Below are 57,247 nucleotides of genomic sequence, written 5' to 3' on the forward strand. Positions count from 1 at the left end.
AACTCGCGCAGAAGAATCTGATTACCGCGATTCCGTTGAAGCATTTCGTTGCGGCCATTTCGGTCGGCGTCTATCGCGGCATGCCGGTACTCGATCTCGATTACCTTGAAGATTCCGACTGCGATACCGACATGAATGTCGTGATGACCGATGCCGGCCATTTTGTCGAAGTGCAAGGCACGGCGGAAGGCGCGGCCTTCGACCGTGCAACGATGAACAGACTGCTCGATCTCGCGCAGCAAGGTATCCTTGATCTGATTTCACTACAGAAGACAAGCCTCGGGTTGCCTGCCTGATCATTGCCTTCACGTTCAAGCCACGCGGCCCGGTGATTGACGGTCGCGTGTTTTCTTTTAATGGTTCTCATGACGCAACGTCTCGTTCTCGCATCGAATAATGCCGGCAAGTTGAAGGAATTTGGCGAAATGCTCGCGCCGATCGGCTTTGAAGTGCATGCCCAAGGTGAATTCAACGTGCCGGAGGCGGAAGAGCCGCATCCGACTTTTGTCGAAAATGCACTTGCCAAGGCACGTCACGCCGCGCGCATCACTGGCCTGCCGTCTTTGGCGGATGACTCGGGTGTCTGCGCTCTTGCGCTGGGCGGAGCGCCAGGCGTGTACTCCGCCCGCTACGCCGGCGAGCCGAAATCCGACGCGCGCAACAACCAGAAGCTGGTTGAGGACCTGGCCGCGCATGCCGACAAGTCGGCCTATTATTACTGTGTGCTGGTCTTCGTGCGCCATGCCGACGATCCGCAACCCGTGATCGCCGAAGGGCGTTGGAACGGCGAGATTATTGGCACGCCGCGCGGGCAAGGCGGCTTCGGTTATGACCCGCATTTCTTGCTGCCTGCACTCGGCAAGACCGCGGCCGAATTGTCCGCCGAGGAAAAAAATCGCTTGTCGCATCGAGGGCAGGCTTTGCGTGCATTGGTTGAGAAATTACGATGATTCCCATCAAGCCCGTTTCGTCGGGTGGCATGACGGCGAGTACGCCGATTGAAACCGCAAGCGCATTCCTGAAACCCGGCGCGCTGCATTTGACAGCGCTACCGCCACTGTCGCTGTATGTGCATTTTCCCTGGTGCGTGCGGAAGTGCCCGTACTGTGATTTCAATTCGCATGAAGCGAAAGGCGGTTTTCCCGAGGACGACTACCTTGCCGCGCTGCGCGCCGACCTTGAACAGGCATTGCCGCTCATCTGGGGCCGCAAGATCTACACCATCTTCATCGGCGGCGGCACGCCCAGCCTGATGTCCGCAGCCGGCCTCGACAAGCTGCTCGCCGACATCCGCACGTTGCTGCCGCTCGACGGCGCAGTGGAAATCACGATGGAGGCTAATCCGGGCACCTTCGAGGCGGACAAGTTCAAGTCCTACCACGACAGCGGTATCAATCGTCTGTCGATCGGCATCCAGAGTTTCAATGCACGGCATCTGCAGGCGCTTGGCCGCATTCACGATGACAAGGAAGCCCGCAAGGCGATCGACATCGCGCAGGCGAATTTCGACAACTTCAATCTCGACCTGATGTATGCGCTGCCTTCGCAGACGCTGGAGGAGGCGCGCAGGGATGTGTCGACGGCGATCGGTTTCGCCCCGCCGCACTTGTCGCTGTACCACTTGACGCTCGAGCCGAATACCTACTTCGCGAAGTATCCGCCGGTGGTGCCGGACGACGATGCCAGCGCCGAAATGCAGGACATGATTCAGGAGCTGACCGGCGACGCCGGTTATCAGCACTACGAGGTTTCAGCTTACGCGCAGCCCAACCGGCAGGCACGCCACAATCTGAACTACTGGCAGTTTGGCGACTATCTCGGCATCGGCGCAGGGGCGCATTCCAAGATTTCATTTCCGCATCGGATCGTGCGGCAGATGCGTTACAAGCAGCCGAAATCCTACATGGAACAAGTGCAAGCCGGCCGGCCGGTGCAGGAAGAATTCGAAGTCGGCAGGAACGATCTCGGCTTTGAGTTCATGCTCAATGCCCTGCGGCTGAATAACGGGTTTGAAACCCATCTGTTTGCGGAGCGCACCGGATTGACGATCAATGCAATTGAAAAAGCACTCAACGCGGCTGAAGCCAAGGGGCTGCTGTACCGCGACCACAAGCTCATCAAGCCGACCGAACTCGGACAGCGCTTCCTGAACGACCTGCAACAGTTGTTTCTGAATTAATTGCTATCGGCGACAGGGAAATCGCGCGCGACTTAGGTATAATGCGCACTGCATAAAAATTGGCAGAGGGCGAATGCGCCCGCATTCGAAGGTCGTACCGCCGCCACTTGTGTGATAATTCCCATGACCGGAGGTATGGCCGAGTGGTTTAAGGCACTGGTCTTGAAAGCCACTGCCATTCCTGGAGCCCTTGATTCCATGCGGGTTCCAAGGGAGGAGCCTCCGCAACGGGCGGATCATCTCCGCAACCAGGCATGGAAAAAGTTTATGGAGACTTGGGTGAGTGGTTTAAACCAGCAGTCTTGAAAACTGCCGACGGGCAACCGTCCGTGAGTTCGAATCTCACAGTCTCCGCCAGGGAGCAAGGAAACAAGCGGCTTTCGGGCCGCTTTTTCTTTTCTACCCACAAATCATCCCTCAATTCAAATTTCGCTTGGACAAGCGGTTTAGCCAGTCGATTTGCACATCAGCACCAATTCCTCATTCCGCATATCGGAATTAATCACGCTCACGATGTTGTAGACCGTGCCGCGATGCGTAATCCGGTCGGTAACAGTCAAACCGTCCAGGTAACGTATTCTGATCCTCGTGGTCACTTCGGATAGTGTCGTATAGGCCGTGAAGTATTCCCGCCCGTTGATCGGTTCCACGCTTGCCGGAACAGTCGCCACGGTGCCCCAAGTCCGAACAATGCCGCCGTAATCGTCCTGGGTGATCGTTGCGCGCTCGATTGACACCTTATGCCTCAATTTCCCGGCTCTCATACTTCCATCGTCCTGTAAGGGTTCAGCAGGCGAATGAACGCTTTATTGTCAGTCAATGGCCGGTCGGTCTGCGCCTCGCGGTTCTCGTACAGGTCGCCCACCATCAGTAGCGCCGCCGATTTGACCGGGGCAGGGGCTTCGCCATCGGCATAGGTCACACCGAGATAGTTTTCGATGTGCGCCTGAGCGGTCGCAATCATCGCGGTGATTTCCGTATCGTCATCAGTGCCGGTGACACGAATATGTGTCTTTGCTTCATCCAAGGTAATCATTCAATTCTCCGTGTCATCCGAGAACCCCGAAACGGGGGGCGATAAAGTACCGGCCGCGCAAGCAAGGAGCAACAGAAAGAAGCCTGCCGCCGGTTGTCGGGGTTTTTCATCATGCGGGCACTGGCCGACAAATCCCGCGAGCACTATCCCTTTCGGGCCGGGTGCTCTCCGGTCTTAAAATCACACAAACATAATTTCCCCGCTGTCATAGACGCTTGCGCCTTCCTCTGCTGCTCGTGCTGCCACGCCCATCGCCATCGCAAGGGCTTGCATTCCGTCTATACGCCCCGTTGCGCGGCTCTTGTCCAGCTTGCGCGCTCCGGTCGGGTCTTTCGTTACTACCGCATTGGCCGCGCACATCGCCAATACCGGGTGCATTCCGTGCGCAATCCGGCCATTCAGCAATTCGGCTTCCAGCGCATCCAGCGCCGGTGCCATGTCCTTGTAACCTTGGCCCCATTCCACGAGGGGCAGCTCTGCGCCGATCTTGTCCAGTTCCTTGCGCAGCAGATCGATGCGCCAGCGGTCATAGGCGATGGCTTGGACGTTCAGACCGTCCAGAATCTCGGCCATGTCGTGCGCCACATACTCATAGTCCACCGTTGCGCCTGGGGTGGTGCGCAGATAGCCGCGCTGCTCCCATAGGTCATAAGGGGAGCGGTCGCGCTTGGCGCGCTCATGAATTCCTTGTGCCGGTGTCCAGAAGTGCGGCACTACCTGCCACACGCCGCCCACCTTGCCGACGATCACAAGCGCGGTTAGGTCGGTGCGCGCCGATAGGTCAAGGCCGCCCCAAATTGGGGTAGCCTCGTCAAATCGCGTTTGTAGCGCGATTTCTCCCCCGCACGATTTCCACACATCTGGCGAGACAAACGGGCTTTCAGTCGATACGCGCTGATTCAGCAGTAGATTGCGTGCGCTGTTCTCCATGCTCGGCATGCGTTGCGCTTGCGTCATCTGCTCGCGCAGGTCATCTTCACTGCGGAACAGGCCCAAGGCAGGATTGGCCGCTTTCCACGCTTGCGCGTCCATCAAATCGCAACTATCAGGGGCTGCGTACAAGTGGCAGACCATGCGCGGGTCGTTGCTGGCCTTGGCATCGTCAAGCCATACGCTCAACAGGTCGGCATCACTTGCGGCTTGCGTGCTGATCGCAATCAGCAGCGGTTCAGCATGTGCACCTTGGCTGGTGGTGATTGCGTCCACAAAGTCCGATTGTGGGCCTCGTACCTGCCCGATTTCGTCCAGGATCGCCAGAACAGGGGAAAGGCCGTGTGCCGTCTTGCCGTCAGCGGCCAGCGCCTTGTATTCGGTATTTAGGGGCAGTCCTAGCAGGCGCTTTCCGCTCGGGACAATCCGCACGATCTGCGACAGCCGCGGCGATAGCTGCACCATCTTGGCCGCCAGGTTGAACACAAGCGCGGCTTGATCGCGGCTCATGGCTCCGCTGACTAGCTGGCTATTCTGCTTGGCTTCAGGCCCGACAAGATGCGCCAGCAGCAGGCCGGCAATCAGGCCGGATTTGCCGTTCTTCCTCGCAATGGACAGGTAGGCGCGGCGGGTGCCGTGCGGATTGTCGTACACCTCGCGGATAAACCGCTTTTGAAACTCGGCCAGAATCATGGGCTTGCCCACATGCGCGCCGTCCGGTGTCAGACAGTGCTTTTCAATGAAGGCAATCACACGTTCTGCGCGCGTCATCATTGCACCACGCGCAGAGTAGGAATCAGGTCATCGTCGTCTTGCTCGCGTGCTTGGCGTTCCAGTTCCAGCACCTTGGCCGCATCCTCCGACTTGCCGACAGTTGCCTCCGCATGGACATGAAGAACGCGCTTCAATGCCACGGCACGGCGGCTCAATGTCTCGACGATTGCGGCCAGAGGGTGCGGCTTGTCGCCCAGCAGATAACCAGCGGCGGCAAGGTCAGCATGTAGCTGTTCAATATCGGCCTGAGTCCTCGCCAGATTCGCGGCGGTCGCAAGGTCTACATCCGTCCAGGTATCACGCGCACGGGCTTGCATAATCGCGTTCCAGAACGGTCTATCGATCTGACGTAGGGTGATATGCGCCGGCGGCTCCAATGGCCCCATAGCGGCTGCTTTCGCGGCTGCTATGGCTGCAGCGGCGCTATCGGATCGTTTGCGCTTGGGAGTCACTTTCATGGCTCGTTTTCTCGGTTAGCGTTAAATGACGAGGTACCAGTCGGTCTGTTGGCCTGCCGATCTGGTGATTTTTCGCGCTCGTAGTCAATGCGCCAAGGATGGTTCGGATTAAGTGGAATGCCGTCCGCATCGCATCCATAACTCACGCGTCGTCCCATGTCGGCATTGGTCTTGCGTGAGTGGCACTCATGGCATAGCGCCTGCAAGTTATCCCGCCTGTTGTTGCTCGGGTCGTTGTCGATGTGATCCACGTCAGTGGCAGGCGTAACACGTCCTAAGGCTTGGCAATGACGGCACAGCGGTTCATCAGCAAGCACGGAGGCGCGCAGCTTGCGCCAAGCCGCGCTATCGAGTGCCAGCGTTCGCCCGTTCGCCTCTTGCTTCTGCTTCAGCGTCTTGATGCCGCGTGCCTTCATCGGATCAAGCACCTGTAGCCGGGGCTTGAGCATTTGCAGCTTGCGCTTGGCGTTGGTCATTGGTCATCCTCGGTAGGTTCTCGAACTTGCGCACTTCGTCGGGCAGGAGCCAGCCATCGGCAATGCCCTTGCTGTAGAACTCAGCACGGTTGCCGCTATCGCCACGCAGCAGTCCTTCGACGTTATGCTCTGCGAAGTAGATACGCCGCCCGGCATCGGTCAGCAGTGCTCTCGATATGGCTTGCTCCCACATCGCCATGTGACGCCGCAGGGTGTGGACTACGAACACGCGGTTCATTTCCACGCTGTTGCTGTAGTTGCCGTGCCTGAGATCCCCGATGATGGTCGGTGGTACGCGGAACAGTCGCGCTATCTCTTCGACAGAGAATTGACGTGCTTCCAGCCATTGCGCATCCTCCATGCTCATGGATACGGTCTGATACTCGACGCCTTCTTCGAGGATGGCTGTCTTGCCGGCATTCGTGCCGCCGCCGTACTGACTGCTCCAACTGTTCGCTATGTTCGTGCGCTGATCGGCCTTGAGCTTTTGCGGGAACTTCAGGATGCCGGCCAGCCGTGCGCCATTGGTAAAGGTCGAATTGCCGTGGTCACGCTCGGAGAGTGCGAGCTGTACCGTTTCGCGGCTGGCCGTGATCGGTGCCACGCCCACCAATCCATTTTCGGAGCGGTGCCGCAGGTGGAACATTTCCTCTTGCAGCAGTCGCCGGATAGTTCCCTTGCCGTCAGTGACTTCATAAGCCAGCCTGCCGTTTTCCAATTGGATGACGGTCACGCGGTCATTGTGAATCGGGGTCAGGCTTCTAACCTGGCCGTCATAACCGCGCTTGATTTCGGCGTAGGCATTCCCGCGCAGCAGAACGGCGGCTTGCATCTGCTCTCGAAACTCCAAGGCGGTTTGCAAGTCGTTCGGTGCATCGTGAAGAACCTTGTAGAGCGGGTGATCGCTTGCGCGCTCGCGGCCTTCGTCCTCAGTTCTGCGGTACAGGATGAGGGGCAGTGATGCAATCGTTTCGCTGATCGCACTGACGCACGCATAGACGGTCGAAAGGCTTTCGGCTTGGCCTGGTGATGTGCTGCCGGCCATGAGCGCCACGGCATTCCATGAAGGATCGGTTGCGCGTTTCTCGAAACCGAAGCGGCTTAGGGTTCGGGTGATGAAGTTCATACGGTCAGAGTCCAGAGCGTGAAATTGTTCAGGTAGTCGTCACGCTTCCATGCCTCCATGCTGCGCTTGGCGACTTCGGTATCCAGATAGGCAGGATTTGAGGTGATGGTGACTTCGCGCAGGTCAACGGTGATAAGGTCACGCTGTAACGTGCCGTCGCGCATTTCCCAATGGTCGCCGCCAGCCGGAACATTGAAACCAAACGAGCAACCCGCAATGTCTCCACGTTCCACCAGCACGCCCACATCACGCGCATAGGTCACATCGGGCAGCGTCAGCTCGAAGGCTAGGCCGTGGTCATCTTCGGTCAGCTTCAAGGTGCCGCTGCGGGTGTTGCCAAGTACCTTGTGCCGGTCATGCTCGAACAAGCCGACAATCGGATCGGTGCCTGCAAGCGACTTGGAGAACGCACCCGGTAGGATGCGCTCGACAAAGCCGCCTAGGTCTTGACTGAGTGAGCCAAAAACCGCCGCATAGCCGGTGAGCTTGCCGGGGGATGCGGCGCGCAAAATTCCGCCGCTTCGTATCTCGAAACTATTGGTCATTTGCGCGCCTCCCGTTACAGCGTGATGTCGTCAACGATGGCGAACGCTTCTTCACGGCGCGGGGTCATGTCCATCGTCGTCAGGATGCGAATCTGTACGCCGCCGCGCTCATACGGGCCGGTTGCATAAGGATTGGCAAGCACTTCCACGCCGCCCCAGGTGCCGATAATCATTTCGCTGAAGTCGCCCAGGATAGCGCGGCCTGTTGCCGGTGCGCCTGCCTTGTTTGCAAGGTGCTTGGAGACTGCGACCGGAATGCCTGCCAATTGGCCGTTTTCCATCAGGTAGCCCGGTAAGCCGGCATCCTTCAATGTCTTGCGCAGGATCGTTGCCACGCCCGGCGAGGTAAGCCAGTAGTTCGGCGCGATGTTGTCCAGCGTCAGACCTTCCAGCACGGTTAGCACGGTGCCCCAATTGAGGGTAGCCAGTGTGCCGGTGCCGGTTGCAGCGGTGACCACGCCCTCGGGTTCCTTGATGCCATCGCCGTGCAACAGTGCCAGATCGACGGCAGCGGAAACCACGTTCACGAAATCGTCACGAACCAGTTGTTCAATCGCCGGATTAGCCTGTTGCAGCAGTTGGCGAGACAGTTCTGTAATCGCGCCGACGTGACGCGGTTTCAACGTGATGTTGTCGAAGGTCAGGCCGGAATCGGTCAAGCTATCGCCTTCAGCGAGCCATTGCGCGGTGCTCGATGTTTTCTGGCGCGGAATCACGGTATCGCCGCGCAGGTTCGGCAGCACGCGTGCGCCCAGGCTCTTGACTACCAAGGCATTGCGCAGCAGGCCGACGAACTGATCGGGCCGGAAATCGTCAGGCACGATGCCGGCAGCGGTGGTGGTGGTTTGCGCAGCACGCTTTTCAAAGATGCTCATCGGGACAGCCACGCCGGTAGCCTTGCGCCCGGTCATGCGCTCATGCTCTTGCGCATACTCGGCAAGCGCACCAGTCAGGCCACGTTGTTCTACTTGCGCGTTGATCGCGTCCACCAGATTGATGCGGCTTTCCAGATTGGCGAGCGGCTTGTCGGTGACGGCTTCGCCCTTCATGTGGCGTTCAGCTTCAGCCAGAAATGCGGCTCGACTTTCTTCTGCTTCAAGGCTTGTAATCTTGGCTTTCAGTTGATCGAACTTCGCGGTTTCGTCAGCGTTCAAATTGCGCTTCTCGGCTTGCGCCTTTTCGACCATTCCGCGCATTTCGGCCACTGCCAGAGCGCGCTGCTCTTTGATGTTGTGGATCATGTTTATCCTTTGCAAAGGGGTTGATGTAACCCCTAAATACACTGGATAAAAACACAGGTCAATGCCTATTTAATAGGCAATACTTCCTCGGATTTCCTCGGATGAAAAATATTTTTGTGGTGTAGTTTTTCAGTCGCCAAATATGAAAAAAGCCAGCCGGTTAGGGCAGGCTTCAATGCGCGGTTTAATGGTCGGCTAACTGCTTTTTAGCTCATTGCGAAACCAGTCAAGGGAGTGCGCAATACTGAATAATGATTGCCGACTTCGCACCTCCAAGATGCGCTCTTTTGCAGCATCATCCAGCTTGAAGCGTTCGCAGAACTGACCGATCAAAGCATCCAGTTCCTTTATCATCGCCAGCCATTCATGCGCTGGCCGAATATTTGCGCAGTCCGCCGCAAGTTGCGTTGCCTCTGCAAGTGAGAGTCCGTCAACCTCCATAAACTCCGCTATCAAATCAGTTGCGCGGTTGCGCTCCTTAGGCAACGCAACTGCGCAACTTACCGGCGGATCGTGCGCAACTTTTGATGCAGCAGTTGCGGTTACTGTTTCCGCTTGGTTGCGGTACTGTTGCGCCTTGAGTTGCGCCCGCAACTCCCGGATTGATGCGGGTTTCCGGGGATTTTGATGCGTGCCGGTTGCACTCAAGGTTGCGTCATTTGCGGGAGTTGCGCAGTTGCGTTGTATAGGCAACGCAACTGCGCAACTTTTCTGAGCGGCGGTCATTTGGCATCTCCCTTCAGCATTCCGAGTTCCCTAGCCTTGCGCATGTGTCTGGAAACATTCGACTTGTGAATGTCCAACTCAATGCAAATCTCGGCTTGACTTAATCCTTCGTTGGCTAGTGAAACGACACGATCAAAGGTCGCTTCGGCCAGCTTGGAGATTGCCCAAGATTGATTTCCGTGCGGGTCAGTTATCAATGCCGCTTCAAATGGCTCCGCTTCTGTACCGTGCAAGTCGCGGCCTTTCTCGAAATGCACTTCGAACTTTGCGCCTTCATCGGCTTGGTAGTCAGGCGGTCGTTTCAAGGTGATGACAGTATCAAGAATGTCCTCCTTCTTGGATGTGCCGCGCTGTCCTCCACCTTTGCCACTATGGTGAATGAACAGCACGGATCTCCCTTCCTGCCGCATCATCAGTGCCCACTCTGCAATTACCTGCCAAGATTCAGCGTCATTCTCGCGCCCACCCGATCTAGCCAGCGTCGATAGATTGTCAACGATGATTAGATCGGCCTCTTTTGTAAGAGGGAATATTTCTTCTTGGCCTTGCACGGTCGATATGTCAGGCATCGCACCATCTTGCAAGTCCGGTGTCACGATTCTGAAATTATCAGGATCAAAGTCAACGTCAGAACTTGAGATTAGCGATGCAAGACGTGATTGCAGCGATGCACCAGGCATCTCGCCATCCAGATAGAGCACTCGACGCGGGGTAGTAGCCTGCCAGCCCAGAAAAGCGCCGCCGCTTGCGACTGCAAAGCCAATTCCAAGGGCAACGTGCGTCTTTCCGACGCCTCGCCATGCGTAGAGCATGGAAAGACTTTGCGTCAACAGCCAAGGCGATAAAATGCGCTCGCGTGGCTTCAGCGGGGTCTGTACCAGCTCCACGATATTGACGGCCCGATAGCAGCGCAAAACCTTAGGGGCAACGACTTTTGCAACAGCTTGCTCAACGAGTTTGCGCGCTTCTGCAGCGTGCTCGGCTTCCGGTTCAACGTCGAAGCCTTGTTCGACATATGTACTCATCGGCAGCCCCCATTCTTCAAGAACGCAATGCGCTTATAGTCCAGGTCGATAACTTGCAATCGCCGCGGCCTAGCAGCCAGCAGGGAACCGCATAACTTGCGTAGCGGGGAGTATTTACTCAGATAGCCGTTGACCATCAGAACAACGTCCAGGCCGGCAACGGATTTGCATTCCTCATCAGTCGGCAGTCGTTCTGGGTCAATCGTCAGTGCATTGCGCTTCGGTGGACAGCATCCCAAGCCAATCCAGATAAGGCCGGATTTCGGCATAACGCCATTGCTGCGCAGCTCGATCAGGGGGGATAGGCTGCTAATATTTTGGCGTGAGCTTTCCCAGGCTGCCGTGCTACCGGCTGCCTTTTTTATTTGCGTCATCTTGTCGCCTCCTTACGCTGCTTTAGAGGCTTGGATGCGCGATTGCTGCCATTCGGCTATGGAAGTGGAAGTCCATGCAACGGCACGCGGGCCGATGCGGACAGGCGCGGGAAACTCGCCGTCTTTAATGGCTTGATAGATGGAGCTGCGCGATTTCCCGGTTTTGCCCATCACGACAGCCAGCTTGAGAAATTCAATATTCGTTGTCATATTGCCACCTTCTTAAAAAGTGGCGAGAACCCCAGTTCCGCTAAAGAAGTCCATTACCGTGCAACAAAGTGTTTAGTTTTCTTTAGCAATCTGGTATAAAATCGAGTTGCCCTTAGCCGGGTGCAATCGTTTCTGGCCCTCGCCTTAAACATCGCAACCCTTGGGATTGCCGTCCCTTGGGTTGCTCCCTTCCTCAATTCCCCCGCCACATCCAGCAAGCGCCGCTTAATTCTTACTGTATCTAGTAGGTTTCTCTTGGACTTGAAGCAATTGTAATGAAAAAAGGGGGCTTCTCCATAGAAAAAATTCTCGTTATTTTGTAATGATATTAATTTTCATGACCTGTACGGCTGAACAGTAGTTTTTTGCGGTGTGCAATAAGTGCATAGAGGTGCATAGAGGTGCATTGAGGGGTAATAAGTGCGATTTCTATAGTGCAGATCGCCTTTGTTGCAAAAGCGTAACGCTTAGATAATGAAGTTATCGCCTAGGAATTATTCTGTGTGACTTATCAAGATAAAAACCGCCGGTTTCCCGGCGGTGGTTGAGATTCAGCGATTCATTGGCGCTCTTGGTGTATTTGCCACAAGGTGCAGTGCTGGCCGCTGGTTCTTGCGGCTCTCGATGTGCATTTGCGCGAACTCGACCATGAATTCCCGCTCGTCTTCGTTCATGCGTCGAAACGCTGCGAGCAATGCCTGTTCCTGTTGATGTTTCATTGCGCTGACTCCACTGTATGTAAGTCGCTCACACGGTCTGCAGCACGGCAAATTTGATCGTTTGCGGTAGCTACCACGCCGGCCAATAAGTGCAAGGTGTTTCCTCTGCCTGCGGGTTTTTCGCCCATTTCCCGCAAGACTTCCTCGACTCCTGCAAGGCGCGCGGCGATTGCGTGGAGGTCGTCACATAAGGTCACTGCTTCGCTTTTTTTAGTCACCATAGAAACGCTCTTGACCATCATGCGGCTCCTTCCAATTGCTTCAGAATGCCGAACTCGTCGTCAAGGTAACGGCGCGCCGAATGAATTAACGTTTCTCCTTCATCCTGAACTTTCTTTTCCAAGAGGCTAAGCAGGTTTGCAAGGTGGAGGTTAATCTCTAACAGTCTTTCGACTGATTGCGGTACATTGGCATTAGCCATGATTCAAACTCCTGTTTAGTTTGGGTTTTGGTTAGGCCGGTAATGATGTTCGCGCATCCTTACTGGCCGCTTTCCCGGTGCCGCCGGGTCGGTGTGCTACTTCTTCTTCCTTTTCTCTCCGATGCCGACTACCTCCGCCGGCTTCTTCTCAGTCGCGCAGTAGGTCGCCCAGGCTTCCATGAGCTGGCGTCGCTTCTCGAATAGATCACTTCTAAAATATGCTGCCTCGGTCGCGTCCTTGGCCGATACGTGCGCCAATGCCGCCTCGCAGACTTCACGCGGGAATGCGGTTTGCTCTGCCGCCCAATCGCGGAACGTGGAGCGGAAACCGTGAACGGTGAACTCGTGGCCCAGGCGCCGCAACGCCATCGTGAAGGTCATATCGGAGTAGGGCTTGTCCTTGTCGCTTGCAAAGATCAATCCTGACGCGTTCTTGCCCGTCACTTGCTGTTGCGCCTTCAGAATTTCGATAGCACGCGGAGAAAGCGGAACACGATGTTCCCGCTTGGCCTTCATGCGTTCGGCGGGAATAGTCCATTTCTTTTCCTCAAAGTCGATTTCCGCCCATTGCGCGCCGCGCACTTCGCCGGATCGTGCCGCCGCCAGTATGATGAACTCGAAGGCGTGTTTTACCGTCTCGCCGGCATTGGAGTTCTTAATTGACGTCAAGGCGTCATAGATGCCGGTATAGGGGCATGCCGCAAAGTGCTTTGATTTCTTGATGTCCTTGGTCTTGGGTAGGGACTGGCTTATCTGATCCCAGATATGCGGATCGTGGCCGCGCCGATAGTCACGCGCTGCCGCCCAATCCAGTACGGCGCGGATGCGCTGACGAACTCGGGATGCCGTTTCCGGCTTGGTGGCCCAGATCGGTTCCAGTGCGCGCAGAACGTCCGCCTTCGACACGTCCGAAATGTCTTTCTTGCCGAACTCCGGGAATGCGTAGGTTGCCAGGGTGTTCACCCACTGACTAGCGTGCTTGGCGTTCTTCCATCCGCTCGCGTGGAGCTTTTGATATTCGTGCGCGCATTCCTCAAAGGTGCGACGTTGCGCAGTTGCCATCAAGTTCTTTTCGCGCTCAGCCTTCCGATGTTCAATCGGGTCGATGCCATCCTTGACCAGTTGACGATACTTCTTTGCTCGCTCGCGTGCTTCCGACAGGGAATAGAGCGGGTACGCGCCTATCCCCATTTCGCGTGCGCGCTTGTTCAGCATGAAGCGCAAAATCCATGACTTCGCGCCGGTCGCTGACACTTGCAAGTAAAGGCCATCACCATCCGCGTGATAGCCCTCTTTCAAGTGCTTGATTCCTACCGCCGAAATCCGCATCCGAACTCGTGTCATCCTCAAATCAACCCACAAATGAAAAGTTGATGTAAGCGTATCACTTCGGATTGCGTTGGACAAACTATTTTTGCTAATCGTTTAAAAACAACGACTTAAGTATGAGTTGACTGTCCAGTAAAATCCGAGAAAAGCCGAGTTCGATTTTCACAGTCTCCGCCAGATAAAGCAGCCCAAATGGGCTGCTTTTTTTTCGCCTTGTGCGCCCGTGCCATTTCCAGCGGCGCCTTGCCAGCCGTTCCGGCAGCGCCAATCGAATAATTCAATCGGTCAGCTGGTGCGGGTCATCGTCGCATCGAAATTCGCTACTTATTTTTTTCATCCGGCATCAGTAAAGTAAAAAGGGGCTGCGGCATGCGTCGCGGCCGGAAGACGACTGATTACAACGCAGCGATATCGTCGGCGCCTCGCATTCCTGCATGGAAAAATCCGGGAGGCGAGAGACGATGCTGTGCAAACCGCCAGGCACTACTGTCCAGCAAAGCATGCACATGAACGCACCCATCCAGCAAGTACAACCTCTTGCCGTCCGGCAGATCCATCCCATGAACGAGAGGAGCGATGCGATCGAGGTCGGAAAACATCTCTCCTTCCTTGCTGACTACCGCTGGCTGATCGCCGGCATCGCGTTGCTGGTCACCTTGCTCGCCGTGACGTATGTTCTTGTTGCCGCGCCGATCTACGAAGCGAACATTCTTGTCCAGGTCGAAGACACCTCGGCCAGTTCCAGTACCGGCGCGCCAAAGAATATCCAAAGCGATCTGTCGACTGCGTTTGACATTCGCACTGCGACGGCATCGGAAATGGAAATCCTGCGCTCGCGCACTGTCCTGTCGCGGGCGGTGCAGCATATGCGGCTTGATATCGTCGTGAAACCGAAGTATTTCCCCGGTATCGGCGCATGGGTCGCGCGCCGCAGCAAGGGGCTCTCGAATCCGGGATTGCTTGGCTATGGCGGCTATGTCTGGGGCGCGGAGCGCGCGGATGTGGATGTCTTCAATGTGCCGGCCGCGCTGGAAGGCCGCGCCTTCGTCCTGACGGCGCAAGGGGACGGCACGTACCGCCTGACGCGCAACAGGGACGGGATCGATCTCAAGGGAAAGGTAGGCGAACGCCTGGTCGCAAGGACTGACGGCGGTGACATCGAACTGAGTGTGACGCATCTTGCCGCGAGGCCCGGCGCGCAGTTCGAGCTCATCCGCCATGCCGAGCTGGAGGCTGTCGAAAAGCTGCAGAAAGACCTGCGCGTGACGGAAAAGGGCAAGCAATCCGGCATCATCGCGGTGGCACTGGAAGGTGGCGATCCCGTACTGACCAGCGACGTGCTGAACCAGATCGGCCGTGAGTATGTGGGCCTGAACGTGGACCGCAAGTCGGAGAAGGCGCAAAAATCATTGGCATTCCTCGACAAGCAGTTGCCCGAGCTGAAGGAACAGCTCGAAACCTCGGAAGACCGCTACAAGGAGTTCCGCAACCGACACAGGACTTATGACCTCGCCGCCGAAAGCAAGATGCTGCTGGACCAGTCGGTAGGTATCCAGAATCGGCTCGTCGAGCTCAACCAGAAGAAAATCGAATTCCAGACCAACTACCAGGACCAGCATCCGGCGCTGGTCCAGGTGAACAGGCAGATCGAGGGACTTGACCGGCAACTGGCCCGGCTGGAATCCAGGATCAGGGAACTGCCCGACCTCGAACAGGAGGCAATTCACCTGAGCCGTGACGTGAAGGTGAATACCGACCTCTACACCAGCCTGCTCGGAACAGCGCAGCAGCTGCGGCTGGCCGCCTCCAGCGAAGTCGGCAATGCGCGCCTGCTGGATATCGCGGCGGTGCCGATCAAGCCCGTCAAGCCAAAGGAGCTGTTGATCATCTCGCTGGCGGCCATCGCCGGCACCGTGTTGGGGATCATTTTCGCGTTCATATGGAAGACGATTCATGGCCGTGTCGACGCCCCGCACGAAATCGAACAATTGCTCGGGCTTCCGGTCAGTGCGACGATCCCGCACCGGCCTGGCCAGGCGAGGCTGCCCGGGCCATTTGGCGGCGGCGCGCGCAAGCCTTCCATCCTGTCGCAGGATGCGCCTTTCGACAGCACGCTCGACAGCCTGCGCCGGTTGCGTAATTTCCTGCAGTATGCGATGGCCAGTTCCAGCAACAACATCATCATGATCACCGGCCCGACGCAGGGTGTCGGCAAGTCTTTCGTGTCAGTGAATTTTGCCGCAGTGCTCGCATCGCTCGGCAAGAGGGCGCTGCTCATTGATGCGGATCTGCGCGCCGGCGACCTGCATCGCTACTTCGATATGGAACGTGGCACCGGCCTGGCGGATGCCATCAGCGACAACATCGGACCGGAACGGGTCGTTCACCGGGGCGTGGTCGATAACGTCGACTTCATCACGGCCGGCAGCATGACGAAGCGGCCGGCGGAACTGCTGGCGCATGGCAACTTCGGTCAGCTCCTGACGGCGCTTGCACGGCATTACGACTACGTCCTGATCGATACCCCTCCGGTGCTGGCGGCATCGGACGCGCTCGCCGTCGCATCCCACGCAGGTGTGATCCTGAATGTGGTGCGCGGCGGCTACAGCACCGTTGTCGAAATCGAGGATGCGGTGAAAGGCCTGAACCAGGCTGGCTATACGGTGACCGGCACGGTATTCAATGATGCGCGAACCGGATCCGCGCGCTATGGCTATGGGTCCAGGTATGGGAAATACAAGGCTTCCAGTGTGTGACACTGCCATGGCAGAGGCTGCAAGCGCTTCATGCCATTCCCGTGCGTCGTTAATCATTCATCCCAACAGTCCGAACGATTGAACAGTGAAAGCATTATTTGTGGGTAGCCGGCCCGCGGTCCTTGATGCGGCATGGGAGCTTGGCCTGGAGCTGTCCGCAATTCTCGCGGTGGAAGGCTCGCTGCTGCAGGAACGGCTCGCGCGCAGCGGCGTGGAATTCACCGTGCTGCGCAGCAAGCGGCAATTGATCGACGCGGTGCGGCAGGCGGATTTCGAGCTGCTGATATCGAATGGCTGCCCTTACATCATTCCGGTCTCCCTGCTCAAGAAGGACGGCCAGCAATTCGTCAACGTCCATCCTTCCCTGCTGCCCAACCTGAAAGGCAAGCATCCGGTGAACGGCGCGATCTTGTTCAGCCAGCCACTCGGTGCAAGCTGCCATGAGATGGATGACGGCATCGATACGGGTGCTGTCATTGCGCGCGTCCACGTGGATGTGGAAGAGGGCGCCGATCTCGGCCTGCTCTATCGGCTTGCGTTCATGGCAGAAGGCGATGCCTTCAGAAAGGCCTATGCCCGCAATTTTTTGCCCGGCCAGGATGAGCTGCGTCATTTGAGCAGCGGCCGACTTTACTTCAACCGCAGCGATAGTGCGATGCGGATCGATTTCAACGATCCGATTGACCTGACGCTGCGCCGGATCGCGGCGTTTTCTGTTCCAGGACAAATGGCGCGATTCCGGTTTGGAGACAATCTCTATCTTGTGCCGCGTGCCTCACGCGTCGGGGGCAAGTACATGGACGAAAAATTTTCTTCCGTGAGTGATGGGACGGTCATCTTCAACTATGACGATACGCTCGTCGTGAAGCTCAGGGATGGCTATCTCCGCATGTCCGGAATTGACGATGGCCGGGAGCTGCGCGAAGGAACGGTCTTGACGAACTGATGAGGAAGATTCAATTGCCGGAAACCACAACACGCAGTGAGGAAAGATGGGAGCAGGGGTCGGATTTCCACCTGATGCAGTATGCGGCCGCCGACCGGCCGGTCGATCCGTGGCAGGGCGACGCAAGACCTTATGCCTCGGGACGGGATGCCTTCCGCGCGCTTCTTCTGCATGGCATGAAGACACGCGGATGGAAGCGCCTGCTGGTGCCGTCGTATTACTGCCAGTTTGTGGTCGCCAGCCTCAAGGGCGCAGGCATGGACATGGCCTTGTACCCGGATGAGCCCGGGCGGCGGCAGATATCCCTCGGCGATGTTGCGACGAGAGAGGGCGATGTCGTCCTGAGAGTAAACTTCTTCGGCCTCGGCCGCAGGCCGGATTACCGGGACATGGCGCGCGGACGGATCGAGATCATCGAGGATCATACGCACGACCCCTGGTCGGAATGGGCCATGTCAAGCAAGGCCGACTGGTGCGTCGCTTCCCTGCGCAAAACGCTGCCGGTTCCCGACGGCGCGATGTTATGGTCGCCGGCCGGCTACGCGTTGCCACCGTCGGTCGGACCGACTCGGGAACGGCAAGAAGCATCGTCGAAAAAGATCGCCGCGATGCTTCTCAAGAGTCTGTACCTGCACGGGCATGCGATCAGCAAGGACGATTTCCGCAATCTCTACACCGAGGCAGAGGGCAGCCTGCGCACCGGGGATGCCTCGGCGATGACGGTGTGGAGCGCGAACCTGCTGCGCAGTCTTCCCGTGCAGCACATGCGTTCGGCGCGCCGGCAAAACCACGCGTGCCTGAGCCAGGCATTGCGAGACATTCCCGGCCTGGAAGTATTGCAGCCGGACGACGAGCAAGGGATATGCCCGTTTTCCTGCGTCATTGTGCTCGATACGCCGGCACGGCGGGCTTATCTGCTGGAAAACCTGATCAGCCGCCGCGTCTATCCCGCAGTCCTGTGGCCGCTGGAGACCCCAGTGTGTGAAGGCGTGCCGCCGGAGCACCGGGAGTTGAGCCGCAGGATGCTCTCCATTCATTGCGATGCGCGCTATTCCGAGGCGGACATGGCCCGCGTGGCCGGCCTTGTCCGCGAATTTTCCATCGCGTATGCGCCGCAGCGGCACGGCGAGGCATGACGATCCGAGACATGGACAAGAACACATCGATAACCTGGTTGAACCTGGATGACCGCACAGATTGCGCCACCTACGAGAAATACTGGGAGGAAAGCGAACACAAGCGGCCGCATGACCATCCTGGCTTCCTGGAGCTGGTGCGGCCCGAACACTTCCAGCCGGCGGCCGTGGTCTGCCAGCATGCGGAAGACGCGAGGATCATTTATCCCTTCTTTCACTGCAGCGTTAACAGTTTCCTCCCGTTCAGGGACGTCCGGCAATCCTGGAGGCATCTCGTGTCCCCTTACGGATACGGCGGTGCGCTCTTTGAAGGCAAGGTGGAGCACATGCAGGCCGCCTCGCAAGCTTTCGAATGCCTGCTGGACCAGGAGCTGAAGGAGCGGCATTTCGTCAGTGAATTCGTGCGCGAAGATATTTTCCCGGCGAGGCTTGCACGCCGCGCGCAAGGGGAAGTGGACCAGCAGCCGAATGTCCTCGTCAAGCTTGACCGCTCGCCGGATGAGATCTGGAGCAATTACAAGCATGCCGTGCGCAGCAATGTGAATCGCGCCATGAAATCGGGTTTGCGCGTGGCGTTCGATCCGGAGGGCGAGCATCTCGACAGCTTCCTCGATATCTACTACCAGACAATGACGCGCCGTGGCGCGGCAGGCAGCTACTTCTTTCCTTCCGAGCGTTTCAGGCAACTGGCTTTCAGCTTGGGAAAGCGCAAGGCGACGATGTATGCGCATGTCTATGATCAGGATCAGATCGTGTCGTCGGAACTTCTGCTGCTTTCGCATGACACGATTTATTCCTTCCTTGGCGGATCGCTGGCATCCGCGTTTGCGAAGCGGCCCAACAATCTGCTCAAACATGAAGTGATCCAGTGGGGAGGACGGAACGGCTACAAATGGCTGGTGCTGGGCGGTGGGCTGGCGCCAGGCGATGAGTTGTTCCGGTTCAAGCAGTCGTTTGATCCGGACCACGTCGTCCCATTCACCCTGCGCAGAATCATCCACGATCCGGATGCCTACCGTTTTCTTGAGGAAGTGCGGCGTGACCATGAACACCGTAATGGAAGGTGCTGGCTGCCCGTTCCCGGTTTTTTCCCGCGGTACCTGGCGCCCGTGGAAAACCAGCAGGACGAGGGAAACGAAGAGCTGCGGCGCAGCGGGCCGCAATGATGAAGGCGGGGCGGGGGCAGGCAATGTACAGGATTTTCTTGAAGCGACCCTTTGACGTACTGGCAGCGTTTGTCCTGCTGCTGCTCGTCGCGCCGATCCTGCTCCTGACCGCCGTATTGCTGAAGCTGGACAGCCCCGGTCCCATCCTGTTCACCCAAAAAAGGCTGGGGTTGAACGGAAGGATATTCGATTTGTACAAGTTCAGGTCCATGGTGGACGTGCCGCGCACGCCGGCGAGACAGGTATATGGCGGCGACCCGGAAGTCACGCGCGTCGGGAAGTTCATCCGGCGATTCAAGATCGATGAATTGCCGCAGCTGTTGAACGTATTGAAAGGGGACATGAGCATCGTCGGCCCCCGGCCATGCCTGCCCGACCTTCAGGCGGAGTTCGACGAGAACGGCAGATCGCGCATTGCCGTGCGTCCGGGCCTGACGGGACTGGCGCAGGTCAATGGAAACATCTTCCTGAGCTGGCCGGAGCGTTGGCGCCTGGACCGCATGTACGTTGATAACCTGAGTTTCGCCACCGATTGTCAGATCCTCTGGAAAACGGTTTTTGTCGTGCTGCTTGGTGAAAAGAGAGCGGTGCCATGAAGCTGGCATTGATCGGTGCCGTCAATTCCAGTCTGCTTACCCTGCAGAAGCTGCTCCAGCATGGGATGGCGCCGCACCGCGTTTATGGTTATGAGCCGGAGGACGTTTCCCAGGTGAGCGGCTACGCATCCCTGCGTGCGCCTTCCATGGAGAGCGGCGTCGCCTATACGCCCTTCCGGAAAATCAATGCCCACGAGGAGGAAATCGCTGCGGCAGGCTACGACCTCATATTCGTGGTCGGCTTGTCGCAGCTGGTGTCGGAAGCGATCATCGCCAGCGCGCGCCTGGGCTGCATCGGCTTTCATCCGACCTGCCTGCCGAAGGGCAGGGGCAGGGCGCCGATCGCCTGGCTCGTGCTGGAGGAGAGCGTTGGCGCGTCCACGCTGTTCCTCATCGATCATGAAGCCGATGCGGGCCCGATATTCAGGCAGGTGCCCTTTGCAATCCTGCCGGATGACGATGCCGGGACAGTGGAGAAGAAGGCACTGCAGGCGCTTGCAACAGCCCTGGACGAGTGGCTGCCCGCGCTCAAGCGCGGCGAATGGGACCCGGTACCGCAGGACGATCGGCTTGTCACCGAGTATGGCCGGCGTGCGCCGGAAGACGGCAGGATCGACTGGCATCGCGATGCGCAGGAAATCGATCGGCTGGTCAAGGCCAGCACGCGGCCGCATCCCGGCGCATTCACCTTCACCGGTGCGCGCAGGCTGTTCGTCTGGCAGAGCGCGATCGAGACCGGACTGGCGATCAAGGGCGTGGTCGGGCGCATTCTGAAGATGACAAGCGACCGCCGCGCGCTGGTGCAAACGGGGAACGGCCTGCTCTGGATCAACGACTATTCCTTCGAGCACGACGCGGGACGGCAGGAAACCGGGCTGCGCGTTGGCATGCGCCTGGGCTATTGCCCGGAAACCGAAATCCATGCGCTCAGGCGTGAACTTGATCTCATCAAGGGGAGGCTCGGCTTATGAATATCCTGGTGGTTGCGCCGCATGCGGATGATGAAGTGCTGGGCTGCGGCGCCAGCATCGCCCGGCATGTGGCCGCCGGAGACAAGGTGGCCGTCGCGATCATGACCAACGCATCTCTCGGCGCGCCGGAGATTTTCCCGGTCGCGGCAGTGGAAACGGCGCGCAGGGAGGCGCAACGCGCCCACGCATTGCTCGGCGTGCAGCGGACAGTCTTTTTCGATTTCCCCGCGCCCCGGCTCGACCAGTATCCCCGCTACAAGATATCGCAGTCGATTGGCGAAGCGATCGCCGAGTTCAGGCCGGAGACCGTCTATGTGCCGCACCGCGGCGACCTGCACCATGACCATGCGGTTGTGTTCGGCGCGGCTCTGGTGGCATGCCGGCCGCTGGCACAGTCGAGCGTGCGTAATATCTATGCGTACGAAACGCTGTCCGAAACGGAATGGGGCCATCCCTTTGGCGATGATGCCTTCATCCCGGACCACTTCGTCGAAGTCAGCAGCGTATTTTCGAAAAAGCTCGATGCGATGCGCTGCTTCGCTTCGCAGCTCAAGGACTCTCCGCATCCCCGCTCGCTCGATGCCATGGACGCGCTGGCGCGTTTCCGCGGCGCGACCATTTCGGTGAAGCATGCGGAGGCTTTCATGACGGTCCGCACAGTGCTGCGGGAGTAATCCAGGAGTGAGGAAGAATGCGATAGATGCGGTGAGGGCTCAGGCATGAACGGACAACTCAGGGATAAACCCACGTGAGGCGGCTTGCCATTCTCGGCGGAGGCGGCCACGGCAAGGTCGTAGCTGATGCGGCGGAAGCTTGCCGTCGCTGGGACGATATCGTCTTCTACGACGACGCCTGGCCGCAGCGCGTGGAGAATGGGCCATGGCCTTATGTCGGATCGATCCACGCCTTCATGCAACTACCGCCGGACAGCTGCGACGTAGTGGTTGCCATTGGCGACAATGCGCTGCGCGCACGTATTGCGTTTCAGTTGCAGGATGCGGGCTTCTCACTGGTGAACGTGATTCATCCGGCGAGTACCGTCAGCCGGCACGCCAGCATTGGTGCCGGCAGCGTGGTGTTTGCCGGCGCGGTAATCAATATCGGCGCCACGCTTGGACCTGCCTGCATCATCAATACCTGCGCGATTGTGGAGCACGACTGCGTGCTGGGAACCGCCGTGCACGTCAGCCCGGGGGCCAATCTTGCCGGCGAGGTGTGCATCGGCGATGCGAGCTGGGTTGGCATCGGGGCGTGCATCCGCCAGCAGATTACCGTCGGCAGCAAGGTCATGATCGGTGCCGGCGCAGTGGTGGTGGCGGACGTTCCGGACGGCGTCACCATGGTGGGCAATCCGGCAAGGATCATGCAAAGGAAAGAAACAGACCATCGAGAGGAAACCAACCATGCTGAATACCCCGTTCCCCCCGTGGCCAAGCTTCACAAGTGAAGAGGCGAACTCGGCCAGGAACATACTGCTTTCCAATAAGGTGAATTACTGGACCGGCACCGAGTGCCGCGAGTTCGAGCGGGAGTTCGCGGCCTGGGTCGGAACGCATCATGCCATCGCGCTTGCCAATGGTACGGCGGCGCTGGAGGTGGCGCTCCATGCGCTTCGTATCGGGCCGGGCGATGAGGTGGTGGTCACGCCGCGCACCTTCATGGCTTCCGTCAGTTGCATCATCGGCTGCGGTGCCAGGCCGGTGTTTGCCGATGTCGACCGGGACAGCCAGAACATCAGCGCAGACACCATCCGCGCGGTGCTGACGCCGCGCACCCGGGCGGTCATCTGCGTTCACCTGGCGGGCATGCCGTGCGACATGGACCCGATCATGGCGCTGGCGGGCGGATATGGCCTGCATGTGATCGAAGACTGCGCGCAGGCGCATGGCGCGCGCTACAAGGGGCGCAGCGTGGGCAGCCTGGGTCATATCGCGGCCTGGTCCTTTTGCCAAGACAAGATCATGACGACAGGCGGCGAGGGCGGCATGGTGACGACCAGCAACCGGGAATGGTGGGCTTCCATGTGGTCGTTCAAGGATCATGGAAAGTCGTGGGATGCGATGCACGAGCATGCTGCCGCGCCGGGCTTCCGTTGGGTGCATGAATCCTTCGGCACCAACATGCGGATGCTGGAAATGCAGGCGGCGATCGGCCGCATCCAGTTGCGTCACATGCCGGCATGGAGCGAGCGGCGGCGAATGCACGCCGAGCGCATTGCCACCGTGTGCCGGCAGTTTCCCGCCGTGCGGGTGCCGGAAGTTCCCGGCCATGTGCGGCATGCCTATTACAAGTTCTATGCCTTTGTCGAGCCGGAGCGACTGGCCGACGGCTGGTCGCGCGACCGCATTCTTGCCGAAATCGTTGCGCGCGGCGTACCGTGCTATCACGGCACCTGCCCCGAGGTCTATCTTGAGAAGGCATTCGACGGCAGCGGCTACCGGCCGGCGGAACGCCTCCCGGTTGCCAGGGAACTGGGCGAAACCAGCTTGATGTTCCTGGTGCATCCGACGCTGTCCGAAGCCGACATTGAAAAGACATGCAGCGTGCTCGAAGAGGTTCTGGCGCAGGCGTCCGGCGGAACCAGCGGCACATGAGGAGGGACCTGACTTGATTCCATGGATGAAACTGGTTTATGTGGGCGGCACGTCGTTCATGCTGCCTGCCGCGGCGGCCATCGGTGCCTGGCTTCTCGTATCGCGCGGATATCGCGTCGCGCTGTGGTGGTCCTTGCTGTTCCTGTCCGGCCTTGGTCTGATCATTGCATCGAAGATGGCCTTCATGGGATGGGGCGTGGGGATCCCGTCGATCGAGTTCAAGGCCATGAGCGGCCATGCATACCTGACCACCTCCGTGGCACCGGTGGGGATGTATCTGCTGTTGCAGGGGAATTCAGTGAAGGTGCGGGCCGTCGGCGTGCTGCTTGGCGTCGCCTTCAGCCTGGCGATGGGCGCATGCCTGGCATTCTACGATTTCCATTCGATCCCGGAAATCGTCGGCGGCACCCTGATCGGAGGCGCGGTCAGCCTCGGATTCATCAGGAAGTCGGCCAGCCTGCCGACGGCGCCGGTCAACCCTGCACTGCTCGCGGGCAGCGCACTTGTCTTTCTCGTGGTCTGGCAGCTCAGACCAGGGTCGCTGGAGCGCTGGATGGTGTCGGCCGCGCTGCACTTGTCCGGCAACGAAAAACCCTTTATCACCCGTGACTCGCGCTGCTGACGGCGCGCCGACAAAAAAAGCCGGCATGTTGCCATGCCGGCTTTTCCATATGCGCGGTCAACAGGTAGCGCTTACCATCCCACGACGTTCGGCACGCCGACCAGGCTCGGAATGAACATGAACTGCGAAATGGCCTTGTTCTCCGGATCACCCGAGGCGCTCAGACGCTGGTAGTACTTGGTCATGAATGGCGACGCCGAATCGGTCGGCGAATTCATCATGTCGTACAACCGGACGCCAAGCTCGGCGATGAGCGGGAAGTGGCGCGCCCAGGTGATGTAGCCGCCGGTCGCGAACGAGTCGGTAATCCCGTAAGGCACATGTCCTTCCACGCAGCTCGAGCTGTCGTACTGGGCGAGATAGTAGCCGTTGGCACCGCTCCAGTAGTTGGAGAACAGCGGCGCGGCCTTGTCGCCATTCCAGATCGTATTCACCAGGCTGGCGGCAAATGCGCGCGGCAACGCGGTCGATGGCAGCTGCGCATCGGTCAAGCCGAAGGCGCTCTTGAGGGTGTCGCGGCTGCGCTCCAGCGCATCCATGCCGTGCACGAGACGACGCGCGTGGTTGAAGTCCCAGCCGATATCCGGGCTGCGGGTCGAGCTGCTGGATGCAACATTGACCTGCTTGGTCGGCGAGCACTGCACCGGCTTGGTGCTGCCTTGATAGCCGGACCAGCCGTTATGCGCGGCGAGCCTCCAGTAGCCGCGGTCCAGGTCGGCCATGTCCGCCGTCGACATGTCCGCGCCGAGACGGCCGGTCGAGGTGCGCAGCAGCGAAACGCGTGCGTTGAAGAGCTTCAGCAGGGCGCTCAGATGGTCGTGCATGCGGGTGGCGTTGTTCAGAACGACGGAGCTTTCTGCAATGTTCTGGTCGTGCTGCCATTGGCGCAGGCCGGACAGTTCCGAATAGATGATGATCTGCCAGAGGTATTTGTCGGAGAAGAAATACGCATCCGAGCTGTCCGTGATGTCCGCCGCAGTCTTGGTGGCGATCTGGTTCAGGTTGTTGATAGTCCAGTCGCTGCCCCAGCGAGCCATGTGCTCGGCGGTGATCTGGATCGTGTCGTTGATGAACTGCTTGTCAGCGTCGGTCAGCGTCGCGCCGGAATGCGCGAGCGCATTGGCAACCTGGGTGGCGAGGCCGAGGAACTGCACGCTTGCCAGCATCACTTCCTTGCCGATGTAACCGTTGTCGGTGCAGATAGAGCCGCCGCGGCAGATCCACTGGCGTCCCGTCGAGGTTTGCTCAAGGGCGCTGTATGCCGTTCGGATGTGCTGCGCGACCTCCTGCAGGCGGCTGGGCTCGCCGCAACGCTGCGCCATGAACCAGGTGTTGTTGGAAATGATCTGGAACTCGTACAAGGCATACACATCATGCTGCGTGAGCAGACGGTCTTGCAGCAGGTTTTGCACCAGATAGTTGTGCATATAGGTATTGCCGTCCCACAGCTTCCATACCGCGGCTTCCGCACTGCCGCCACAGGCGAAGCGGTTGACCGTTCCCGGATCGGGAGCTGGCGCAGGAGCCGGTGCGGGCGCGGGCGCAGGAGCAGGCGCGGGCGCAGGAGCCGGCGCGGGTGCCGGAGCAGGCGCGGGTGCCGGAGCAGGCGCGGGTGCCGGATCGGTTGTCGAGGACTTCTTTTTCCAGTGCAGATATCCTGCCGTGAGGTTCGTACCCGCATTTTCGGAGGCGGCTTGATCGGATTGCGCCGGATCGTCGGTGCTGCCGCCGCCACAGGCGGCGAGCAAGACACTAGCACAGGCGCAGGACACTGCAGCTCGGAAAAATTGCTGCTTGAATATAGATGACACGTTGGCTTCCCTCTGAATTGACGAAACAAAAATGCCCACGTCAGAGCTTGCCGGCGGGAAAATAGTTCCCATCGGAATTTGTTTCATTGCGTTACAAGGGAAGCAATACGATGAAAGATGCGCTAAAAAAATCGCACTATCGCTGCGTGCGACACGCCGTCGGCATGCATGCGTGGAGGGGGATGCGGTTCATGAACTTCGTTCGCAATGCGCTGCGATGAAGTCCATGAGCAGCCCGTGCCGATGCAGCACGGGTCTTCAGGAAGCGCGGAATTGCTGCGTCATTCGTGTGACGCAGCCGCGTTGCATTGCGTCAGGAGGCGTTCGCCCTGCAAAAGCGTGACACTTCGGCCACGACATGTGAATGCTGATCGTGCGTCATTTCCGGAAAGAGCGGCAAGGAGAGAATCGTTTGCTGATTCGCGAACGCATTCGGAAAATCTTCGTGGCGATGCCCGAGGTGGCGATAGGCGGGCAGAAAGGGAAGTGCAACCGGGTAATTGACAACAGTCTGGATGCCGGCATCGCGCAGATGCGCCCCCAGCGCGTCGCGCAGGCGGTGGCGCACGACATACAGATGGAACACATGGTCCCGTCCCGGGGCCGCATGCGGGACCGTCAGGTCCGGCGTGCCGGGCAGCGCCTTGCGATAGCCGGCGGCCCACTCGCGGCGCGCATCGGTCCACGCAGCGAGATGCCGCAGCTTCACCGACAGGATCGCCGCCTGCATGCCGTCCAGCCGGCTGTTGATCCCCTCGATCTGATGGTCGCCCTTGAACAAGCCGCCGTGCCGTGCGTACATTGCCATCTGCCGTGCCAGTTCGGCATCGGCGGTCACGATTGCGCCGGCATCGCCCATCGCGCCGAGGTTCTTGCCCGGATAGAAGGAGAAGGTGGCGGCATTGCCGAAGGTGCCGACCATGCGCCCCTGGTAACGGGCGAAGTGGGCCTGCGCGCAATCCTCGATCACCCACAGCTTGTGCTTGCGTGCGATCGCCATGATCGGCTCCATGTCGGCAGCCTGGCCGTAGAGATGCACCGGAATGATGCCGACGGTGCGCGGCGTGATGCGGGCTTCGACCTGCGCCGGATCGATCGTGAAGGTGTCGGCATCGGTGTCGCAGAACACCACCTTGCCGCCCGCCTGCGTGATGGTTTCCGACGTCGCGATCCATGAGTGCGCGGAGGTGATCACCTCGTCGCCAGGACGCACCCCCAGTGCATGCATGGCAATGTAGAGCGCATCGGTGCCGTTGCCGCAGGAAACGCAATGCGGAATGCCCTGCGCCGCCGCGAATTCCTGCTCGAACGTCTCGACATGCGGGCCGCGGATGAAGGCCGATTCGCGAATTACCGCGGCGATCGCGGCATCGATTTCAGGCTTGATGGAGAGGTATTGTGTATACAGGTCTGCAAACGGGACGGCGATGTTTTCCATGGTATGGGTAGCGATGGTGGTTGGCAATTTCCGGATCAGGACCAGGCTGCATTGTGCGCGCCCGCGATCGGCTCGCAGGATGGCAGGGAAGGCGGGGACGGCATGCGCGAACTGCGGCCGATTGCGCGATAGTCGATTCCGGCCTCGCGCATCTGTGCGGGGTCGTACAGGTTGCGGCCGTCGAAGATCAGCGGTTGCCTGAGCCCGGCCTTGATCGCCGCAAAGTCCGGGCTGCGGAACGCCTTCCACTCTGTCACGATCACCAGCGCATCGGCGTCGGTTAGCGCATCCATGGATCGCCCGACATAGGAGATATGCTCCAGCAGCCGGGGCGCGTCCGCGAAATCCCGCGCGAGCACGTGCTGTGCTTCCGGCATCGCCACGGGGTCATGGGCGCGGATACGCGCGCCGCGCGTGAGCAGTTCGCGGATCAGGACACGGCTCGGTGCCTCACGCATGTCATCGGTGTTCGGCTTGAACGCGAGACCCCACAGGGCAAAGGTCCGGCCTGAAAGATCATCGCCGAAGCAGTCGACGATCTTTTCGGCCAGTACCCGCTTCTGGCTGTCGTTGACCGCATCGACCGCATCCAGCACGTTCAGCGTATGGCCGAAGCGGGCTGCGACGCGCGACAGCGCTTGCACGTCCTTGGGAAAGCAGGATCCGCCATAGCCCGTGCCGGCATACAGGAAGCTGTAGCCGATGCGCGGGTCGGAGCCGATTCCCTGGCGCACCAGCTCGATATCCGCGCCCACCTTGTCGGCGAGGTTGGCCAGTTCGTTCATGAAGCTGATGCGGGTGGCGAGCATGGCATTGGCGGCGTACTTGGTCAGCTCCGCCGAAATGACGTCCATGTAAAAGGTGCGCTCATGGTTGCGCGTGAACGGCGCGTACACGGCACGCATGAGGCCTTGCGCGCGCGCCCCGGTGGCATTGTCTTCCACGCCGATCACAATGCGATCCGGATGCATGAAATCCTCCACCGCCGATCCCTCCTTCAGGAACTCGGGATTGGACACCACCGCAAACTCCAGCCGGGGCAGGTCGCGTTGCGCCAGTTCTTCCGTGATCGCCTGCCGCACGCGTTGCGCGGTGCCGACCGGCACGGTCGACTTGTTCACGATGACCTTGAACCGGTCCATGTGACGGCCGATGTTGCGAGCAGCGGCCAGCACGTGGCTCAGGTCGGCCGAGCCGTCTTCGTCCGGCGGCGTGCCGACCGCGATGAACTGGATATCGCCGTGGGCCACGCCGGCCTTCACGTCGGTGGAAAAGAGCAGGCGCCCCGCCGCGCTGTTGCGCTCGATGATGTCCTTGAGTCCCGGTTCGTAGATTGGCACCTCGCCGGCGTTGAGCATGGCGACCTTGCGTGCATCCACGTCCAAGCAGAAGACGGTGTTGCCCAGCTCGGCGAGGCAGGCGCCAGTCACAAGGCCGACATAGCCGGATCCGATAATCGTGATGTTCATTCCTGGTTTCCAGTCAGTAGTTTGAAGGCGAAATTGATAACTCGGGCGTCAGCCGATGTGCACCCTGTCGTTTGCTTCGGCTTGCGTCGCGCTGGGCAGGCATTCGTCGAGTGCGACTGCCAGTCGTGCGGCCAGGCGGGCGAAGCTGTAATGCATTTCCACATGGCGGCGTCCGGCGGCGCCCATGTGCAGGCGTTCCTGCGGCGACATGCGGTAGAGCGTGAGAATGGCTTGCGCCAGTGCGTCCGGATCATCCGGCGGCACCGTGAGACCGGCATTGGCATCGCGCACGGGATTGTTGGCGGCGCTGGAGGCGATGATCACCGGCCGTGCCGCAGCCAGATAGTCGAACAGCTTGTTCATGCTGATGCCGAAACGATACAGGCGCGACAGGCCGACCACCGTGATCACGAACGCATCGGCCTGGGCGGCGAGCGCGGGGATCGCATGCTTGGGGACGGCCGCTTCAAAGGAGATGTTGTCAATGCCGAGTGACTGCGCCAGCTGCATCAGCCGCGGCTTCAGCGGACCGTCGCCGATCATGCGCAGGCGCACTGCACCCTTCGGAACGTGACCGGACACGAGTTTCATGGCGTGCACCAGCGGTTCCAGTCCGTTGGCCTGTCCATGTGAACCAAAATACATCAGGTCAAAAGCCGCCACCGGTCCCGGCCGCGACATGCCGGTGCTCTCCCGGAAGGCGGACAATTCGACGCCATTCGGAATCCAGACGACCTTCTCCCGGGAAATGCCCATCGATGCGATGTAGTCGCCGGCGTAGGGCAGCAAGACCACGATGCGCGCCGCGCGCCGATACAGCCAGCTCTCGAGTCGGCGCAGCATCCATGCAGTCATGCTCCGCTCGCGCAGCTTTCCGAAATCGATGAGCGTTTGCGGCCAGAGGTCGCGCACCTCGAAGATGAACGGGACGCCATGGCGCCGCGCCAGGACCAGCCCGGCCAGTGCCGCCAGCGGGTGCACGCTGGAGCCGACCACAATATCGGGTGGGGCAAGCCCGCGCACGGAGGCGGGCAGCAGCACGCGCCAGGTGTAGGCAAACATGTTGAGGATGCGGGATAGGCCGTTGCCCTTGTATTCCGGGGTACGTATCCACAGGAAGGGAATGCCGGAGAGACACTCGTGGCGCTGCCGTTCATCTGGCGCGAGGCGCTGCCGGCCGGTCGGATGCTCGACGCTGGCCGCAATGATCGTCGCCTGCCAGCCATGCTCGCGCAGGTTCGCGGCGAGGTCGAAGTGGCGCGTCCCGCCCGCGCTGTTGGGCTCGAGCGCGTAGTGATTGAGGATCCATACCTGTTTCATGCAGCACTCTCCCGGAATGGCCGGCCTGGGTGGTTTGTCATTTGCCCACGCTTCCGGCCAGCGACGACACGAACATGAATCGCGACAGCATGCGTGCCGGCGCGCTCGCCGTCGGCCCCAGCGATCGATAGTAATGATCGACGAAGGACCGGGCGTCCGGGTCGGAGCGGTTCGTCAATGCGTAGAGATTTTTCCCGAGCGCCCCGATGGCCGGGTTGTAGCGCGCCCAGGTCACATAGCCGCCGGTGGGAAAGGCATCGCTCAATCCAAAGGGCGGCGTTCCTTCGACGCACTGGCCGGTGCCATTATCATAGGCAACGCGATACCAGCCGTTCGCGCCTGACCAGTAATTGGAGAACAGCGGGCGCTCGGTGTCGCCGTTCCAGATATCGGCGACCAGCGTGTTGGCAAATGCGTTGACAAGGCCGGCCGGCGGCAATTGCCTGTCGTCCAGCGCATAGACCGCCTTCACCGCCGCACGGTTGCGTTCGAGCGCATCGAATGCATGCACCAGGCGCCGTGCGTGGCTGATATCCCAGCCGGTGTCCTTGCGGCGCGGCACCGATTCGGCCGTCACCCGCACATGCGGCCTGACATCCTTGCCCCCATCGTCCGCGGGTGAACACACCACCGGCTTCTCCGCGCCTTCGTAAGCGGCGTAGCGGCCGTCGGCATAGTGACGCCAGTAGCCGCGGTCCAGGTCTGCCGCTTTTCCGCGCACAGGCGCTTGCTTTCCTGGAACGTGATATGAAACGCGTGCCGAGAAGAAGCGCAACAATGCGCCGAGATGCCTGCGCATGCGCTCGGCCTCGGCGCGGTTGACTGTGCCGTTCAATGTGGCGAGCGAGGGATCCTTGCGATAAAAGATACCGGCCAGCTCCGCGTAGATCGTGATCTGCCAAAGGGGCTTGTCGGTGAAGAACAGCTCGGAAGTGCCGTCCTTGACCTGGTCCGGACGCGCGCGGGCATTGACCTCCATGTACTTGATCGCCGCGTCGTTTCCCCATCGCAGCAGATGTTCGGCAGCGATTTTGGCGGTGTCATGTACGAAGGCGCGATCCGTGTTTCCCAAGGGACGGCCGGAGGTTGCCAGCGCGTTGGCAAGCGAGGACGCGAGGCCGAGAAACTGCACGCTGGTGAGCATCACTTCCGTGTTGAGAAGACGGTTTTTTTCCGTGCAAATGGTGCCGCCGCGACATATCCATTTCCGGCCCGGTGACAGCATTGTTCCTGGTTCCATGGCCTTGTAGGCATCATCGACCAGCGCCGCAATGTCGGAAAGGCGATCGACGCGGCCGCAGCGCCGCGCCATCGATACCGCGTTGTGGGTGAAGGTCTGGAAATCGTAGAGCGCGTACACATCGCCTTGCCCCAGCAGGCGATCACGCAGCAGGTGCTGTTGCAGGTAGGCGCGCACGTCCGCATCCCACAAAGCCCATGCCTCGGCCTCGACGCTTGAACCGCATGCAAATCCGGAATGCGGTGTCGCGACCTGCTGGCCGCTTGCACCTGTCCAGAAAACCGCGAGGAAACAAAAAGCGTAAGGTCGAAAGATTCTCAATTTTCAGCCGGCACGTGCGTGGATAAAGGCGACACGGAAAAAGCGCTTCCCATGCGAATGCATACTGAAGCGCAGCCCCGTGCCCAGTCTAGCGAAGGCCGTGAAAAATAAAAAATACAAGATATTGATGCGTCGGCCGCAAACGCGTCGGATCTGAGCAGTTTTTTCGATGCATTCCGTGCGTCGCATCGATGTTTGAAAAAGCTCAAGCCGTGAAGACTATCTTCTGCACAGACTGCGGACTTGGAGCCTGCTTGAAAAACTGCAGTGCTCGACGATTTTTCAAACAGACGCTTGGGCCGCTGCGGCCACCTGCGATCAACATGACAAGAGTGATGTTCAGTTCAGTCAGCCGGAGCATGGCGCACCTCGCCTTCTTCGCGTTGTTTCCCTGTTTTTTCTTTTACCATTCAGCCCTGGGCACCGGAATGATCGGTCCCGTGCTGGGCGGATATTTTTCATGGGTTGCGCTGGCGTTCGCGCCGTTCCTGTTCGGTCTCTATCTGATCGAAGTCATGAAGGACTTGCGTTACCTGCCGCGCTTCGACATCTTCTTCTTTCTTTATCTCCTGTATTTTCTCTTGGTCGTTGCATTCAATGCTGCCGGCGGGGCCGACCAGGATGTCGTCAAGGACCACCTTCTTGCGATTCTCCAGTTTGCCGTCGTCTTCATCGTCTTCAAGATGGCCGACTTCCGTGCCAGCCTTGTCAGATGGGCTGCCTTTGTGTCCTTGATTGCCATGACGGTGCTGGTGTTCTATCTGTCGGTCGACGGCATGTTCTACCTCAAACAGGACAGTGCGCTGGGCGACACGGAAAGCCTTGCGTCCTACCAGGGATTCGCGCGATCCTACTTCCTGACGGCACTGGCAGTGGCGGCATTCACGAACAGCATTCCGCTGCGCATGCTGATTTACGCGCTCTGCATTCCGGCGTTGTTCATGAACGGCGCGCGCAGCGAACTCGTCGCCTTGGCGATCACAGTACTCCTGATCGAAGTCTTCTATGCGAGGTATCGGTGGCTGATCCTTGTATTCGCGGGTGTCGTGATCTCGCTGTGTGCACTTTACTTCGATGAACTGATTGCCAGCCTGCCGAACAATAGAACGCTGGAAATGCTGGACTTGTCCGCCGATTCTTCATGGCAAGCGCGCAATTCCCTCCTGCTGCACGGCCTCGGGACGATTGCGGACCATCCCCTGCTGGGTGACTATGGAAGTTATGTGGCGCTCGGCGGGTCCGGCGACTATATCCATAATATTTTCTCCGCCTGGGTCGACCTCGGCCTGTTTGGCTTCCTGTTCCTGGCCGGCCTGATGCTGGTGCCGATGTATCGCGTGTGTGCCGACATGGCAACGCAGGACAGGAAAGCGCGATCGGATGAATTTGTGCTGACGTTCGCGCTGCTGTTCGTCACGATACTTTTGCTTTTGACCGCAAAGAATTTCACTGACGTCCTCATTGCCGCCGCGCTTGGCAGATATTCGCATTACTGCTGCAGCCGATCGTCCTGGCAAGGTCATCCATCTTCCGCACGCCCGCAGCCGGGCATCATGCCGCTGTCCGCCTGACGCGCCATTCCACACGACCTACTGATCGCAAATTTCAATTGGCAGCGCCTGCGCGCGGCGCATGCCATCGGCTCGCCTGCATCTGATGGTTGCGCGTGCCGCGCATCGAAAAAATGGATCAGCAAGGCGGCTTATCCAATAAATCGATCGAAATTAAATACTTATTTTTTCGTCACTCGAACGTTACAGTAAAGGTGTCGTTTCGACGGCAGGGATGATGGAGTTTTGTTCATCAATACGCATCAATGTGCGAGGGAGATTCGGTTGGAAACAAGCCAGACGCTTGCCTATCGCTTCGGATTGGCATTGGTGTCCATGTCGAGACGCAGCAAGGTAGCGCTGATGATAGCCGCCGACCTGGTTTCCCTTCCACTCTGCTTCCTCGTCGCGATGCTGCTCCGCATCGGCTACGCAGGGGCGATCGCGGACTATGGCATCGCTCCGTATATCCTGATCCCTCTGATCACCATCAGCGTGTTCGCGATGACCGGCCTGTATGGCGCGGTCGTCCGCTTCATCGACCAGCGGCTGTTGACTGCGACCGGATTCGGGCTCGCCCTTGCCATCCTGTTCACCTATATGCTGCTGCGCCTGCTGGATTATCGCGGCCTGCCGCACAACGCGCTGATGATCTACTGGTTCACGGCGTTTTCCTATGTTGTCACGTCGCGGCTGGTGGCGCGCGCCTTCCTGCGCAACAGCAACCCGGCCGCACGCATGAAGCCGGAATGCCTGGTGGGAATCTATGGCGCGGGTGAAGCGGGCTCCAAGCTGGCGCGTGCCATGCGCGTCAACGGCCGCTATCTGCCGGTCTGCTTTTTCGACGACAAGCGCTCGCTCGATCAGCGCAACGTGGCCGGTCTGAAGGTGTTCCACTCGGAGCGCCTGGTTGAGATTGCAAATCAGCGGCGCATCGGCCTGATTGTCATCGCGATTCCTTCCGCGACGGCCGAGCAGCGCAGGGAAATCATGTATCGCGCCAACCGGTCGAACGCGCGGGTGAAAATCCTGTGCAGCCTGATGGAGCTGGCGGACAACGCGATTTCGACGCGCTCCATCCGTGACCTGAAGGTCGACGACCTGCTCGGCCGCGAGCCGATCCGGCCCGATCCCGATCTGTTCGCCAGATGCGTGCGGGGCAAGAACGTGCTCGTGACGGGCGGCGGCGGCTCCATCGGCAGCGAGCTGTGTCGTCAGATCATCACTCTGGCGCCGCGCGCACTGCATGTGCTGGATCATTCCGAATACGCGCTCTACAGCATCGAGTCCGAACTCCAAGCGCGCTTCCCGGACGGCTGCATCGTCAGCCATCTTGGCTCGGCATGCGACGCCGGGCTGGTGGAACGCATCATCGATGAACACGAAATCAATACGATCTACCATGCAGCGGCCTACAAGCATGTGCCGCTCGTGGAAAGCAACATGGCCGAGGGAGTGCGCAACAATGTAATGAGCGCCCAGGTCGTCGCCAACGCGGCCCACAAGCTCCATGTCCAGACCTGCGTGCTGATATCGAGCGACAAGGCGGTGCGTCCCACCAGCGTGATGGGCGCCAGCAAGCGCGTCGCCGAACTGATCTTCCAGGCCGCGGCACTCAAGGCTGCCACCGGCACGAAGTTCTGCATGGTGCGCTTCGGCAATGTGCTGGGATCCTCCGGATCGGTAGTCCCTTTATTCCGAAAGCAGATCGAGTGCGGCGGTCCGATCACCATTACCCATCCTGATATCGTCCGCTACTTCATGTCGATCCCGGAGGCAGCCCAGCTCGTGATGCAGGCAGGCGCCATGGCGACCGGCGGTGATGTGTTTGCGATGGATATGGGCGAACCGGTGAGGATAGTGGATCTGGCGCGCACCATGATCGCCATGAGCGGGCTGAGCGAGAGAAATGAAAAGAACAGCCGCGGCGATATCGAGATCCGGTTTGTTGGCTTGCGTCCGGGGGAAAAACTGTATGAAGAACTGTTTACCGCATCGGACGCCGTACGCAGCAAGCACCCGCGCATCATGACGACGACGGAATACGTGATCGATCCCGAAGAACTCAACCAGCAGCTCATTTACCTGATGGTGGCATGCACGACCAATGACAGGAACATGATCCGTTTCCTCCTGCAGAAACTGGTCCGGGAGTACACGCCGAGGACGAATGACGAGGGCATGCCGGAAGACATCAGGGCATTGACCGGCGCATTGGCGTCGACATCACGGCTGCGGACCCTGTCGCTTGTCGAGAATTTCAGGTAGGCCGGACTCGATCCGCGCCTGCCCAACCCCGGCAGTCTTGCCTGATTGCCCAGTCACTCAACTTTCGTTTGCGCCAATGACATGAGACTCCTTGAACAGCTCGTTTCCAGATTCGAAAACCGATCGGCCGTGATCGGCATTGTCGGCCTTGGCTATGTCGGATTGCCGCTTGCATTGCGTTATGCCTATGCCGGGTTCAAAGTGATCGGCTTTGATGTCGACCACGACAAGGTCCGCAGGCTGAACGACGGTGACAGCTATATCGAGCACATCACCACCAAGTCGATCAGGGAAGCATCGGAGAGGGGGTTCGAAGCGACTGCCGAATTTTCGCGCGCGGCGGAGCCGGATGCCCTCATCATCTGCGTCCCGACGCCGCTCAATGCTTTCCGCGAGCCGGACCTGAGCTTCATCCTGAATACGGCGGATACCCTGGTGCCTTACATGCGCATCGGGCAGGTCCTGTCGCTGGAAAGTACGACTTATCCCGGCACCACGGAGGAAGAGCTCAAGCCGCGTATCGAGGCGCGCGGATTCAAGATCGGGGAGGAAGTGTTTCTCGTGTTTTCTCCTGAGCGCGAAGACCCGGGCAACCCGAAATTCAATACCCGCTCGATTCCCAAGGTGTGCGGAGGCGTCACCCCGGCATGCCGGGAGGCCGGCGTCGCGCTCTATAGCGCGGCTGTGGACAAGGTGGTTCCGGTCAGCTCGACAAGGGCGGCGGAACTGACCAAGCTGCTGGAGAACATTCACCGCTCGGTCAACATCGGCCTGGTCAATGAAATGAAAATCATCGCCGACCGCATGGGCATCGATATCTATGAGGTCATCCATGCGGCGGCGTCGAAGCCGTTCGGCTTCACTGCCTATTACCCCAGCGCCGGGGTCGGCGGGCACTGCATTCCGATCGATCCCTTCTATCTGACATGGAAGGCGCGGCAGTATGGCCTGCATACCCGCTTCATTGAACTGGCCGGCGAGATCAACAATGACATGCCGCACTGGGTCGTCAACAAGGTGACCGGCGCGCTGAACGAACACGGCCGCTCCGTCAAGGGCAGCAGGATCCTCGTGCTCGGCGTGGCGTACAAGAAAAACGTCGACGACACGCGCGAATCGCCGTCGGTGAAGCTGATGGAACTGCTGCGCGAGAAGGGCGCGCACATCGACTATTCCGATCCCCATGTGCCGGTATTCCCGAAGATGCGCGAGCACCATTTCGATCTGGAAAGCGTCCGTCTGACGCCCGAGACGCTCGGCTCCTACGACCTGGTGCTGCTCGCCACCGACCACAGCGCATTCGACTATGAACTCATCCAGAAGCGCGCCAGGCTGATCGTGGATACGCGCGGCGTGTACCTCGAGCGGCTGCCGAATGTGATCAAGTCATGATGATGGAAGGATAAAGTGATGAATCAGTTTCCCCCTGCATACAGCAACAGGTACGAGGACCGAAAGATCCGCTTCGGACTGGTCGGCTGCGGACGCATCTCGAAGAACCATATCGCCGCCATACGACAGCATGAAGACAGCTGCGAGCTGATCGGCGTGTGCGACGTGGACCCGCGGGCGTTGGAGGCCGCTGTCGATGCGACGGACGTGAAGGCCTACCGCAGCCTGGATGTCATGCTGGCCGACTGCAAGGCAGACGTGTTCGTGCTGGCCACGCCCTCCGGCCTGCACTCTTCGCAGGCGATCCAGGTCGCCCAGGCAGGGCGCCATGTGATCACCGAGAAACCGATGGCCACGCGCTGGGAGGACGGCAAGCGCATGGTCGCCGCCTGTGACGAGGCGCGCGTGCGTCTGTTCGTCGTCAAGCAGAACCGGCACAACACAACCTTGCAATTGCTGAAGAAGGCGATCGAAGGAAAGCGCTTTGGCAAGATCAATATGGTCAACCTCAACGTTTTCTGGACGCGGCCGCAGGAATATTACGACAGCGCCAAGTGGCGCGGCACCTGGGAATACGACGGCGGCGCCTTCATGAACCAGGCGAGCCATTATGTCGACCTGGTCGAGTGGCTGGTCGGGCCGGTGGAGAGCCTGCACGCCTACACCGCAACCCTGCAGCGCAATATCGAGGTCGAGGATACCGGCGTACTGAGCCTGCGCTGGCGCAACGGCGCGCTGGGGTCGGTGAACGTCACCATGCTGACCTATCCGAAGAACCTGGAAGGCAGCATCACGGTGCTCGGCGAACGCGGCACGGTACGCATCGGCGGTGTCGCGCTCAACGAAGTGCAGCACTGGGAATTCGCCGACCACGGCGACGATGATGACAAAGTAAAGGCGGCAAGCTACGAAACCGGCTCGGTGTACGGATTCGGCCATGCGAAGTACTACGACAATGTGATCAAGGTGCTGCGTGGCGATGCGGAGCCGGAAACCGATGGCCGCGAGGGCCTGAAAACGCTGGAGGTGCTGATCGCTACCTACCTGTCCGCGCGCGACGGCAAGCGCATCGCCTTGCCGATGGAATACTGACATGCAGCAGGCCATCCATCCCAGCGCCATCGTGGACGAGGGCGCAATCCTCGGCGAGGGCACGCGCGTCTGGCATTTCGCGCATGTGTGCGGCGGCGCCCGCGTCGGCCGCGGTTGTTCGCTTGGACAGAACGTGTTTGTCGGCAACGAGGTGGTGATCGGGAATAACGTCAGGATCCAGAACAATGTCTCGGTGTATGACGCGGTCACGATCCAGGACGACGCCTTCTGCGGGCCGAGCATGGTGTTCACCAACGTCTACAACCCGCGGTCAGCCATACCACGCAAGGACCAGTACCGCCCGACGCTGGTCAGGCGCGGTGCCACGCTCGGCGCCAATTCGACCATCGTGTGCGGCACCACCGTGGGGCAATATGCATTTGTCGCGGCCGGCGCCGTGGTCAATCGCGACGTGCCCGATTTTGCGCTGATGGCCGGCGTCCCCGCCCGGCAGATCGGCTGGATGAGCCGTTTTGGCGAGCGCCTGGACCTCCCGCTGCGCGGCGATGCAGAAACCACCTGCCCGCATACGGGGGAACGTTATGTGCTGAAGAACGGCGTGTGCGCGCTTGCGGAGCAGGCCGCGCCGGCGGGGCAGAGCGCCGGGAAAATGGAATTCATCGACCTCAAGAGTCAATACCAGGCGTTGCGACCGCAGATCCATGCGCGGATGCAGACGGTGCTCGACCACGGCAACTACATCATGGGGCCGGAAGTGCAGGAACTGGAAGCGCACCTGGCTGAATACACCGGCGCAAGCGATTGCGTCACGGTCGCATCCGGAACGGAAGCGCTGCTGATCGCGCTGATGGCCATCGGCATCGAGCCGGGTGACGAAGTGATCACCACGCCGTTCTCCTTCATCGCCACGGCGGAAGTCATCGTCCTGCTGGGGGCGATCCCGGTGTTCGTCGATATCGAACCTGACACCTGCAACATCAATGCCGCCCTGATCGAGGAAAAGATCACGCCGCGCACGCGCGCAATCCTTCCGGTGTCCCTGTATGGCCAGCCGGCGGACATGGACCAGATCAATGCCGTCGCCAAACGGCACGGGCTGTTCGTGATCGAGGACGGCGCCCAAAGTTTCGGAGCGACATACAAGGGTCGGAAGAGCTGCAGCCTGTCCACCATCGGGTGCACCAGCTTCTTTCCCAGCAAACCGCTCGGTTGCTATGGCGACGGCGGCGCAATTTTCACCAGCGACGCGACATTGGCGCAGGCGATGCGCGAAATCCGGATTCACGGGCAATCCGGCCGCTATGTGCACACCCGCGTGGGCGTGGGCGGGCGCATGGATACGCTGCAATGCGCGATCGTGCTGGCGAAGCTGGAGCGCTTCGACTGGGAACTGGCGCAACGGCGCCGGATCGCCGCGCGCTACGACGAACTGTTCGACGGGCGCATCGACGTGGTGCGCCAGCGGCCCGGCTGCGCCAGCGTGTTCGCTCAGTACACGATCAAGGTCGCCAACCGCGCCGAGGTACAGGCCGAGCTCAGGGAACGCAACATTCCGGTGGCGGTCCATTATCCGGTGCCGATTCCCATGCAACCCGCGTATGCGAAGCATGGCCCGTCCGCGCATATTCCCGTCGCAGAGGAAATGGCACGCAGCGTAATGAGCCTGCCGATGGGGCCGTACATGGACGACGCTTCGTTGGAGCGTGTCGCGGCTGCCGTGCTGCACGCGGCCGGTCGCTGAACATCACAATGCCTGGAGTCATCCTTCATGTGTGGAATTGCAGGAAAGATTCGCAAGGGAGCTGCGCGCGCCGACGAGATGCTGTCCGAAGACCTGCCGGCCATCCTGCGTCGCGGACCGGATAGCCGTGATGCGAAGACCTTCGCCTGCCGCGGGCATACGATAGGCTTGGCGCACAGCCGCCTTTCGGTCATCGACCTGTCCGATCTCGGCCATCAACCCATGCATGATTCCGTTTCCGACTGGTGGATTGCGTATAACGGCGAAATCTACAACTACGTCGAGCTGCGCGACGACTTGCAGCGCATCGGCTGGACTTTCCGGTCAGGCAGCGACAGTGAAGTCGTGCTCAAGGCATGGGCGCAATGGGGGCCGGATGCCTTGCCGCGTTTTAACGGCATGTTCGCCTTTGCCGCGCTGCATTGTCCTTCTGGCCAATTGTGGCTGGTGCGGGATCGGTTCGGCGTGAAACCCCTGTGCTGGGGCAGGATGCCGGATGGAGGAATCGCGTTTTCCTCCTCCGTGGCCGGGATCGCCGCCCAGGCCGGCGACGAGGTGGATCTCGATTATTGCGCGCGCGGCGTGCGCTACAAGGTCTTCGAGACCGCGCAGTCGGGGTCGCCGTTCCGGCATGTCAGGTCGGTGCCGGCCGGAGGCTGGATCAGGTTCCAGGTGTCCGACAGCGCGGTGGCGATCGAGGAGGGTCGGTGGTACGACCTGAAAAGCGCTGTCGACGCATGCGGACAGACCATCCTGCGCAGCAGCCATGACGAACTGGTCGATCGCTGCCGGCATCTGCTGGAAAGCGCGGTCCGTTTGCGCTTGCGCAGCGACGTTCCGGTTGCCGTATCCCTCAGTGGCGGGCTGGATTCTTCGACGATTGCCGCGTTGGCGGCCCGGAAGGTGAAAAAACTCGCCGGATTCACCTACGGATCACCGTCGGCAGCGGCATCGGAAGGGCCGCAGGTGCAGGAATTTGCTGGAATGCTGGACATCGACGTGCGCTACGTATGGCCGGAGTCGGGCGCCGCGACGCTGGGTGCGGCGCTCGAACGTACGATGGCCTGGCAGGAAGCGCCGTTTTCCGGCCTGAGTCCGATTGCGCAGAACGAGGTATTCCGCGCCGTGCGCATGGCGGGATACAAGGTGCTGCTCGGCGGGCAAGGGGCGGACGAAGTATTCGCCGGCTACCGGAAATTTTTCATCGTCGCTCTGCGCGAAGCACTGCACGCGCGCCAGCCGACAAGCATATTGCGCCTGCTTTATTCCTTCGGCCTGATGCTGATGCATGAAGGAAGCCACGCGCGTCTCTATTGGGAAAATCGGCATCGTTATTGGGGAAAGACAGGATGTACCTTCCGTCTGCTTGACTGGAAGCCGCCCAGCGAAAACCTGCTGGGCAGCCCCGGCCTGACGGCGCGCCAGATCGACGATGTGCAGCAGTGGAGCTTGCCGACCCTGCTGCGCTATGAGGATCGCAATTCGATGGGATACGGCGTCGAAAGCCGTCTTCCCTTCATGGACTATCGCCTCGTCGAACTGGCGCTGGCATTGCCAGCGCGTCTGAAGCTGCACAAGGGTTTCGGCAAGTGGGCGCTCCGCGAAGCGAGCGCACAAGCCGTGCCGGATTTCATCCGCCTGAACCGCTTGAAGCGGGGCTTCGACGTGACGCAGGCCTGGCTGTCCGAGGGCATGGGGGCGAGCCTGCGCGCGCAGATATTCGATCAGCGCGCTGCGCTTTCCAGCCATCTGCGCCCCGATGCCGATCTTGACCACCTGCTGTCCGACGCATCGCTCGCTGCGGACAGCAATCTGCTGTGCGAAGCCTTGATGCTCGCATGGCTTGCCAAGCCTGTCAGGCCACCCGTCGTCGATCACATGGAAAAAACCCATCATGAAAAAGATTTGTCATATTTCGTCGGTCCATAGAGGGCTGGATATCCGGATTTTCCGCAAGGAGTGCATATCGCTCGCGAACGCAGGCTACGACACTCACCTTGTGATCGACGCCAGTGCCGCCGATATCGCCGAAGCCGCCACGCATGGGGTGACGGTCCATCCGGTCGCACCTGACATGGGGGGAGGCAGGCTGTCGCGCATGATTGCACACACCCGGCGTTGCTACCAGACGGCGCGTGAACTCGATGCCCATCTGTACCACTTCCATGACCCGGAACTGATCCCATATGGCGTCATGCTTGCGCGGGCCGGGAAAAAGGTGATTTTCGATGCGCATGAAGATCTCGTCGGCGACATCCATGCCAAGGACTGGGTGCCGGTACGCGCGCGGCGCGCCGTGGCGGCCATTGCCGGCGCGGTGCAGGATTTCGGCGCACGTCGGTTCTCCGCGGTGGTGGCGGCGACGCCATTCATCGGATCGCTGTTCGTGTGCCTCGCAAAACGTGTCGTGGTGGTCAACAACTTCCCGCTGCTGCACGAGTTGCCGCCGGCACGGGAAGTCAATATCAACCAGCGCACCAGCGTCTGCTATGTCGGCAACATTCACAAGCATCGTGGCATACAGGAAATGGTGAAAGCGATCGGCCTGAGCGATGAGGAACTGCTGCTTGCCGGCGACTTCCAAGCCGGCCAGTTGCGGGACGAGGTGACGGGCTATGACGGCTGGCGGCATGTCCGGGAATGCGGCGTGGTCGACCGCAAGGGCGTAGCCGACATCATGGCGCAAAGCTTTGCCGGCATGGTCATCTTCCATCCGGTGCCGAATTTCATCAATGCGCAGCCGATCAAGATGTTTGAATACATGTCGGCCGGGGTGCCGGTCATTGCATCCGATTTTCCGCTGTGGCGAGAATTTATCGAAGGTAACCAGTGCGGCATATGTGTCGACCACACAAGGCCGGAGGCCATCGCCGCTGCCATCCGACATCTGCGCACGCATCCCGAAGACGTGATTCGCATGGGCGCCAACGGGCGGCGCGCGACTGCGGAAAAATATCGATGGGACCGTGAGGAAGCGAAATTGCTCTCCCTTTACCGCGCCCTGCTGGAGGATTGCCAACGGAGCCGATCCTTGTCCGATGCGGATGACCATCGGTTGTCCGAAGCTTGATCACCGGGGCTGTTGCATGTCCGATCAAGTCCATTCGCGGAAATCCTTTCTGAACCATACGCTGGTCAACGCTGGCGGCATCGCTGCCGGGCAACTGATCGTGCTGCTGGCCACGCCCGTCCTGGCTCGCAGGTACACGCCCGCCGAATTCGGCGTGTATGCCAGCCTGGTTGCCGTCTGCGGCGTGATCGCCACTGGCGCTGCGCTGCGCTTCGACAAGGCCCTGCCGGCAACGCAGGATGGGGAAATTCCGTCCACGTACCGCCTCGGTTTGCTGGCATGCGTGGCGAGCCTTCTGCTTGGCGCGTTCGCGGTCGGACTCGGCGCGCAGCGTTACCTGCCGTGGCCACAGCCGCTGGCGTCAATGGCCCTGGCCATGCTTTGCGTCGCGAGCGGCGCCTTGCAGGCGCTGATGGCGATGTCCGCCGCGGTCCTGGTGCGGCGCGGCGCATTTCTTCCGCTCGCATTCCTGCGGATGACGCAGCCCGCATGCTTCGTCACGGCGGCGCTGCTGCCCGTGCCTGGCGGCTTGCCGGTCGCATTCACGATCGGGCTGGTCGCGGCCGTCTTGTCGGGCCTCGCCTTTTCCTTGCGCGAGCTGGTGGCATCGGCACGGGTCCGCGCAAAAGCGGTTGCCCGCAAATACTGGGAATACCCGGTGGTTTCACTGCCGATGGCGGTGCTCGATACCCTGACGCTTTCCCTGCCGCTCTTGTTCATCGTGCAGCACTACGGCGACGCGGCCGGCGGGAACTACTCGCAGGTGCAAAGGCTTGCCGCCGCGCCCTTGCTGTTGTTGGCCAATGCCATTTCGCAGGTGTTTTACAAGCACGCCGGCGACGTGGCACGGGCCGGGCAATCGCCGCGCGCGCTGATGTGGCGGACGGTGCGCGACCTGGTGCTGGCCGGAGCGGCGATCATTGCGTTCGTCGCGCTGGCCGGCGAGCCGGTGCTGTCGTTGTTCCTCGGCAAGGGATGGCGCACCGATTCACACTACCTGCTGCTGGTGCTGTTGCCGGCCGTCTTCCGCGTAAGCGTCTCGCCGATCACGTCGATCTTCCTCGTCATGGAACAGGTCAGGTTCGGCGCGCTGTGGCAGGTGATCTATGCCGCAGCGACATGGGGCGTGCTGAGCTTTGCCAGCGGACGCTCCTCGCTGGACGACCTGCTGCTGGCGGTGCTGCTCAACGAACTGGTCTTGTACGGACTGTATTTGTGGATGGCCGATATTGCCGTCCGCCGAGGTGAAAGGAAAGCAATTCAATGTGCGGCATAAGCGGATTTCTGTCGAGCCGGGCAATTCCTGCCGAACCGGTCGTCCGGATGAACGACCTGATCCGGCATCGCGGCCCGGATGACGAAGGTTTTGTATTGTTCCAGTCGCCGGTGTCGCAACCACTTGTCTGCGGCGGCGCCGACACGCCTCGGGACGGCTACGCGGCCGCACTTGCGTGGTCGCCGGAGCGCAGGATTGCGGAGTGCAGGGAAACACCGGTCACGCTCGCATTGGGCCATCGCCGCCTGGCAATCGTCGACCTCAGTCCGGGTGGCCATCAACCGATGTGCACGCCCGATCGGCGCTACTGGATCGTGTACAACGGTGAAATCTACAACCATATCGAGCTGCGCGCGGAACTGGAGGCGCTCGGCTACCGCTTTCAGTCGCATTCGGACACCGAAGTGGTGCTGGCTGCCTATGCTGCATGGGGCCCGGAGTGCCTGCGTCGCTTCAATGGCATGTGGGCTTTCGCGCTCTACGATGTCGCGAAGCAGGCCTTGTTCCTGGCGCGTGACCGCTTCGGCATCAAGCCCTTGTACTACTGGGTCGCACCGGACGGCAGTTTCTGCTTTGCCTCGGAGATCAAGCAGTTCACGGCCTTTCCCGGCTGGTCGGCATCGCTCAATCCGGACGCCGCCTATGACTATCTTGTGTGGGGGTTGATCGACCACACGCATCAAACCCTGTTCTCGCGGGTGCATCAACTCAGGCCCGGGCATTTCATGTACCTCGACATCTCCCGCATCGTCGCCGACACCCAGGGCAGGGTTGACTCGACCCAGTGGTACGAGCTGCAGGCAGCGCGCTTCGACGGCACCTTCGCGGATGCGGCCCAGATGTTCCGGGAGCGATTTACCGATGCGGTGCGCCTGCACCTGCGTGCCGATGTCCCGGTAGGATCCTGTCTGTCGGGCGGGCTGGATTCCTCATCCATTGTCTGCGTGGTGAACCGTTTGCTGCGCGAGCAGGATGCGACGCAACTGCAGATGAGTTTTTCCGCGTGCGCCGAAGACAAGCGCGTCGACGAGAGCGCGTGGATAGATGAAGTGGTGCGCGCGACCGGCGTGCAGGCGCACTACGTATGCCCCGCGATCGACAAGCTGTTTCATGAATTGCCGCTCATCACCTGGCATCAGGACGAGCCTTTCAGCTCCACCAGCATCTATGCGCAATGGAACGTATTCCGTCTCGCCGCCAGGAATAACGTGAAGGTGATGCTGGACGGGCAGGGCGCCGATGAGCAACTGGCCGGCTACCATATGTATTTCGGCCCGCGCTTTGCCGCGTTGTTGCGCGCCGGCCGCTTGCTGCATCTGTGGCAGGAAATCCAGCTGACCAAGCGCGCGCACGGCTATTCCGAGCTGCGCGCGATGATGTACATGGCCAACGTGCTGCTGCCGGAAGTCATCAAGCAGCCATTGCGTGCATTTGCGGGACGTGCGTACAGCAAGCCGTCCTGGCTCAACATCGATGCCCTCGGCGTGGTACCGAGCGATCCGCTGACGCGACCGGGCATCGACATGGATAGCATCCACAACATGTCGCGCGCGCAGCTCACCGCCACCAACCTGCAGATGCTGCTGCATTGGGAAGACCGCGATTCCATGGCGCACTCGGTCGAGTCGCGGGTTCCCTTCCTGGACTACCGCCTCGTCGAATTCGTGCTTGGGCTGCCCGATGAATTCAAGCTGTCCGGTGGCGTCACCAAGCGTGTGCAGCGCACAGGGATGAGCGGCATCCTGCCCCCACGGATTCGTGACCGCGTGGACAAGATCGGCTTCGCGACGCCGGAAGAAGTCTGGCTGCGCCAGCGTGTTCCGAATCTGTTCAGGACACGGATGCGGCGCGCCGTGCAGGCGGCGGATGGGCTGTTTTCGCCCGCGTGCTTCGACATGCTCGAAGATATCATCGACGGAAAGAAGCCTTTCAGTCACATGCCATGGCGCGTAATCAATTTCGGCGAATGGATCAATACGTTTTCGGTTTCAATAAAGTGATACAGGATCCACCTTCACCAGCATAAGGAGGCGTTATGTCCCCAGGAATGCAGAGCGAAGCAAAGCCGGATGGGCGCTACTCCCGCCGGCAAAACCCGCGGCAGGGCGAAGGGAGGCGCGGGCCTGACCTCGATCGCGTCGAATGGGTCGATTATGCCAAGGGGATCTGCATCATCCTGGTGGTGACGCTCTACGCGACGCATCACGTGCATCAGCTGACGCATGCGACCGGCTGGATGCAGCACGTGGTCGATTTCGCCCAGCCGTTCCGCATGCCGGACTTCTTCCTGATTTCAGGTCTGTTCGTCTCGCGCGTCATTGATCGGCCATTGCGATCCTACATCGACACGAAGATCCTGCATTTCGTTTATTTCTACGCGCTCTGGGTCACGTTCCGTTTTACCTATACCGACCTGCGCCATGTGCTCGACGCGGACAAGCTCGCTGTCCTGTCCGGCTATCTCCACCTGTATGTGCAACCACCTGACGGGCCGCTCTGGTTCATTTACATCCTGTCACTCTTTTTTCTTGCAGTCAGGCTCTTGCGTCGTGTTCCCGCGCCGCTGGTGCTGGCTGGCGCGGCCGCTCTGCAGGTGGCGAATTTCAATACAGGGCTGCTCCTGTTCGACAAATTCACCCACTATTTCGTCTTCTTCTATTCGGGGCACGTCTTCGCTCGCCATGTGCTTGGCGCCGCGGCCTGGGCGCAATCCCATGCTGTCGCAACCGTCGCAACGCTCGCCGTATGGTTCCTTGTCAACTGGACGCTGGTCGACCACGGGTTTGCCATGCGGCCGGGGGTATCACTGCTGATGGGGTACGCCGGCGCATTCGCCGTGCTGCTGCTCGCTACGCTGCTGTCCCGCGTGCGATGGACGCACTGGCTGCGGTACCTCGGCCAGCATTCCATTGTAGTGTACCTCGGGTTCGTCCTCCCTCTCGCATTGATGCGGGGACTGATCAGCAAACGTCTCATCATCCACGATATCGGCAACCTTGCGCTGACGGTTACGGTCGTGTCCGTTGCCGGCGCCATGATGCTGTACTGGATGGTGCGCAATACGCCGCTCCGCTTCCTGTTTGCAAGGCCGGTGTGGGCCGCAATCCAGGCCAGGCCTGTATCCTTGCCACGACCGGCGGGCGAGCGGGCGACGCTGAACCAGGCGGGGGAGTAGGGCACAGGAATCAAATCTGGTTGCCGAACGGCGGCCACACAATCCTCACTGCAGCGATCGATGCGATCACATTGCCTGGCTGACCCGGATGGCCCCGGCCAGGCGCTTCCAGCGTCTTGTGCGATTTCAACTACGCAAATTGTCGCCCTGACTCCGGAGAGCGCACCAGTGCAGGCAGACATGCCGCACCGAGTTCCGTAAAGATCCTGTGCACTTGCACGCCGTCTGCCCCGGCCGCATAGGCTGCCTGCGCGTCCTCGGCATTTCGTATGCCGCCCACTGCAACAAGACCGGCCCTGCCGCGCAATCGATCAGCCAGCAGTCGCAGTCGATCAAGCCGGCGAACGCTCTCAGGAAGCACCGCGATGATCGCGTCGAAACCTTCGGCGACCGCCGCCTCTGCCAGGACAAGCGGAAACGCGTCTTGAACACCAAGTGGCATCTTGAGCACGAGTGGGACATGGCACCCCTGTTCTGATTGACGCACGTCAGCGACAGTTTGAAAGGCATGTTGGAGCAGCGGCAGGTGCGCGGCGTTGAGCAAGGATTGATAGCGACGGGCACTCAGATTGAAGCAGACGTAATCGGCAATATCTCGCGCGCCACGCAATCCTGAAGCCCACTCGTCGGGAAGAGCGGATGGCGGGACGCCGCTGCTCATGCCTATGCCGATCCCGATACGTGGTTTGACAGTCAGGTCCGCCGAGAATGCCGCGAGGCGTGAGACCAGCGCGGCGAGGCCGGGATTGCCGCCTTCCTCCGGCCGCGGCGTGACGGTGCCGAATTCCACGCTGTCGAAGCCTGCGGCAAGCAATTCGGCTGCGCGGCTGCCATCCTTGTCGATGCCGCCGGCCAGTCCCAGCCGGCACGGCCATGATCGCTTGTTCATCCCTTGCACCTACTGAATTCGGCCATGAAGTCGACCAGGGCGGTTACGCCAGCCAAGGGCATGGCGTTGTAGAGGCTCGCCCGCAGGCCGCCCACATGACGATGGCCGCGCAGATTTATCAAGCCGGCCTTTTCCACATCGATCAGGAAGCGTTCGGTCAGGCTGTCGTCGGCAAGGTGGAAACGCACATTCGTCATCGAGCGATGCGCGGGGACGATCGGCGCGGTGTAGAAGCCATCGCTGCTGTCGATCGCTCGATACAGCAGGTCGGCCTTGCGCCGGTTGGCTTCTGCCATGGCGGACAGTCCACCTGATTCCGCAATCCATTCGAAGACCAGCGCCGCGAGATAAATCGCCATGACGGGCGGCGTGTTCAGACATCCATCCTGCTCGGCCTGCAGGCGATAGCAAAGCGGTGATGGCGCCGACTGCGCGGGACGCCGCAGCAGGTCCTCGCGCACAATGACGACGGTCATGCCGGACGGCCCGATGTTCTTCTGCGCACTGGCGTAGACGAGACCGAAGCGCGAGATATCGAGAGGCTCTGCGAGAAAACTGGAAGTGGTGTCCGCCACCAGCGGAACCTCACCCGTGTCGGGCCATGCGGGATAGGCAAGGCCGTCCACGGTCTCGTTTGCAGTGATGTGGCAGTAGGCGCAGCCCTGCGGCAAACGCCAGTTGTCCACGATCGGAGCGGCGAGGACTTCGCTTCCGTTGTGTCTGGCGACCACGCTGACTTCCGCAAAGCGCGCTGCTTCCTGCATGGCGCGTCGCGACCAGTAGCCCGAGTCCGCATAGGCTGCGGTTCGCAGGCCGGATGCCGGATCGAGGAGATTCATCGGGACCGCGGAAAACTGGTGCATGGCACCGCCGGCCAGGAAAAGCACGCGATAGTTGGAAGGAATGTCGAGCAGTTGCGTCAGACGCTCGCGCGCCGACTCCAGCACTGCACGAACGGCGTTGCCGGTGAACGGCCGCTCGATGGCTGCTGCGCCATCCGCGCCGCGCCGGAACAAGATATCGCCCGCGCGCGCCAGGACGGCGTCCGGCAACCGGGCGGGCCCGGACGCGAAATTCCACACCGTGCCGGATGAAGAAAGCGTCATCGTCTCATCCCGCCAGCACACCGCCATGGGAACCGCCGGCCATGAAGAACAACAGCGGAATCGACAACATGGTATTGGTACGCGAAGACAAATGCGTGATCCGCGAGCAGCGCAGCCGCTCTTCCACCGTGGCCGGTTTCAGACCGAGGACCTTTTGCTGATGCGGCCAGAGCACCAGCCATACATTGGCCATCATCAGCGTGCCGATATAAGCGCCGATACCGATGGGCGCCAGCGCGCCCTGCAATTCGAGCGCGCCGCCCAGCCAGCCGCGCTGCCAGAGCATCAGGATGCCGGCGCACCAGGCGACGACAGAGGCCCAGCGGAAGAAGCCATGCTCGCGGTTCAGCAGTGCCTGGAAGCGCGGGCTCTGGTCGTCGATCAGGTCGGCGGCGGTCAGCGGCTGCCAGGACGGTCGCTGCACAACGCTCGAATAGTTGTGCCCGACCCAGATGATGCCAGCGATGAAATGTGTCCAGCGCAGCAGGAGATCGAAGGGAATGCTGTCCATGATGCTTCATCCCGCAAGCAGCCGGACCAGTGCGGCGAGCAATGTCGTCAGCATCACGCCGAGCAGTATCGTGCCGGTCGCTGTGTCGTAGGGGTGGCGCATTCAATCCTCCATGAAGGAGGTGGACACCGCGGCGCTGGTGCGCTTGAGCAGCGGCTTGCGAAAACGCAGCGGGCGCACGACGTTCTTGACCGTGTCCTGCACGATGTGGTGATGCGGCGAGCGGCTGCAGGCCGGATCGGTGTTGGTCGGATCGCCGGTCAGCAGGAAGGCCTGGCAGCGGCAGCCGCCGAAATCCTTTTCCTTTTCGGAACAGGAGCTGCATGGCTCGGGCAGCCAGTCGAGGCCGCGGTACTTGCGGAACAGCGGCGATTCATGCCAGAGCCAGGACAGCGGTTTGTCGCGCACCGACTGGAAGTCCAGCCCCGGGATCACGCGCGCTTCCTGGCAGGGCATGGCCACACCGTCCGGTGCGATGGTCAGGTGGATCGCACCCCAGCCGTTCATGCAGGCTTTCGGGCGGCCTTCGTAGTAATCGGGAATGACGAAATAGATCGTCATGCTGTCGCCCAGCTTCTTGCGCCAGCGTTGCACGGTGGCTTCCGCTTCGCGCACTTCCTCCAGGCTGGGCATCAGTTCCTCGCGGTTGACCAGCGCCCAGTTGTAGTACTGCAGGTTGGCGAACTCGATGTACTCGACGCCGATCGACGAGGCGAACTCGCACATGGCATCGATGTCGCGGATATTCTGCTTGCAGACCGGCATGTTCATCACCATCGGAAATCCGTGCGCCTTGATCAGGCGAGCGGCCTCCAGTTTGAGGGCATGCGCCCTGGCGCCGACCAGTTCATCGGTCAGTGCCGCCTTGGTCGATTGCAGCGACAGCTGCACCTGCTTGAGGCCGGCTTCCTTCAAGGCGATCATGCGCGCTTCGGTGAGGCCGATGCCGGAGGTGATGAGATTGGTGTAGTAGCCGAGGCCGTCGGCATAGGCGACCAGCTCTTCGAGGTCCTCGCGCAGCAGCGGTTCGCCGCCGGTGAAGCCGAGTTGCAGCGCGCCCAGCTCGCGGCCCTCGCGCAGTACCCGTTTCCATTCCTCCGTTGCCAGCTCGTGTTGCGCATAGTCCTTGAAGTTCAGCGGGTTGTTGCACCACGGGCATTTCAAGGGGCAGCGGTAAGTCAGTTCCAGTGTCAGCCACAGCGGCTTGCCGTCGCCGTCCAGGCTGACGCCGCGCGATTCCTTCGGCATGATTGCGTCCTTTCGTCTCCATCGCAGCGGTGCGGAAAGCCCGCTGTCTTGCATGTATTGTGGATTGGCGTGGAAGCCGGCGCGACGAGAAGGCGCGGAGATAGCCGTGGTGCTTTTATCGGCTTAGGCCTCGTGATTTTCTGGAGGCCGGATTGGCAGACCCTTAGCTCAGAAATCGGCAGATACCGCAACGGAGGCCAGCGCCGCGATGCATACGGCGGCCATGTCGGCGGCAAGCGCGTTGTGCCCGCCGGCCTCGACATGGCGCAGTACCGCATGCGGCAGCGCGCGCTGCAGGTGCTCGGCGGCGCGCGGCGGACAGACTGTATCGCGGCGGCCCTGCACGATGCAGACGGGTAGATTGCGCAAGCGCGAACACGAGGCGAGCACCTCGGCCACATCGGAGAAGCAGGCGTGGGCGAGGTAATGCGCCTGGATCATGGTCTTGGCGAGACGCCGTGCATCCGGCACGTCCGACAGCGGCGGTTCGCCCATCAGCGCGCGTTCGTAGTCGAGCCAGCGGCGGGCCGCGGCGGTATCGCCGGCCAGCAGGCGTGACGTGTAGGCGCGCAGCAGGTCGCCGCGCTCCTCCTCGGGAATGCCGTCGGCGAGTGCCTTCCATGCGTGCGGCGCGGCGCCTTCGGCATCGGTTACGTAGCGCCGCAATTCCTCGTCGGAGCCGAGGAAGATGCCGCGCAATACGAGCCCGGCGACACGCGACGGATGCTGTCCGGCGTAGACGAGTGCCAGCAGGCTGCCCCAGGAGCCGCCGAAGACGATCCAGCGTTCGATGCCGAGCGCTGTGCGGATGCGCTCGATATCCTCGACAAGATGCGCGGTCGTGTTGCACCTCAGGCCAGAAAGGGGTGTGCTTCGACCGCAACCGCGCTGGTCGAACAGAACCGCGCGAAAGCGCGCCGGGTCGAAGAATCGGCGGTGTTCGGTGGAACAGCCGCTGCCGGGGCCGCCATGCAGAAACACCACCGGTATGCCGTCCTGTCGCCCGCACTCTTCCACATGCAGGACATGTCCGTCGCCGACCGGCAGTTGTTGCGTGCGGTACGGCGTCGTCGGCGGAAAGAGTGGGTCGGGCATCACGGCAGGGCGATGTGCGCGGCTTACGCCTCCATCAAGCCGGAGCGCATCGCGATCACCGCAAGTTCGGCCGCATTGCTCGCATTGAGCTTTTGCTTGATGTGGTACAGGTGCGTTCCGACGGTGCTCGCGCTCAGATGGAAATCCTGCGCGACCTGGTTGACGGAACGTCCCTGCGCCAGTTGCAGGAAGACAGTGAATTCCTTCTCCGTCAGCGTATCGGCAGGATGCGCGGTTCCTGAAATCTGCGCGAGGGCGACCTGCTGCGCAAGTTCCGGGTCGAGATAGCGCCGCTGCTGGCTGACTTGGCGCACCGCCTGCAGGAACTCGTCGGGAAGGCAGCGTTTGCACAGGTAGCCGATGGCGCCGGCCTTGAGCGCGCGCACCGGGATGAGCGCGTCCTGGTGTGCGGACAGCATCAGCACACGCGCACCGGGATGGCGTGCCGACAGGCGTTCGAGCGCGGCAAGTCCGCCGATGCCCGGCATCGATACGTCCATCACCAGTACGTCCGGCGCCAGCTCGCCATAGAGGCGCAAGGCCTCTTCGCCGCTGCCGGCTTCGCCGGTCACGACCGCACCAGCACCTTCCAGTAACAGGCGAAACCCCATGCGCACGATGGCATGGTCGTCGGCGAGCAGGATCTTCAGGCCGGAAAGGGATGTGCTCATGTTGTTTGCTCCACGGGATGGTTTTTCGTGACAGGCAGGCGTACGCACAGGCGCGTGCCGCCGCCGGCCGAGGTATCGAACCGGAGTTCTCCTGCCAGGGCGACGGCGCGCTCGCGCATGCCGGCCAGGCCGAGGCCGCAGCCGGCCGATGATGTCGGCGCGCCCAGACCGCGGCCATTATCGGCAAGGACCAGTTCCAGCCAGCCGCCGTCGCCGGTTTCAAGCCGCCGCAGGGAAATCTCCACCCGCGTCGCCGCCGCATGGCGCACCACGTTCGTCAATCCTTCCTGCGTGATGCGGACAATCGCCTCGATGACGCTGTCGCTGACTGGTTCGTTGCCGCCGGCAAGCTGCATGCCGAGACGGATATCCGGATAGTGCCGCTGCCAGGCCTGCAGGTAGCGTCCCAGCGCGTCATCCACGCTGGCGCCATGGCTGCCCTGTTGCGGGCGCAGGCGATGCAGGATGGTGCGCACGCCGTCCTGCATCTGGCTGGTGACGGCGACGATACTTTGCGCCGGGGCATGCAGTGCCGGCTGGCCGGCGGTGCGCTGCGCGATCGCGCCGGCGAGGGCGCGTACGGCGGTGATGCCCTGCGCCAGCTCATCATGCAGTTCGCGGGCGATGCTGCGGCGGTCGGCTTCGATCCGGGCCTGCAGGCGTTCATTCAGTTCCCTCTCGCTGCCGAGACGCACGTTGTCATTGACCGCTTCCACGAGACGGTCCGCCATGCCGTTGAATGCCTTTGCGAGGCGGCCGAGTTCCGGCTCGGGGAAGACCGGCAGGCGGGTATCGAAGCAGCCGCGCCCGGTGCGGTCCAGTGCTGCCATCACCTGCCCGAGCGGACGAAGCGCGCGGTCGAGCGCATGGCGGACCGTGAGGAACAGCGCGGCAAGCAGGACGGCGGCCCAGCCTGCCATCGCGCAGAGATCGTCCCAGGCGTCCAGCGTCGCGCGCGAGGCATCCGGATGGAGTATCAGCGCCAGTTCGCCCGCGTCGATGCGGCGCGTGGCGAAGCCGGTCTCGACTATGGCGGCAAACCAGCCGGGAGCGGCGCGGCCAGCCTTGTAGGTTGGGCGCGGCGACAGGTAGCGGCGCGCGCCGGTGGCATCGACGACCTCCAGCGCATTGGCGCGGATCCGGCCCACGGCCCGCAGGTGCGCGAGCAGTTGCTCGCTGCTCAATCCGCCTTGCCGGGCATGCAGTTCGCGCGCCGAGACGGTCAGCCATTGTTCGGCGACGCGCGTGGCGGCTTCCACTTCCTCGTGGATGCCATCCCGCGTCTGCTTCAGCCACAGGCTCCCCAGCGCCAGCACGAGCGCGGCGGCGAGGGCCGTCAGCACAAGGCTGATGCGCGTGTGCAGGCGCATTTCATCCAGTCGCAACGTCATGGCGGCACTCACTCCTGATGGGATCCCGGGACCCGGCCCTTCCATCAACGCAAATTTCGAGCCAAGCCCGGGAAGGGGCGAGCGTGCAGTGCTGATACTGCGCACCGCAAGTCGTCAATCCATTACGCAACACCTGTCACTGTCCAGAAATCGAACAAGCTGTACCAAAGTGGAACACTCACCTTGATGGCCAACTCCAGAAAACCATGATGGCGTTTTCGTAAATCCCGGTACGCGGCGCGTTGGCCGCCGCGCCCATACTGAACGCATGAAACTGCTTGTACTTGGATCTGCAGCGGGCGGCGGCTTCCCGCAATGGAATTGCAACTGCCGCAATTGTGACGGCGTGCGCAAGGGGACGGTGCGCGCGCTGCCGCGCACCCAGTCGTCGATCGCGGTCAGCACGGATGGCCGCGATTGGGTGCTGTTCAACGCCTCGCCGGACATCCATGCCCAGATCCGCGCCAATCCTTGCCTGCAGCCGGGCAGGGGGCTGCGCGATACCGGTATCGCGGGCGTGGTCCTGATCGACGCCCAGATTGACCACACCACCGGCCTCTTCATGCTGCGCGAAGGCAGGCCGCTCGATATCTGGTGCACGCCGCAGGTTTGCGAAGATCTGAGCACCGGCAACCCGATCTTCAATGTGCTGTCGCACTTCTGCACGGTGCGCTGGCAGCCGCTGCAGGTGACGCCGCCGGTCGCCTTCACCGTGCCCGCCGCGCCGGGACTGCGCTTCACTCCCGTGCCGCTGGCCAGCAAGGCTCCGCCTTATTCGCCGCACCGGCACGACGCGCATGCCGGCGACAACATCGGCGTGCTGATCGAGGAAATCGCCACTGGAAAAAGAATCTTCTACGCGCCCGGTTTCGGCGCCATGGAGGACCATCTGGAACCCTGTATCGGCGATGCGGACTGCATCCTGCTTGACGGCACCTTCTGGACCGATGACGAAATGATCCGCATGGGCCTGTCCGCCAACACCGCGCGCGGCATCGGGCACCTGCCCCAGAGCGGACCGGGCGGGATGATGGCCTTGCTGTCGCGCTACCGCAAACCGCGCAAGGTGCTTATTCATATCAATAACACCAATCCGATCCTGGACGAGGACTCGCCGGAACGCGCCGAACTGACGCGCGCCGGAATCGAGGTGGCGTGGGACGGCATGCTGATCGACACGGGAGACAAGCAATGAAGATGAATGACATGCGGCCATGGACCGATGAGGAATTCGAAGCCCGCCTGCGTGCCATGGGCGAGCGCTACCATATCCATCATCCCTTCCAGGTGATGATGCACCGCGGCCAGCTCAGCCGCGAACAGATCCAGGGCTGGGTGGCGAATCGCTACTATTATCAGATCAACATTCCCATCAAGGACGCGGCGATTCTTGCCAACTGCCCGGAACGCGAAGTGCGTCGTCATTGGGTGCAACGCATTCTCGACCATGACGGCTTCAATGGAGAGGATGGCGGCATCGAGGCCTGGATCCGGCTCGGCGAGGCAGTGGGTATGTCGCGCGAGACGATCGTGTCGCAGAAGCTGGTGCTCCCCGGCGTGCGCTTCGCCGTTGACGCCTATGTGAACTTCGCTCGCCAGCGCCCCTGGCAGGAAGCGGCAGCGGCGTCGTTGACAGAATTGTTCGCTCCGACCATCCATCAGTCCCGCCTCGACTTCTGGCCGAAATACTATCCATGGATCGAGCCGGAAGGTTACGACTATTTCCGCCGCCGCCTGAGCGAAGCGCCGCGCGACGTCGTCAACGGACTGCGCATCACGCTCGGACACTTCACTACGCGCGAGTTGCAGGAGCGTGCTTTGAATATCCTGCAATTCAAGCTCGATATCCTCTGGTCCATGCTTGATGCGATGCTGCTGGCGTATGCCGATGTGCAGATCGAGGGCTGGGGTGCGTATAGACCGATGGGGGCGGGCACTACCCAATCATGATTTTCATGAGCGGCTTCTGGCAAAAGCATGCTGTTGCGTGCCGGCGTGAATGCCGATAATCAGTCAAGGGGCGGCATGTCGCCGCCTCATTCAACAAAGGAGACTTGCCATGACTTGGGAAACCCCCGCTTTCTGTGAAATTCGCCTCGGCTTCGAGGTAACCGCCTACGTCTACGTGCGCTGAGCGGCCTCCGGGCGGCGGACGAGTGACCCTTCCGCCCGGCGCCGCAGCCCCTGCTGCCATGACCAACACTGCACCAGAAACCTCAACGAGCGGCCACGCCTGTCCGAGGCTGTCGCCGCACTTCGTCTTCCGCTGGGAGAACAGCCAGAATGCCTACATCCTGCTGTATCCGGAAGGCCTGATCAAACTCAATCCGTCCGCCGGCGAGATCCTGAAGCGCTGTGACGGCAAGCAAAGTGTCGACGCCATCATCGCCGACCTCCAGTCGGCATTTTCCGACGCTACCGGCGAAGTCGCCGAAGGCGCGCGTTCCTTCATCGACATCGCACGCACCAAAGGCTGGCTGCGCTGCTGATTTTCCGGCGGCGGCCATGCCGCCTGCCGGACAACTGCGGCCATGTCTGGCAAGAATGGCTTCTACAGTCAATCAATAAATGTTGCAGGACTGAAAACTGTCCATATCATTGGCGTTTTACGCTGGGAAATTAAAACCACTTGACACTCTTGAGCACAATCCTGAAGCGGCCGCTGTCGATCGTGATGATCTCTCTTTTCCTCTGCGCTTGCGGCGGCGGTGGCAAGGACACGCCTTCAGGAGCGGATACCGTATTAACGCAGCCGACAACAACAGCGGTATCAAGCACGAATCCAAAGGCGACATTCGTCGACACGCAAACGTTTTCGTTCAAGCTTGCAATCAACCCAGGTACGTTCACTACGAT

The 57,247-nt window shown here is 60.7% G+C and carries 55 protein-coding genes, 1 tRNA gene and 1 pseudogene (2 of these 57 cut by a window edge); 29 read left to right on the forward strand and 28 right to left on the reverse strand.

Translation table 11 applies throughout. From position 1 onward, the window contains the following. The 4 genes from rph to E6W33_RS06525 all read left to right on the forward strand — a co-directional run. A protein-coding gene (rph, locus tag E6W33_RS06510; protein ID WP_136415521.1) for a ribonuclease PH crosses the window boundary here: on the forward strand, window positions 1–296 show its end. Its footprint begins 439 nt before the window's first position; the window shows 296 of its 735 coding nt (coding positions 440–735); its start codon lies beyond the left edge, outside the window; the stop codon is at window positions 294–296. A gap of 69 nt (window positions 297–365) precedes the next feature. Continuing rightward, window positions 366–950 carry an RdgB/HAM1 family non-canonical purine NTP pyrophosphatase gene (gene rdgB / locus E6W33_RS06515; protein WP_136415523.1) on the forward strand — a complete coding sequence of 195 codons (585 nt, stop codon included), beginning with the start codon at window positions 366–368 and terminating at the stop codon, window positions 948–950. Beyond that, complete coding sequence (gene hemW, locus E6W33_RS06520) at window positions 947–2,179, forward strand: radical SAM family heme chaperone HemW (RefSeq protein ID WP_136415525.1); 1,233 nt, start codon at window positions 947–949, stop codon at window positions 2,177–2,179. Before rdgB ends, hemW begins: the two co-directional genes overlap by 4 nt. A 269-nt stretch (window positions 2,180–2,448) precedes the next feature. Beyond that, window positions 2,449–2,536: transfer RNA gene (locus E6W33_RS06525), tRNA-Ser, on the forward strand. An 89-nt stretch (window positions 2,537–2,625) separates the two neighbouring features. Here E6W33_RS06525 and E6W33_RS06530 read toward each other — a convergent pair. From E6W33_RS06530 to E6W33_RS06600, 16 genes are all read right to left on the reverse strand, one after another. Continuing rightward, a complete protein-coding gene (locus E6W33_RS06530; RefSeq protein ID WP_247869540.1) occupies window positions 2,626–2,916 on the reverse strand; it encodes a phage head closure protein in 291 nt (96 codons plus the stop codon). Between the two features lie 23 nt (window positions 2,917–2,939). Further along, a complete protein-coding gene (locus E6W33_RS06535) occupies window positions 2,940–3,215 on the reverse strand; it encodes a head-tail connector protein (RefSeq protein ID WP_136415529.1) in 276 nt (91 codons plus the stop codon). Between the two features lie 180 nt (window positions 3,216–3,395). Beyond that, the gene (locus E6W33_RS06540) at window positions 3,396–4,916 is read right to left on the reverse strand and encodes a terminase TerL endonuclease subunit (RefSeq protein WP_136415767.1); all 1,521 of its coding nucleotides are present in this window, start codon (window positions 4,914–4,916) and stop codon (window positions 3,396–3,398) included. After that, complete coding sequence (locus tag E6W33_RS06545; protein ID WP_136415531.1) at window positions 4,916–5,377, reverse strand: TerS protein; 462 nt, start codon at window positions 5,375–5,377, stop codon at window positions 4,916–4,918. The genes E6W33_RS06540 and E6W33_RS06545 overlap by 1 nt, the downstream gene beginning before the upstream one ends. Next, window positions 5,374–5,853, reverse strand: a complete 480-nt coding sequence (locus E6W33_RS06550; RefSeq protein ID WP_247869541.1) for an HNH endonuclease signature motif containing protein — start codon at window positions 5,851–5,853, stop codon at window positions 5,374–5,376. The genes E6W33_RS06545 and E6W33_RS06550 overlap by 4 nt, the downstream gene beginning before the upstream one ends. Then, on the reverse strand, window positions 5,798–6,979 hold the full coding sequence (locus E6W33_RS06555) for a phage portal protein (RefSeq protein WP_136415533.1): 1,182 nt from the start codon (window positions 6,977–6,979) through the stop codon (window positions 5,798–5,800). The genes E6W33_RS06550 and E6W33_RS06555 overlap by 56 nt, the downstream gene beginning before the upstream one ends. Then, window positions 6,976–7,524 carry an HK97 family phage prohead protease gene (locus E6W33_RS06560; protein ID WP_136415535.1) on the reverse strand — a complete coding sequence of 183 codons (549 nt, stop codon included), beginning with the start codon at window positions 7,522–7,524 and terminating at the stop codon, window positions 6,976–6,978. Before E6W33_RS06560 ends, E6W33_RS06555 begins: the two co-directional genes overlap by 4 nt. A 14-nt stretch (window positions 7,525–7,538) precedes the next feature. Beyond that, window positions 7,539–8,765: a phage major capsid protein gene (locus E6W33_RS06565; protein ID WP_136415537.1), complete on the reverse strand. Its 1,227-nt coding sequence runs from the start codon at window positions 8,763–8,765 to the stop codon at window positions 7,539–7,541. 195 nt (window positions 8,766–8,960) lie between these two features. Continuing rightward, window positions 8,961–9,491, reverse strand: coding sequence for a hypothetical protein (locus E6W33_RS06570; RefSeq protein ID WP_136415539.1), 531 nt, complete (start codon window positions 9,489–9,491; stop codon window positions 8,961–8,963). Beyond that, the gene (locus E6W33_RS06575; RefSeq protein ID WP_136415541.1) at window positions 9,488–10,516 is read right to left on the reverse strand and encodes an AAA family ATPase; all 1,029 of its coding nucleotides are present in this window, start codon (window positions 10,514–10,516) and stop codon (window positions 9,488–9,490) included. Before E6W33_RS06575 ends, E6W33_RS06570 begins: the two co-directional genes overlap by 4 nt. Then, the gene (locus E6W33_RS06580) at window positions 10,513–10,890 is read right to left on the reverse strand and encodes a hypothetical protein (protein WP_136415543.1); all 378 of its coding nucleotides are present in this window, start codon (window positions 10,888–10,890) and stop codon (window positions 10,513–10,515) included. Before E6W33_RS06580 ends, E6W33_RS06575 begins: the two co-directional genes overlap by 4 nt. Before the next feature lie 12 nt (window positions 10,891–10,902). Further along, the gene (locus E6W33_RS06585; RefSeq protein WP_136415545.1) at window positions 10,903–11,100 is read right to left on the reverse strand and encodes an AlpA family transcriptional regulator; all 198 of its coding nucleotides are present in this window, start codon (window positions 11,098–11,100) and stop codon (window positions 10,903–10,905) included. Between the two features lie 551 nt (window positions 11,101–11,651). Then, the gene (locus tag E6W33_RS26950) at window positions 11,652–11,819 is read right to left on the reverse strand and encodes a hypothetical protein (RefSeq protein WP_168798550.1); all 168 of its coding nucleotides are present in this window, start codon (window positions 11,817–11,819) and stop codon (window positions 11,652–11,654) included. Continuing rightward, window positions 11,816–12,061, reverse strand: a complete 246-nt coding sequence (locus E6W33_RS06590; protein WP_136415547.1) for a hypothetical protein — start codon at window positions 12,059–12,061, stop codon at window positions 11,816–11,818. The genes E6W33_RS26950 and E6W33_RS06590 overlap by 4 nt, the downstream gene beginning before the upstream one ends. After that, window positions 12,058–12,240 carry a hypothetical protein gene (locus tag E6W33_RS06595; protein ID WP_136415549.1) on the reverse strand — a complete coding sequence of 61 codons (183 nt, stop codon included), beginning with the start codon at window positions 12,238–12,240 and terminating at the stop codon, window positions 12,058–12,060. Before E6W33_RS06595 ends, E6W33_RS06590 begins: the two co-directional genes overlap by 4 nt. A 96-nt stretch (window positions 12,241–12,336) precedes the next feature. After that, the gene (locus tag E6W33_RS06600; protein ID WP_247869542.1) at window positions 12,337–13,539 is read right to left on the reverse strand and encodes a site-specific integrase; all 1,203 of its coding nucleotides are present in this window, start codon (window positions 13,537–13,539) and stop codon (window positions 12,337–12,339) included. Between the two features lie 536 nt (window positions 13,540–14,075). Between E6W33_RS06600 and E6W33_RS06605 the strand changes: the two genes are divergently transcribed. The 10 genes from E6W33_RS06605 (at window position 14,076) to E6W33_RS06650 (ending at window position 24,356) form a co-directional block, all read left to right on the forward strand. Next, entirely contained in the window at window positions 14,076–16,325 is a 2,250-nt protein-coding gene (locus E6W33_RS06605) for a polysaccharide biosynthesis tyrosine autokinase (protein ID WP_168798551.1), read from the forward strand. An 85-nt stretch (window positions 16,326–16,410) separates the two neighbouring features. After that, complete coding sequence (locus E6W33_RS06610) at window positions 16,411–17,271, forward strand: formyltransferase family protein (RefSeq protein WP_136415556.1); 861 nt, start codon at window positions 16,411–16,413, stop codon at window positions 17,269–17,271. After that, entirely contained in the window at window positions 17,271–18,407 is a 1,137-nt protein-coding gene (locus tag E6W33_RS06615) for a DegT/DnrJ/EryC1/StrS family aminotransferase (RefSeq protein ID WP_136415558.1), read from the forward strand. The genes E6W33_RS06610 and E6W33_RS06615 overlap by 1 nt, the downstream gene beginning before the upstream one ends. Window positions 18,408–18,418: 11 nt before the next feature. After that, window positions 18,419–19,573 carry a GNAT family N-acetyltransferase gene (locus E6W33_RS06620; RefSeq protein WP_168798552.1) on the forward strand — a complete coding sequence of 385 codons (1,155 nt, stop codon included), beginning with the start codon at window positions 18,419–18,421 and terminating at the stop codon, window positions 19,571–19,573. A 38-nt stretch (window positions 19,574–19,611) separates the two neighbouring features. Next, a complete protein-coding gene (locus E6W33_RS06625) occupies window positions 19,612–20,169 on the forward strand; it encodes a sugar transferase (RefSeq protein ID WP_247869543.1) in 558 nt (185 codons plus the stop codon). After that, on the forward strand, window positions 20,166–21,140 hold the full coding sequence (locus E6W33_RS06630; RefSeq protein ID WP_136415565.1) for a formyltransferase family protein: 975 nt from the start codon (window positions 20,166–20,168) through the stop codon (window positions 21,138–21,140). The genes E6W33_RS06625 and E6W33_RS06630 overlap by 4 nt, the downstream gene beginning before the upstream one ends. Beyond that, window positions 21,137–21,814, forward strand: a complete 678-nt coding sequence (locus E6W33_RS06635) for a PIG-L deacetylase family protein (protein WP_136415568.1) — start codon at window positions 21,137–21,139, stop codon at window positions 21,812–21,814. The genes E6W33_RS06630 and E6W33_RS06635 overlap by 4 nt, the downstream gene beginning before the upstream one ends. A gap of 74 nt (window positions 21,815–21,888) precedes the next feature. After that, entirely contained in the window at window positions 21,889–22,587 is a 699-nt protein-coding gene (locus E6W33_RS06640; RefSeq protein WP_136415570.1) for an acetyltransferase, read from the forward strand. Beyond that, window positions 22,544–23,734, forward strand: coding sequence for a DegT/DnrJ/EryC1/StrS aminotransferase family protein (locus E6W33_RS06645; RefSeq protein WP_136415572.1), 1,191 nt, complete (start codon window positions 22,544–22,546; stop codon window positions 23,732–23,734). Before E6W33_RS06640 ends, E6W33_RS06645 begins: the two co-directional genes overlap by 44 nt. Before the next feature lie 25 nt (window positions 23,735–23,759). Further along, window positions 23,760–24,356, forward strand: coding sequence for a membrane-associated phospholipid phosphatase (locus E6W33_RS06650; RefSeq protein ID WP_136415574.1), 597 nt, complete (start codon window positions 23,760–23,762; stop codon window positions 24,354–24,356). Between the two features lie 71 nt (window positions 24,357–24,427). On the opposite strand, the gene E6W33_RS06655 is transcribed toward E6W33_RS06650, so the two are convergent. From E6W33_RS06655 to E6W33_RS06680, 5 genes are all read right to left on the reverse strand, one after another. Next, the gene (locus E6W33_RS06655) at window positions 24,428–26,167 is read right to left on the reverse strand and encodes a hypothetical protein (protein WP_168798509.1); all 1,740 of its coding nucleotides are present in this window, start codon (window positions 26,165–26,167) and stop codon (window positions 24,428–24,430) included. 313 nt (window positions 26,168–26,480) lie between these two features. Next, entirely contained in the window at window positions 26,481–27,632 is a 1,152-nt protein-coding gene (locus E6W33_RS06665; protein WP_211097242.1) for a DegT/DnrJ/EryC1/StrS family aminotransferase, read from the reverse strand. Between the two features lie 8 nt (window positions 27,633–27,640). Further along, window positions 27,641–29,074, reverse strand: a complete 1,434-nt coding sequence (locus E6W33_RS06670) for a UDP-glucose/GDP-mannose dehydrogenase family protein (RefSeq protein ID WP_136415580.1) — start codon at window positions 29,072–29,074, stop codon at window positions 27,641–27,643. A 48-nt stretch (window positions 29,075–29,122) separates the two neighbouring features. Beyond that, complete coding sequence (locus E6W33_RS06675; RefSeq protein WP_136415582.1) at window positions 29,123–30,394, reverse strand: glycosyltransferase family 4 protein; 1,272 nt, start codon at window positions 30,392–30,394, stop codon at window positions 29,123–29,125. 37 nt (window positions 30,395–30,431) lie between these two features. Then, window positions 30,432–31,811, reverse strand: a complete 1,380-nt coding sequence (locus E6W33_RS06680) for a hypothetical protein (protein WP_136415584.1) — start codon at window positions 31,809–31,811, stop codon at window positions 30,432–30,434. Between the two features lie 479 nt (window positions 31,812–32,290). Between E6W33_RS06680 and E6W33_RS06685 the strand changes: the two genes are divergently transcribed. The 11 genes and pseudogenes from E6W33_RS06685 (at window position 32,291) to E6W33_RS06730 (ending at window position 47,480) form a co-directional block, all read left to right on the forward strand. Continuing rightward, on the forward strand, window positions 32,291–33,526 hold the full coding sequence (locus E6W33_RS06685; RefSeq protein ID WP_136415586.1) for an O-antigen ligase family protein: 1,236 nt from the start codon (window positions 32,291–32,293) through the stop codon (window positions 33,524–33,526). 264 nt (window positions 33,527–33,790) lie between these two features. Beyond that, window positions 33,791–35,773 (forward strand): nucleoside-diphosphate sugar epimerase/dehydratase, encoded by a 1,983-nt coding sequence (locus tag E6W33_RS06690; protein ID WP_247869544.1) that lies wholly within the window; start codon window positions 33,791–33,793, stop codon window positions 35,771–35,773. Window positions 35,774–35,854: 81 nt separating this feature from the next. Then, on the forward strand, window positions 35,855–37,165 hold the full coding sequence (locus tag E6W33_RS06695; RefSeq protein ID WP_136415588.1) for a nucleotide sugar dehydrogenase: 1,311 nt from the start codon (window positions 35,855–35,857) through the stop codon (window positions 37,163–37,165). A gap of 18 nt (window positions 37,166–37,183) precedes the next feature. Further along, a complete protein-coding gene (locus E6W33_RS06700) occupies window positions 37,184–38,257 on the forward strand; it encodes a Gfo/Idh/MocA family oxidoreductase (RefSeq protein ID WP_136415590.1) in 1,074 nt (357 codons plus the stop codon). Between the two features lies 1 nt (window position 38,258). Then, a pseudogene (locus E6W33_RS26955) lies at window positions 38,259–38,831 on the forward strand (acyltransferase); the annotation flags it as partial. Between the two features lie 36 nt (window positions 38,832–38,867). Then, the gene (locus E6W33_RS26960; protein ID WP_168798557.1) at window positions 38,868–39,959 is read left to right on the forward strand and encodes a DegT/DnrJ/EryC1/StrS family aminotransferase; all 1,092 of its coding nucleotides are present in this window, start codon (window positions 38,868–38,870) and stop codon (window positions 39,957–39,959) included. A 27-nt stretch (window positions 39,960–39,986) separates the two neighbouring features. Then, complete coding sequence (gene asnB / locus E6W33_RS06710; RefSeq protein ID WP_136415594.1) at window positions 39,987–41,888, forward strand: asparagine synthase (glutamine-hydrolyzing); 1,902 nt, start codon at window positions 39,987–39,989, stop codon at window positions 41,886–41,888. Next, entirely contained in the window at window positions 41,854–43,029 is a 1,176-nt protein-coding gene (locus E6W33_RS06715) for a glycosyltransferase (RefSeq protein ID WP_136415596.1), read from the forward strand. Before asnB (E6W33_RS06710) ends, E6W33_RS06715 begins: the two co-directional genes overlap by 35 nt. Before the next feature lie 16 nt (window positions 43,030–43,045). Next, on the forward strand, window positions 43,046–44,305 hold the full coding sequence (locus E6W33_RS06720; protein WP_168798553.1) for an oligosaccharide flippase family protein: 1,260 nt from the start codon (window positions 43,046–43,048) through the stop codon (window positions 44,303–44,305). Continuing rightward, window positions 44,293–46,305 (forward strand): asparagine synthase (glutamine-hydrolyzing), encoded by a 2,013-nt coding sequence (asnB, locus tag E6W33_RS06725; protein ID WP_136415600.1) that lies wholly within the window; start codon window positions 44,293–44,295, stop codon window positions 46,303–46,305. Before E6W33_RS06720 ends, asnB (E6W33_RS06725) begins: the two co-directional genes overlap by 13 nt. A gap of 35 nt (window positions 46,306–46,340) precedes the next feature. Further along, complete coding sequence (locus E6W33_RS06730; protein ID WP_136415602.1) at window positions 46,341–47,480, forward strand: acyltransferase family protein; 1,140 nt, start codon at window positions 46,341–46,343, stop codon at window positions 47,478–47,480. Window positions 47,481–47,610: 130 nt separating this feature from the next. Here E6W33_RS06730 and E6W33_RS06735 read toward each other — a convergent pair whose 3' ends face one another. The 7 genes from E6W33_RS06735 to E6W33_RS06765 all read right to left on the reverse strand — a co-directional run bounded on the left by E6W33_RS06735 (window position 47,611) and on the right by E6W33_RS06765 (window position 54,391). After that, window positions 47,611–48,369, reverse strand: coding sequence for a dihydroorotate dehydrogenase (locus E6W33_RS06735; protein WP_136415604.1), 759 nt, complete (start codon window positions 48,367–48,369; stop codon window positions 47,611–47,613). Beyond that, on the reverse strand, window positions 48,366–49,475 hold the full coding sequence (gene serC / locus E6W33_RS06740; protein ID WP_136415606.1) for a 3-phosphoserine/phosphohydroxythreonine transaminase: 1,110 nt from the start codon (window positions 49,473–49,475) through the stop codon (window positions 48,366–48,368). The genes E6W33_RS06735 and serC overlap by 4 nt, the downstream gene beginning before the upstream one ends. A 4-nt stretch (window positions 49,476–49,479) precedes the next feature. Continuing rightward, window positions 49,480–49,986 carry a urate hydroxylase PuuD gene (locus E6W33_RS06745; protein ID WP_136415608.1) on the reverse strand — a complete coding sequence of 169 codons (507 nt, stop codon included), beginning with the start codon at window positions 49,984–49,986 and terminating at the stop codon, window positions 49,480–49,482. A gap of 102 nt (window positions 49,987–50,088) precedes the next feature. Further along, the gene (pqqE, locus tag E6W33_RS06750) at window positions 50,089–51,234 is read right to left on the reverse strand and encodes a pyrroloquinoline quinone biosynthesis protein PqqE (protein ID WP_136415610.1); all 1,146 of its coding nucleotides are present in this window, start codon (window positions 51,232–51,234) and stop codon (window positions 50,089–50,091) included. 168 nt (window positions 51,235–51,402) lie between these two features. Further along, window positions 51,403–52,329 (reverse strand): prolyl aminopeptidase, encoded by a 927-nt coding sequence (gene pip / locus E6W33_RS06755; RefSeq protein WP_136415612.1) that lies wholly within the window; start codon window positions 52,327–52,329, stop codon window positions 51,403–51,405. Between the two features lie 23 nt (window positions 52,330–52,352). Continuing rightward, window positions 52,353–53,000, reverse strand: a complete 648-nt coding sequence (locus E6W33_RS06760) for a response regulator transcription factor (RefSeq protein ID WP_136415614.1) — start codon at window positions 52,998–53,000, stop codon at window positions 52,353–52,355. Continuing rightward, window positions 52,997–54,391, reverse strand: a complete 1,395-nt coding sequence (locus E6W33_RS06765; protein ID WP_136415616.1) for an ATP-binding protein — start codon at window positions 54,389–54,391, stop codon at window positions 52,997–52,999. The genes E6W33_RS06760 and E6W33_RS06765 overlap by 4 nt, the downstream gene beginning before the upstream one ends. A gap of 268 nt (window positions 54,392–54,659) precedes the next feature. Here E6W33_RS06765 and pqqB point away from each other — a divergent pair, with 268 nt between their 5' ends. The 4 genes from pqqB to E6W33_RS06790 form a co-directional block, all read left to right on the forward strand. Next, window positions 54,660–55,586 carry a pyrroloquinoline quinone biosynthesis protein PqqB gene (gene pqqB / locus E6W33_RS06770; RefSeq protein WP_136415618.1) on the forward strand — a complete coding sequence of 309 codons (927 nt, stop codon included), beginning with the start codon at window positions 54,660–54,662 and terminating at the stop codon, window positions 55,584–55,586. A gap of 2 nt (window positions 55,587–55,588) precedes the next feature. After that, entirely contained in the window at window positions 55,589–56,341 is a 753-nt protein-coding gene (gene pqqC / locus E6W33_RS06775; protein WP_136415775.1) for a pyrroloquinoline-quinone synthase PqqC, read from the forward strand. Window positions 56,342–56,583: 242 nt separating this feature from the next. Next, window positions 56,584–56,880: a pyrroloquinoline quinone biosynthesis peptide chaperone PqqD gene (gene pqqD / locus E6W33_RS06785; protein ID WP_136415620.1), complete on the forward strand. Its 297-nt coding sequence runs from the start codon at window positions 56,584–56,586 to the stop codon at window positions 56,878–56,880. A gap of 149 nt (window positions 56,881–57,029) precedes the next feature. Then, window positions 57,030–57,247: the beginning of a hypothetical protein gene (locus tag E6W33_RS06790; protein ID WP_136415622.1), read on the forward strand. It continues 313 nt past the right edge of the window; only the first 218 of its 531 coding nucleotides appear in the window; the start codon lies at window positions 57,030–57,032; its stop codon lies beyond the right edge, outside the window.

Source organism: Herbaspirillum sp. ST 5-3 (assembly GCF_004804275.1).
Taxonomy (GTDB): domain Bacteria; phylum Pseudomonadota; class Gammaproteobacteria; order Burkholderiales; family Burkholderiaceae_D; genus Noviherbaspirillum.

Bases quoted from the DNA above. Each gene is read 5' to 3' on its own strand.
- E6W33_RS06695 (WP_136415588.1), top strand. From the start codon at position 35,855: ATGAGACTCCTTGAACAGCTCGTTTCCAGATTCGAAAACCGATCGGCC.
- E6W33_RS06605 (WP_168798551.1), top strand. From the start codon at position 14,076: ATGAACGCACCCATCCAGCAAGTACAACCTCTTGCCGTCCGGCAGATC.
- E6W33_RS06700 (WP_136415590.1), top strand. From the start codon at position 37,184: ATGAATCAGTTTCCCCCTGCATACAGCAACAGGTACGAGGACCGAAAG.
- E6W33_RS06735 (WP_136415604.1), bottom strand. From the start codon at position 48,369: ATGAACAAGCGATCATGGCCGTGCCGGCTGGGACTGGCCGGCGGCATC.
- E6W33_RS06635 (WP_136415568.1), top strand. From the start codon at position 21,137: ATGAATATCCTGGTGGTTGCGCCGCATGCGGATGATGAAGTGCTGGGC.
- E6W33_RS06715 (WP_136415596.1), top strand. From the start codon at position 41,854: ATGAAAAAGATTTGTCATATTTCGTCGGTCCATAGAGGGCTGGATATC.
- E6W33_RS06595 (WP_136415549.1), bottom strand. From the start codon at position 12,240: ATGGCTAATGCCAATGTACCGCAATCAGTCGAAAGACTGTTAGAGATT.
- E6W33_RS06575 (WP_136415541.1), bottom strand. From the start codon at position 10,516: ATGAGTACATATGTCGAACAAGGCTTCGACGTTGAACCGGAAGCCGAG.
- E6W33_RS06555 (WP_136415533.1), bottom strand. From the start codon at position 6,979: ATGAACTTCATCACCCGAACCCTAAGCCGCTTCGGTTTCGAGAAACGC.
- E6W33_RS06550 (WP_247869541.1), bottom strand. From the start codon at position 5,853: ATGACCAACGCCAAGCGCAAGCTGCAAATGCTCAAGCCCCGGCTACAG.
- E6W33_RS06560 (WP_136415535.1), bottom strand. From the start codon at position 7,524: ATGACCAATAGTTTCGAGATACGAAGCGGCGGAATTTTGCGCGCCGCA.
- pqqB (WP_136415618.1), top strand. From the start codon at position 54,660: ATGAAACTGCTTGTACTTGGATCTGCAGCGGGCGGCGGCTTCCCGCAA.
- pip (WP_136415612.1), bottom strand. From the start codon at position 52,329: ATGCCCGACCCACTCTTTCCGCCGACGACGCCGTACCGCACGCAACAA.
- E6W33_RS06585 (WP_136415545.1), bottom strand. From the start codon at position 11,100: ATGACAACGAATATTGAATTTCTCAAGCTGGCTGTCGTGATGGGCAAA.
- E6W33_RS06565 (WP_136415537.1), bottom strand. From the start codon at position 8,765: ATGATCCACAACATCAAAGAGCAGCGCGCTCTGGCAGTGGCCGAAATG.
- E6W33_RS06580 (WP_136415543.1), bottom strand. From the start codon at position 10,890: ATGACGCAAATAAAAAAGGCAGCCGGTAGCACGGCAGCCTGGGAAAGC.
- E6W33_RS06675 (WP_136415582.1), bottom strand. From the start codon at position 30,394: ATGAAACAGGTATGGATCCTCAATCACTACGCGCTCGAGCCCAACAGC.
- rdgB (WP_136415523.1), top strand. From the start codon at position 366: ATGACGCAACGTCTCGTTCTCGCATCGAATAATGCCGGCAAGTTGAAG.
- E6W33_RS06630 (WP_136415565.1), top strand. From the start codon at position 20,166: ATGAAGCTGGCATTGATCGGTGCCGTCAATTCCAGTCTGCTTACCCTG.
- E6W33_RS26950 (WP_168798550.1), bottom strand. From the start codon at position 11,819: ATGAAACATCAACAGGAACAGGCATTGCTCGCAGCGTTTCGACGCATG.
- E6W33_RS06545 (WP_136415531.1), bottom strand. From the start codon at position 5,377: ATGAAAGTGACTCCCAAGCGCAAACGATCCGATAGCGCCGCTGCAGCC.
- E6W33_RS06650 (WP_136415574.1), top strand. From the start codon at position 23,760: ATGAAACTGGTTTATGTGGGCGGCACGTCGTTCATGCTGCCTGCCGCG.
- E6W33_RS26960 (WP_168798557.1), top strand. From the start codon at position 38,868: ATGGAATTCATCGACCTCAAGAGTCAATACCAGGCGTTGCGACCGCAG.
- E6W33_RS06615 (WP_136415558.1), top strand. From the start codon at position 17,271: ATGAGGAAGATTCAATTGCCGGAAACCACAACACGCAGTGAGGAAAGA.
- asnB (WP_136415594.1), top strand. From the start codon at position 39,987: ATGTGTGGAATTGCAGGAAAGATTCGCAAGGGAGCTGCGCGCGCCGAC.
- E6W33_RS06730 (WP_136415602.1), top strand. From the start codon at position 46,341: ATGTCCCCAGGAATGCAGAGCGAAGCAAAGCCGGATGGGCGCTACTCC.
- E6W33_RS06670 (WP_136415580.1), bottom strand. From the start codon at position 29,074: ATGAACATCACGATTATCGGATCCGGCTATGTCGGCCTTGTGACTGGC.
- serC (WP_136415606.1), bottom strand. From the start codon at position 49,475: ATGACGCTTTCTTCATCCGGCACGGTGTGGAATTTCGCGTCCGGGCCC.
- E6W33_RS06765 (WP_136415616.1), bottom strand. From the start codon at position 54,391: ATGACGTTGCGACTGGATGAAATGCGCCTGCACACGCGCATCAGCCTT.
- E6W33_RS06590 (WP_136415547.1), bottom strand. From the start codon at position 12,061: ATGATGGTCAAGAGCGTTTCTATGGTGACTAAAAAAAGCGAAGCAGTG.
- E6W33_RS06535 (WP_136415529.1), bottom strand. From the start codon at position 3,215: ATGATTACCTTGGATGAAGCAAAGACACATATTCGTGTCACCGGCACT.
- E6W33_RS06685 (WP_136415586.1), top strand. From the start codon at position 32,291: ATGTTCAGTTCAGTCAGCCGGAGCATGGCGCACCTCGCCTTCTTCGCG.
- E6W33_RS06720 (WP_168798553.1), top strand. From the start codon at position 43,046: ATGTCCGATCAAGTCCATTCGCGGAAATCCTTTCTGAACCATACGCTG.
- E6W33_RS06620 (WP_168798552.1), top strand. From the start codon at position 18,419: ATGGACAAGAACACATCGATAACCTGGTTGAACCTGGATGACCGCACA.
- E6W33_RS06760 (WP_136415614.1), bottom strand. From the start codon at position 53,000: ATGAGCACATCCCTTTCCGGCCTGAAGATCCTGCTCGCCGACGACCAT.
- E6W33_RS06645 (WP_136415572.1), top strand. From the start codon at position 22,544: ATGCTGAATACCCCGTTCCCCCCGTGGCCAAGCTTCACAAGTGAAGAG.
- pqqC (WP_136415775.1), top strand. From the start codon at position 55,589: ATGAATGACATGCGGCCATGGACCGATGAGGAATTCGAAGCCCGCCTG.
- E6W33_RS06570 (WP_136415539.1), bottom strand. From the start codon at position 9,491: ATGACCGCCGCTCAGAAAAGTTGCGCAGTTGCGTTGCCTATACAACGC.
- E6W33_RS06540 (WP_136415767.1), bottom strand. From the start codon at position 4,916: ATGACGCGCGCAGAACGTGTGATTGCCTTCATTGAAAAGCACTGTCTG.
- hemW (WP_136415525.1), top strand. From the start codon at position 947: ATGATTCCCATCAAGCCCGTTTCGTCGGGTGGCATGACGGCGAGTACG.
- pqqD (WP_136415620.1), top strand. From the start codon at position 56,584: ATGACCAACACTGCACCAGAAACCTCAACGAGCGGCCACGCCTGTCCG.
- pqqE (WP_136415610.1), bottom strand. From the start codon at position 51,234: ATGCCGAAGGAATCGCGCGGCGTCAGCCTGGACGGCGACGGCAAGCCG.
- E6W33_RS06745 (WP_136415608.1), bottom strand. From the start codon at position 49,986: ATGGACAGCATTCCCTTCGATCTCCTGCTGCGCTGGACACATTTCATC.
- asnB (WP_136415600.1), top strand. From the start codon at position 44,293: ATGTGCGGCATAAGCGGATTTCTGTCGAGCCGGGCAATTCCTGCCGAA.